This is a genomic window from Rhodococcus sp. P1Y (assembly GCF_003641205.1).
Lineage (GTDB): Bacteria > Actinomycetota > Actinomycetes > Mycobacteriales > Mycobacteriaceae > Rhodococcoides.
This window is the reverse complement of sequence record NZ_CP032762.1, coordinates 3,160,290-3,217,960: the sequence shown is the minus strand read 5'-3', so window position 1 is coordinate 3,217,960 and position 57,671 is coordinate 3,160,290. Positions and strand designations below refer to the sequence as shown.

Genomic DNA, 57,671 nt, shown 5'->3' with positions numbered 1-57,671 from the left:
GAGCTGCGCGAGGTCAGTAGTTCGGGTCGCTCCTCGATGAACGAGGTGGTGACCCGGCCTTGGGTGAAGTCCGGATCGACCAGGACGGCCTGCAGGAACGGGATGTTCGTCGCTACACCGCGGATGCGGAACTCTGCCACCGCTCGGCGTGCACGGGCAATGGCAGTGTCGAAGTCCCTACCGCGACAGGTCAACTTGACGAGCATCGAATCGAAGTAGGCACCTACCTCGGCGCCGAGCGTGGTTCCACCGTCGAGTCGAACCCCGGCGCCGCCCGGCGTTCGATAGGCGGTGATCCGACCGGTGTCCGGTCGGAATCCGTTGGCTGGGTCCTCGGTGGTGATCCGGCACTGCAGGGCTGCACCGCGTAGCACTATGTTGTCCTGACTCAGTCCAAGATCGGCCAGGGTTTCTCCCGACGCGATACGGAGTTGAGCCTGTACGAGGTCGACATCGGTGACTTCCTCGGTCACCGTGTGCTCGACCTGAATACGCGGATTCATCTCGATGAACACATGGTTGCCGCGGGTGTCGAGAAGGAATTCGACGGTTCCCGCGCACGAGTAACCGATCTCCTTCGCGAATGCGACCGCGTCCGCGCACATCTTCTCGCGAATCTCCTGCGGGAGGTTCGGCGCAGGTGCCATCTCGATGACTTTCTGGTGGCGACGCTGGAGCGAACAGTCGCGCTCGAACAGGTGCACCACGTTGCCCTCGCCGTCGGCGAGGATCTGAACTTCGATGTGGCGCGGGTCGATGACGGCCTGCTCGAGAAACACCGTCGGGTCACCGAAGGCCGACTCGGCCTCACGAGCCGCGGCCTCGATGGACTCACGTAGCACCGACGGTTCCGCGACGCGGCGCATTCCGCGCCCGCCGCCCCCTGCGACCGCCTTGACGAACAGCGGAAACGTCATCGACTCCGACGCCGCAATCAACTCGTCGACGTCACTCGACGGCTCCGAGGACGCGAGCACCGGAAGTCCAGCGCGCTTGGCCGCGGCGATTGCGCGTGCTTTGTTACCGGTCAGCTCCAGCACGTCCGAGGACGGCCCGACGAAAGTAATGCCCGCTTCGGCACATGCCGCAGCGAGGTCGGGATTCTCCGATAGGAAGCCGTAGCCCGGGTAGATCGCATCCGCGCCTGCACGCTGCGCCGCAGCGACGATTTCTTTCACCGACAAATAGGCGCGAACGGGGTGACCCTTCTCGCCGATCTCGTAGGCCTCGTCGGCCTTCGTCCGGTGGACCGAATTTCGGTCTTCGAACGGGAAAACTGCCACGGTAGCGGCACCCAACTCGTACGAAGCGCGGAACGCGCGGATGGCGATCTCGCCGCGATTGGCAACCAACACTTTGGAGAACATTCGCCAAACCTACCGCCGCGGTTGCATCTCGATATGACGCTTGTCTCGAGATGTGGGAACAAAATCGCAGAATCGGCTTCTGAAACGGTGCAGGAGACATGCACTCACGACTTGTCGAGAAATTCCGCACGGTCCGATCGCCACGCCGACTTCATCATCGCCACGATTCCGGGGTGGTCCTTCATCTCCGGATCGGCGTCGAACAGCGCACGCGCGCACGCATGCGCGTCGGCGATGACGTCCTCGTCCTCGAAGAGCGACAGCAGCCTCATACTGCTGACGGTGCCCGATTGCGCTGCGCCGAGCACGTCCCCTTCCCGTCTTGTCGCCAGGTCTAGCTTGGCCAGTTCGAATCCGTCGTTCGTCGCCGCCACCGACTTCAAGCGTTCGAAGGACATCCCGTTCGACGAGAGCTGGCTGATCATGATGCACAACCCCTGATGTCCCCCTCGTCCGATCCGTCCGCGAAGTTGGTGCAACTGACTGATACCGAACCGATCGGCGTCGACGATCACCATCACGGTCGCGTTCGGTACGTCCACACCGACCTCGACGACAGTCGTGCACACCAACACGTCGATCTCGCCGGCGTTGAAATCCTGCATCGCCGCGTCCTTGTCGTCGGGATGCATGCGGCCGTGGAGCAACCCGACCCGAACGCTCGACAACGGTCCCCCGCTCAACATCTCGTACATGTCCAGTGCGGCCTTGGTTTCGGGAAGGTTCTTTCCGTCGTCCGTCGCACTGCGAGTGCGCGGCTTCTTGTCCGCTTCGTCGCCGCCGATGCGTGAACACACCACGTAGGCCTGTCGGCCCTGCCCGACATCCTCGAGAATGCGCGCCCACGCGCGGTCGACCCACCCCGGCTTGTCCTTCGACGACACGACGTTGCTGATGATCGGCGCACGCCCGCGTGGAAGCTCGTCGAGGGTCGACGTCTCCAGGTCGCCGAGCGACGCCATAGCAATGGTGCGAGGAATCGGTGTGGCCGTCATCACGAGAAGGTGGGGACTGATGCCTTCTCGCGATTTGGACCGAAGGGCATCTCGTTGCTCGACGCCGAATCGGTGCTGTTCGTCCACGACGACCATGCCCAGATCCATGAATTCGACACGATCCTGAATGAGCGCATGCGTTCCGATGACGATGTCCGCGTCGCCGGTCACTGCGTCGAGAAGTGCCTTTTTCTTGGCAGCAGTACCCATCGACCCCGTCAGCAACGTCACTCCGATCGCGCGTTCGTCGGCGCCGAGCTCACCCGCACCCGCGAGAGTTCCCAACATCATCGTGATCGACCGTGCGTGCTGGGCGGCTAGAACCTCGGTCGGTGCCAACAGCGCGCACTGATGACCGGAGTCGACGACCTGCAACATCGCCCGCAGTGCGACGATCGTCTTTCCCGAACCCACCTCGCCCTGAAGCAGGCGCGACATAGGGTGCCCGCGCTCCAGATCGTTGGAGATTTCCTGAGCCACGCGCTGCTGACCAGCCGTGAGCGTGAACGGCAGTCGGCTCTCGAACTCTGCCGCCACCCCGTCGGCCGAGGGTGGGCAAGCAGGCGCCGAGCGGGTCGAGACGTCCCGGCGCCTTGCGGCGAGAACGAGCTGAACGGCGAGGGCCTCGTCGAATTTCAGACGCTCACGCGCCTGCTCCTTCTGCTCCACCGAGTCGGGGAAATGGATCCAGTGCAAGGCGGTGTCGAGGGCGATCAAACCTCGTTCGACGAGCACTCCGCTGGGAACTGGGTCTTCGACGGTGTCGAGCTGATCGAGAATCTGACGAGCAGCCCGCATGAAGGTCCAACTCTCCACCTCTTTGGACGCTGGATACAAGGGAACGAACCGACGGTCGAAGACCGACATGTCCACGCTGCCCGTCGCATCGACCGCACCGCGTGCCACACCGGCCAGCGACCCACCACCGACGATCCTGCCCGACGGCACCACCGATCCGTCCTCGTCGTCGCCGCCGAGGATGACATAGCCGGGATGGCTCAGACTCCATCGTCGACCGAAGTACTTGACCTTCCCGGAGAACATCCCCTTCTTGCCTGGAACGAGCACGTGCTTCAGCTTGTGCGGGCTGAAGAATGTCGCGTCGATCTGCTGACCTTCGGCAGCGAGCGCCACCGCCAGGTACTGGCCGTTTCGCGACTTCATCGTCTTCAGCGTCGCGGTCGAGATCGTGGCGACGATGGTGATGTGCTCGCCCTCCGCCGGTTCCTTCTCGGTGAGTTCGCCGCCCTGGGTCATGTAGCGATGCGGATAGTGCCGCAGGAGATCCTCGACGGTGGAGATGTCGAAGAGTTCCGACAGCGGATCGGCAACCTTCTTGCCGAGTACGAAGTCGAGTCGATCCGATAAGCCGACCATCTTGAATTACGCCTCGTCCTCTCGTACTTGTCTGCCCGCCTGTGCGCACCGACATCCCGTCGGTGTTCTCGGTCTTCGGTCGCCCGGGTGCCAGGTCACTCGACACCCAGTTGAAGCACATCGCCCGGTTGGCCTCCGGAATAAACGATCACTTCCACGCCGGGATGCCGATCTGCGACGTAATCGGCAAGAAGACTCGCGACCTCACGCGGGTTGTTCGCACACCGGTGCTTCGAGGAGTGGTCCGCCGACGAGCCTTCCGGCGGCGGGCAGACCTCACCACTGAGCATCGTCACCATCTCACCACCCACCGACAGGAGTTGGTCGATCAGGGCGCGACCAGCCGAGAAGACGTCAGGGCGGATCACGACGACCTCGCGGCCGACCAGACCCAGGCCATCCCCAGGCTCGCAGGTACCGACCCACGTCAACGATTTCTCGTCGGCGATTCGAAGAGACGCCCAGCGTGTACCGGCCGCTGCCTCCGACATCGTGAACGCGTCGTCGACTGCGGCGCGCGACGAGCCGTGAACCGCGAGGGCTGCCAGTCCCTGCACCATGGACGACGACGGAAGCATCAGGACGTCCTTTCCTGCACCACGCGACGTGACCGAGACGGAGACGAGTTCGGAAGCCGACAATGCACCGTTCGGCAGGACCAGAACCTCGGTCTCCGTAGTGTCGACGATGGCCGCGACGAGCTCTGCAGTACCGATCCGCGTCGTGTCGCAACGAAGAACCGTTGCGCCCTCTCTCGCATAGAGTTCTTCGGCTCCGTCACCTGCGACTACGGCGAGGATTGCTCGCCCCTCCTGCGCACTGCTCGCGGCCCCATCCCGATGTTCGCTCGGGTCGAAAGCGTCGATCCTGATCTCGTGGAGGGTTCCGAATTTCGAACCGACCTCCACCGCCAGGCCTGCATTTGCGGTGTGAACATGCGCAGACCACGTGCCTGCCCCGTCGCCTGCTACGACCACAGAATCCCCCAGGTCGGCCAGCGCCGACCGAAGCTTCTCGACATCGCCGACCTCGATGTCGTTCACTCGATAGAGAACCTCGTACCCGATCGGCAGCACCTTCCGCGCGTCGGGCTGAACGCTCCCCGACACAGGCACCCTCGCGGGGCGAGCGGCGGCTGCACCGCGGTGGTACCGAGCGCGAGTCGGCGCAGTGCCGGTGACGACCGCAGCCAATGCGTCGAGCATGATCACCAGGCCGAGACCGCCCGCATCGACGACACCTGCAGCATCGAGCACCGGCAGCTGTGAGCGAGTCCGCTCCAACGCGGCCGCGGCTGCATCGACAGCACCCCGCACCACGCCCGCGAGATCGGCCGAGGATTGCGCTGCCGCGTCCGCCGCTGCGCCGAGAACCGTCAGGATCGTGCCCTCCACGGGCACGCTGACAACCTCCACGACGAGGGACGACGCCCGACGGAGGACGTGTTGTACACCTCTACAGTCGAGCCGACCCGTACTGCAATGCTCGGCCAAGGCGCGCATCACCTGCGAGACGATTACTCCGGAGTTGCCACGGGCACCGGCAACCGCGCCATGCGCAAGCGCGGCCGTGACCGTCGCGAGATCGGCCTCGGGCCCTGCACTCCTCATGCTCTCCACCGCCGCCCGCACGGTGAACACGAGATTGGTGCCGGTGTCGGAATCCGGAATCGGGAACACGTTCAGATCGTTGATCTCGACGCGGCGGTCGGTGAGACCGTCGACACAGCGGTACGCCCACGTCCTGACCTGATCGACGCTCAGATGTGCCTCGATCGAGTGCGTCCGGCTGCCGACCACGTCACCCATGTCCGTCAAGGCCCTCGTTCCCCCTCGCTTCGCCCCCAGGATCGACCACGGTCAGCCTAGACTCGTGCGGGTGTCGACGCCGGTCAGCTGATGTCCGAGGTGACGGTTTGGTGAAATCGGGGTGCCCGGCTATTCTTGCAGGGTTGCCCGATGAGGAGCGGCGTGTTCGTTCGCGCCGTTGTTAATCGGCGTAACCGCCCTCATGTTAATGATCAATCATCTATCAAGGAGTTCGCGACTATGGCTGCCGTCTGCGACGTATGCGCCAAAGGGCCCGGCTTCGGTAAGTCGGTCTCGCACTCGCACCGACGGACCAACCGTCGTTGGAACCCGAACATCCAGACCGTTCACGCTCAGGTTGCTCCCGGCAACACCAAGCGCCTGAACGTCTGCACCTCTTGCCTGAAGGCCGGCAAGGTGGTTCGGGGCTGATACAGCCCCCGAGACACGAGCATCGACTGTGCCCCGCCGCTTCACGAAGCAGCGGGGCACAGTCGTGTTCGGAACCAGTAGTGTTCGGAGACAGCCCGGTTCGGCGTGCGAAGGATCCGATATGAGGCCCCATCGGGCGTGCGGGTTACAGTGCGATACGTGAACCACTTCGAACGTACCGACTCCGTCGAGGTCGTCGACGGCGTACTGCAGATCACCGTAGCCACCGCTGACGCGGGCACTTCGTTGAGCAGTGATGCCATGGCCGACGGCGCCCGAGCGCTGCATGCGCTCAACGCAGGCGATCTCGCGGCCGGATCGATTCTCCTCATCGGTTCCGGATCCAATTTCTGCGCGGGAGGCAATGTCCGTGCCTTCGCGAGCGCTCCCGATCGAGGCGAATACGTACGGGGCGTCGCCGACGAGTTTCATCGTTTCGTGCTCGAACTCGCTGCCGTCGAAATTCCGATCGTTGCCGGCGTGCACGGGTGGGCAGCCGGCGCGGGCATGAGCCTCGTATGCCACGCAGACGTGGCGATCGGCGGACGTGCCACCAAACTCCGCCCCGCATACCCTGGTATCGGATTCACCCCGGACGGCGGCTTGAGTTGGACTCTTCCCCGAATCGTCGGTCCTGCTCGTGCACGTGACATCCTGCTCAGCGATTCGATTCTGAACGGCGAAGAAGCGGTCAGGCTCGGAATCCTGAGCCGCCTGGTCGGGGACGACATCATCGCAGCCGAGGCACAGCGTCTTGCTCGCACCTTCGCAGCTGGTCCGACCCAGGCGTTCAAGGGGACGAAAGCACTACTGTTCGCATCCGAAACTCGAACTCTCGCAGAGCAACTCGAAGCCGAGGCTTCATCGATTTCGGCGGCAGCCAACGGACCTACCGGACGTGAAGGGGTCGACGCCTTCGTGGAGAAACGTCGACCCGACTTCTCGTAGGGGGCGTCAGGGTAGTTCCCAGTCGACAGGATCGTGCCCGCCTGCAACGAGAAGTTCGTTCACCCGCGAGAACGGCTTCGAACCGAAGAACCCGCGCGACGCCGACAACGGCGACGGGTGGGCCGACTGGATGGTCGGTGTGTCGCCGAGCATCGGCACGAGCGTCGCGGCGTCTCGACCCCAGAGAACGGCGACCAGACCTGCTGAATCCTCGCGTTCGTTTCGAGCGACGAGGGCCCTGATGGCCTGCTCGGTTACCGCTTCCCAACCCTTCTTGCGATGCGAGGCAGCGGCACCGGGCTCCACCGTGAGAACCCGGTTCAGGAGCAATACACCGCGATCCGCCCACGGCGACAGGTCACCGGTGGCGGGCGTCGGGAATCCGAGATCGTCCGAATACTCCTTGAAGATGTTGGCAAGACTGCGCGGAATCGGCCGCACATCCGGTGCGACCGAAAAGCTCAGTCCCACTGCATGTCCCGGCGTGGGATAGGGATCCTGCCCGACGATCAATACCCGCACTCGGTCGAACGGCCGGGTGAAGGCGCGAAGGACGTTCTCACCGGACGGAAGATACTCGCGGCCCTCGCGCAACTCCGTGCGAAGCATGTCACCCATCGCCGTGATCCGGTCCTGCACTGGTTCCAGCGCTGCGGCCCAACCCTGTTCGACGATGGCGCTCAATGGCTGTGCCGTCATACGCGATGCCCCTTCTCCGTTTCGACTTTTATGTGAATGCTTCTGAGATCACGCAGATCATGCCTGAAAGCTGGACCATCCTGCGTGCCCCGAGAACTCTCGTCCGTCTACGGTCACTGCATCCCCGCCGTTCGCCGAGACACGCCCTACCACCGACCACCCTTCCGGAACCACGTCGTCACTGGGGAAGGTCCCAGCGAACGCATGATCTTCGCCACCGCCGAGGATCCACGACAATGGCGATACATCCAGATCCAGAGCGGCCGAGGCGATTTCGTCCGCTATATCGAAGGAACCACTGTCGAGATCTATCGTGACCGACGACGCTTGCGCTATATGACCGAGGTCGGCGACAAGTCCGTCGGACACATCGGTGAGAGAAGTTGCGCCGCTCCGAGCCGCGACAATTCCCTGTTCGTAGTCGGGCGTAGGGACCCGATGCGCCGCGACGAGTGCCGAATACCCGGACCGCCCGGCGAGCAGCAGATCCAGACCGGCCGCAGACCACCCCAGTTTCCCCGCTACTGCCACGACGTCGCCCGACCGCGCACCCGACCGTAGTACGGGCCCACGTCCTTCGAGGTCGCCCAACGCGGTGATGGAAATCACGAGTGAGTCGGTCATTACCAGGTCACCGCCGACTATGGACGCCCCGGCTCGAACTGCTTCACGCCAGAGTCCTTCGGACAGAGCGTCCGTCACCTCCACGGGCGTCTCGGACGGGCACCCGATTGCGACGAGAAATCCGGTACACCGAGCTCCCATCGCCGCTATGTCTGCGCCGTTCTGAGCGACGGCTTTACGGCCGACGTCCTCCGGATCGGACCAATCGAGCCGAAAATGCCGACCTTGCACCAACATATCGGTCGTGACGACCATGCGTCCGTCCGGAGCGGACACCACAGCAGCGTCATCTCCGGGCCCGAGAACGGTATTCCTCGACTGGACGCGCCCGGCCAGCGACCGGGCAATCACACTGAATTCTCCGACCTGAGCAACTGTGGAACCGCTGAGGGGATCTCGGTCGTCACCGGTGTCGATGGTCTTCCTCTTTCGCGTCGTTGAATGATGTCTCGGCTCTGGCGCGCAGCGATTCTCCACCTCTGCGGTACCTTCTTACCGACAACTGCACTCGTCGGATGTGAAGGCACGTCTCACACGAGACCTCTGCGACACTACCTTCGGGTGCGGGCACGACATTGGGAAAGGGCCCACGATGATGCAAGCATTCATCCTCGTACAGACGGAGGTAGGGCGCTCATCTCTCGTGAGCCGAACGCTGCACGACATCGAGGGCGTCGAATCAGCCGAAGCCGTTCTCGGTCCGTACGACGTCGTTGTCCGCATCTCGGGCGAGAACGACGGTGCTCTCGCCGACATCGTCGGCCGCATACAGCGGGTCGACGCCATCACGCGAACCTTGACCTGCCCCATCGCCGACGCTCACGCCGATGCCAGGTCACCACACGGGACACCGTCCCGATGACGCCCGAACACGATTCACCGGAGCATCGGCGACATCCGGCAGTCATCGCTACAGCAGTGGCCCTCCCGGTCGCGCTACTCGTCGGGGTGATCGTGGCAGCGGTCACCGTCGCAGGAGAGTCGACGCGGTCGCCCGAAGCACTCGGACCGGTCGACGCGCCTTCGGCCGAGAGCGCCGACTGCAACACTCTGCTCGACGCGCTGCCCGAATCTCTCGGTGACTACAGCCGAGCCGAACTGGTCGACCCGGCTCCCGCCGGAGCACGTGCCTATGCGCCCGAAGACGAGGAGTCCGACGCGATCGTTCTCCGCTGTGGCCTGCCGCGGCCGCTCGGTTTCGACGTCGCATCTTCGCTACAGGTGATCAACGGCGTTCAGTGGTTCGAGGCCTCAGGCGCCGAGTCCGGGATCGAGGCCAGTACCTGGTACACCGTGGACCGACCGGTGTACACAGCGCTCACCATTCCGAACGGGTCGGGTCCGACACCCTTGCAGGACGCGTCCGATTCGATTTCGTCCGCGCTTCCACAGACACCACTCGATCCGGCTCCCCTCCAATAGGGCGTGCTACCGCAGTCCGGTGCCGCGCGCGAGTGCAGTCTCGATGAGAGTGCCGATGAGCGTGCGGTAGTCGACCCCTGCGGCATTCCACATCTTCGGAAACATCGAGATCGACGTGAACCCCGGCATCGTGTTGATCTCGTTGATCACCGGCCCGTCCTCGGTGACGAAGAGGTCGACTCGTGCCAGTCCCTGGCAATCCAGCGCGCGGAAGGCGGCGACGGCAATTCGACGAATCTCCTCGCTCGTGTCGAGCGGCAAGACGGCCGGAACATCGAATTCGCAGACGTCGTCGAGGTATTTGCTGTCGAAGTCGTAAAAGGTGTGGTCGTCTTCAGGTGCATCCGGCATGCGGATCTCCGCCACGACACTCGCCGATACGGAACCGTCCGGGAATTCGAGCACCCCGCACTCGACCTCGCGACCGGATATTGCTCCTTCCACGATCACCTTCGCATCGTGCTTCCTGGCGTGCGCAACAGCGCCGTCGAGCTGGTCCCACCCGGTGATCCGACTGATTCCGATGGACGATCCGCCCCTCGCGGGCTTGACGAATGCGGGCAAGCCGAGAAAGTCCTGCTGTTCGGCGGTCAAAGCGTCCTGGCCGCGCCGGAGCACGACCTGTTTGCCGACGGGGAGGCCGTCTGCTGCAAGAAGCTTCTTGGTGAACTCCTTGTCCATGCCTGCAGCGCTGGCCAACACACCTGGTCCGACGTAGGGGACGCCTGCGAGCTCCAGCAAGCCCTGGATGGTTCCGTCCTCCCCGTACGGACCGTGCAGCAAAGGAAACACCACATCGACGGATGCGAGAACCGCCCCTGCGTCGACAGCGTCGAGGGACAGTAGATCCCCGCTCCGACCTGGGTCCACCGACAGCGTGAGGGCTTTCGAGTTCTTGTCCACACTCGGAAGTACACGTCCGCGAATGGCCAGCTCGGCAGTATCGGCCGAGCCCAGGACCCATGCACCGTCGACGGTAATTCCGATCGGAACGACGTCGTACCGGTCATGATCGATGTGCGCAAGAACGCTGCCTGCGGAGACGCAGGAGACCGCGTGCTCGTTGCTACGGCCGCCGAAGACGACGGCGACTTTGGTACGCGTTTGATTCACGGTCACTTACCGTACCGTCGGCGAAGAAACGCCCGACGACGGCTCACCCTGCCTTCTCTATTCCGGCTTGATTCTGCGTCCCAGCAGATGGCCCACTGCGTCGGGCACCGACAAGCCCGCGTGGCACACCCGGTGAACGGCGTCGGTCAACGGCATCTCCACGTCGTAGCTCTCGGCCAGCGCTCGCACGGACGTGCACGACTTCACGCCCTCCGCGACCTGACCATGGGCGGCCTCCTGCGCACTCTCCATCGAACCGCCCGCGCCGAGCCGTTCGCCGAACGTGCGGTTCCGGGAGAGTGTGGACGAGCACGTCGCGACGAGATCGCCCACACCGGCAAGGCCCGCCAACGTTGCGGGCTTGGCTCCGAGCGCGGTGCCGAGGCGGATGATCTCGGCCAGGCCCCTCGTCATGATCGATGCAAGAGTGTTCTCGCCGTATCCGACCCCACTGGCCATTCCGCAGGCGAGTGCAATGACGTTCTTGCACGCGCCGCCGATCTCGCAACCGATGACGTCCGTGTTGGTGTACGGCCGGAAATATCCTGTGGCACAGGACTTTTGTACCTCGAGCGCGCGTCGTGAGTCCGAGCACGCGATGACCGTGGCAGCCGGCTGCCCCTCGGCGATCGGCCGCGCGAGGTTCGGACCTGACAACGAGGCGATTCGACTCGGATCAGCGCCGGTCACCTGTGCGATGACTTGGCTCATGCGCAGCAGCGTTCCGGTCTCGATCCCCTTGGCAAGGCTCAGAAGTGTTGCGTCCGCGGGGATCGAGTCGGTCCATTCGGCGAGATTCGCCCGAAGCGACTGCGACGGCACGGCCAGAACGACGATGTCGGCTCCGTCGAGCGCACGCGTGGGGTCACTCGTGGCCGAGATATTGTTCGGCAGGGTGATTCCCGGGAGGTAATCGGAATTTTCGTGCCCCTCGTCGATGGCTTGGGCCAGTTCCGACCGCCGAGCCCACATCGTCACGTCGGTTCCTGCATCAGCCAACACCTTGGCGTACGCGGTCCCCCACGATCCGGAACCGAGTACCGCTGCTTTGGTCATCGAATGCCACCTTCATCGATCCGTCGGTTCTCGATCAGCCGAATCGAAGAACCGCAGTGCGCCGGGCGCACCGCCGCCCCACACTAACGTGGAGAACCCGCGCGGCGAGGTCGAACGGCACCGGCGGTGGGCACGCTGGCAGGATCGAGGGTATGAGCAACGCGCACGTGGTGATCGCAGTCAAGGACCTCGCCGCCGCGAAGACGCGTTTGGCCGACGCCTTCGCCGACATCGACCGTGCCCGACTGGTCGTCGCGATGTTTCGAGACACCGTCGTCGCTGCTCGTGCCGTCGAGGCCGTCGCTGCGGTCACCGTCGTCACCCCTGACCGATCCGTTGCCGACGCGGCGCTGGACCTGGGAGCCAGAGTCGTCCAGGAACCGTGCGATCGCGATCCACACGACTCCGTCGCGCGACTCAATTCCGCCTTCGAGGCCGCGGCGTCGAGCGCGTGGGCGGAGGGAAGCGACGACATCATCGCCCTGCAAGCCGACCTCCCGGCACTCCGCACCGAGGAACTCGCCGAGGCCCACGACATGTCCGTCGGTCACGCCAGATCGGTCGTGACCGACCATCACGGCACCGGAACCGCTGCGTTGATCGTCGGCGGTCGCTCGGGCCGCTTCACGCCGTTGTTCGGGCCCTCTTCGGCCCAACGACACCGAGACTCGGGCGCTCACGACCTGAACGGGACCTGGCCCGGCCTGCGACTCGACGTCGACACGATCGACGATGTCCGACGCGCTTACACCCTCGGCGTCGGACCCGCGACAGCCGCGGTCCTGAAGTCCCTCGGCTGGTGAAATCCATTCCCACCGAATCGAGTAAGACACAATTCACCGATCCGAGTTTCACCGGCCACCGCAATGGGGGATGATCGACCAGTGAGCAACAGCGAAACCCAGGCCGACGCCGACGCAACTCCAGCCCGGGAGCACGGTTCGGACGGTCAGGTGAGTCCGCCGCCCCCCATCACCTCCGCAGCCAGTACTGCGGCCAGTCCTGCTGCACTGCCGGCAGCGACGGAACCACACGCGCCCGACGCCAAAGGCGCATTGCCCGAAAACCGTTATCTGAACCGGGAATTGAGCTGGCTCGACTTCAACTCGCGCGTTCTTGCACTCGCCGAGGATTCGTCGCTTCCGTTGCTCGAGCGCGCCAAGTTCCTCGCAATCTTCGCGTCGAATCTGGACGAGTTCTACATGGTTCGCGTCGCCGGCCTCAAACGTCGCGACGAGACAGGACTGTCCGTTCGGTCTGCCGACGGCTTGACCCCGCGCGAACAACTCGCCTTGATCGGCGAACGCACACAGGAGTTGGCTCGCCGTCATGCGCGGATACTCCTCGACGCGATTCTGCCCGAGCTCACCTCGGTGGGAATCGAGATCATTCGGTGGTCCGATCTCGACGGTGACGAACGGGAGCGACTGTCCAGGTATTTCCACGAGCAGGTGTTCCCGGTACTGACGCCGCTCGCCGTCGACCCGGCGCACCCGTTCCCGTACATCAGCGGGCTCAGCCTCAATCTCGCCGTGACAGTGAAGGATTACGCGACTTCGGGCGAGCACTTCGCCCGCGTGAAGGTTCCGGACAACGTCGATCGTTTCGTGCGGGTACGGCGCGGGGACGGCAGCTCGAGCGTCGACGCCTTCCTCTCGATGGAAGAGGTCATCTCGGCCCACCTCGATGTTCTGTTCCCAGGCATGGATGTCGTGGAGAGTCACGCGTTCCGCATCACCCGAAACGCGGATTTCGAGGTCGAGGAAGACCGCGACGAGGATCTCCTGCAGGCGCTGGAGCGGGAACTGGCGCGTCGCCGCTTCGGATCGCCCGTCCGACTCGAGATCGCCGACGACATGACCGAACACATGCTGGAACTGCTTCTACGTGAGCTCGACGTCGATCCGAGCGACGTGATCCAGGTGCCGGGGTTGCTCGATCTGTCGTGCCTGTGGCAGGTCTACGGGGTCGACCGGCCACACCTCAAGGACGCGCCTTTCGTTCCGGCGACACATCCGGCGTTCGGTGAGCGCGAAACACCCAAGAGCGTGTTCTCCACGTTGCGCGACGGCGATGTGCTCGTCCATCACCCTTACGACTCCTTCTCCACCAGCGTGCAACGGTTCATCGAGCAGGCGGCAGCAGATCCGCAGGTGCTTGCCATCAAGCAGACTCTCTATCGCACCTCCGGAGATTCACCGATCGTCAACGCGCTCGTCGACGCCGCAGGCGCGGGCAAGCAGGTTGTCGCCCTCGTCGAGATCAAGGCACGTTTCGACGAGCAGGCAAACATCGAGTGGGCGCGAAAGCTCGAGAAAGCCGGGGTTCACGTCGTATACGGTCTCGTCGGCCTCAAGACACATTGCAAGACATGCTTGGTCGTACGGCGTGAGGGATCGGTCATCCGCCGCTACTGCCACATCGGAACCGGCAACTACAACCCGAAGACGGCCCGGATCTACGAGGACGTCGGCTTGTTGACCTCCTCGCCGGAGATCGGCGCCGACCTCACCGACCTGTTCAACTCCCTCACCGGATACTCGCGCAAGACGAGCTATCGCAACCTCCTCGTCGCTCCGTACGGAGTTCGGCGCGGCATCATCGAGCGGATCGAAGCAGAGGTCGAACATCAGAAGGCCGGTCGTGAGGCCGGAATTCGGTTGAAGGCCAATGCGCTCGTCGACGAACAGGTCATCGATGCGCTGTACCGTGCGTCGGCGGCGGGTGTGCCGGTCCAGGTCGTGGTCCGAGGAATCTGCGCCCTCAAGCCGGGCGTACCGGGTCTGAGCGAGAATATCGAGGTTCGGTCCATCCTCGGTCGATTCCTCGAGCACTCACGTGTCCTCAACTTCCGCGGTGCAGACGAATTCTGGATCGGCAGTGCCGACATGATGCACCGGAATCTGGACCGCCGCGTGGAAGTCATGGCACAGGTGAAGGATCCGCGTCTGACCGGCCAACTGGACGACATATTCGAGTCCGCGCTGGACCCGACAACCAGATGCTGGATTCTGCGAGCGGATGGCGGATGGGCGGCATCGCCCGCTCAGGGTGAAAACGTTCGCGAGCATCAGGTCGAGTTGATGCGTAGCCGGCGGAACCAGGCGTCCTGATGTCGGACGGCGAAAATCCATTGCGCGCGAACATCTTCGCCGCCGGAGCCGTCCTGTGGCGAAACTCTCCCCATCGTCCGGACGAGATTTCCGTCGCGCTGGTACATCGTCCGAAATACGACGACTGGTCCTTTCCCAAGGGAAAGATCGACCCGGGTGAAACCTCCGTCGACGCCGCCGTTCGAGAAGTGGCGGAGGAGACCGGGTTCGAAGCTCGACTCGGCCGCTATCTCTCCACGGTCACCTATCCCATCCCGGGCCATCGGAAAATGAAGAAGGTCGACTACTGGGCGGCCTATGCACTCGACGGCAAGTTCGAGCCCAACTCCGAGGTGGACGAGCTGCGCTGGGTAACCCCCGAGCAGGCCGAGTCTCAGCTGTCCTACCCGATGGACCACAAGATCTTACGTCGATTCCTGAAGCAACCACCCGATACGACGACGGTCCTTCTCGTCCGCCATGCGAAGGCCGGACGCCGGTCCCGATACAAGGGGGACGACGCCCTGCGGCCACTCGATGCCGTCGGCGAGGCGCAGGCTACAGCTCTTGTAGCGGAGCTCACTGCATTCGGCGCCGACTCGGTGCACGCCGCGAACCGTCGACGGTGCGTACAAACCGTCCAACCCTTGGCGGACGAGTTGTCGGTGTCCATCACGCTCGAACCGCTGCTGTCCGAGGAGGGTTACTGGGACTCGTTGGACGCCGCTCGTCGACGCGCGGTGGAGATCGCGACACTCGGCGGAGTCCGAACGATATGCAGTCAGGGCAAGGTGATTCCAGATTTGCTGCAGTGGTGGGCGGACAGGGACGGCGTCAAGCTGCCGCCGAACAGAAACCGCAAAGGCAGTGTCTGGGTTCTGTCACTGCACAACGGGACTTTGATTGCTGCGGACCATCTGGCCAGTCCGCTGCCCAAGGTTCCCACTGACGGCTGAACTGGCGTACGCAGAAAGGCCCCGGACTCTTGGAGTCCGGGGCCTTTCTCGTCGATCTGTGTCGCCGCTGAGTTCGCGGAACCTACTTGCGTGCAGCGCGCTTGGCCGGAGCCTTCTTCGCTGCGGTCTTCTTGGCTGCGGTCTTGGCCGGAGCCTTCTTGGCTGCAGCGGTCGTGGTCGCTGCGGTCTTCTTGGCTGCGGTCTTCGCGGGGGCCTTCTTGGCCGCTGCGGCAGTCGTAGTCTTCTTGGCTGCGGCCTTTGCCGGAGCCTTCTTCGCGACGGTCTTACGAGCCGTCGTCTTGGCGGGAGCTGCCTTCTTCGCTGCCACGGTCTTCGCGGGAGCTGCCTTGCGGGCAGTCGTCTTTGCGGGAGCCGCCTTCTTCGCTGCCGCGGTGGTCTTGCGAGCTGTCGTCTTGACTGCAGCCTTCTTCGCTGCGGTCTTCTTGGCAGCTGCGGTCTTCTTGGCCGGAGCCGCCGAGGATCCACGCTTGACGGCCGGGCCGGTGGCGGGAAGCTTCTGGCCGCCCGCGATTACAGCCTTGAACTGAGCGCCCGGGCGGAAGGCCGGCACGTTGGTCGGCTTGACGCGCACGGTCTCGCCGGTGCGTGGGTTGCGAGCAACACGTGCCGCACGCCGACGCTGTTCGAATACACCGAATCCGGTGATGGTGACACTCTCGCCACGGTGAACGGCGCGCACGATGGTGTCGACGATGTTCTCGACAGCCTCTGTGGCGCTCCTCCTGTCAGACCCCAACTTCTCGGTCAGGGCGTCAATCAGCTCTGCCTTGTTCATGGATTTCCTCCGCAATATTGTGGCCCATCGTCGGACCGACTACTACAACGGTAAACCCCAACACGTCAAGAGTCTATGAGCCACGCCAAATCTCATTCGGCGTGGCGGAAAGTTTCACCGGCACAATGCGTGTCGCAGGGCCGAAATCGCTACCCCTCCACCGGCTCCTCGATGCGTGCCGGGAGGGTCGCAGGTTTCCATGACGGCCTTGACTTTTCGTACTCGGCAATGGCGTCGACCTGGCGTAATGTCAATCCGATGTCGTCCAGACCCTCCAGAAGACGCCACCTGGTGTAGTCGTCAATGGCGAAGCGCACCACCAAGGTTCCAACCGTCACCGTCTTCGTGACGAGGTCCACGAAAATTTCCAAACCAGGCTGCTCCTCGAGCGCCTTCCAGATCAATTCGACGTCACTTTGCTCGACCTCGGCCGCCAACAGACCAGCTTTTCCGGCGTTCCCGCGGAAGATGTCGGCGAACCTGGAGGCGATCACAACCCGAAACCCGAAGTCCGATAGAGCCCAGACCGCGTGCTCGCGCGAGGACCCTGTGCCGAAATCGGGACCGGCGACGAGCACCGAACCCTTGTCGTACGGAGCAACGTTGAGAACGAACTCCGGGTCGTTCCTCCACGCAGAGAAGAGACCGTCCTCGAAACCGGTGCGCGTCACCCTCTTCAGGTACACGGCAGGAATGATTTGATCCGTGTCGACGTTCGACCGCCGCAGCGGAACACCGATTCCTTTATGGCTTGTAAAGGGTTCCATCGAAAATTCTCCTACGTTTGACGGGTATCGGAAGTACTTACTGGTGCTCTGCGTCCCCTGGGCTACGCGAGATCCGAGGGAGAGGAGAGCGTTCCACGCACGGCAGTAGCTGCTGCAACCAACGGTGAAACCAAGTGCGTTCGACTTCCCTTGCCCTGCCTGCCTTCGAAGTTTCGATTCGACGTCGACGCCGAACGCTCCCCGACTGCCAGCTGATCGGGATTCATACCAAGACACATCGAGCACCCCGCCTGACGCCATTCTGCGCCGGCCGCCGTGAAAATCTCGCCGAGGCCCTCCTTCTCGGCCTGCGCACGCACTCGCATCGATCCAGGGACGATCAGCATCCGCACGCTGTCTGCAACCTTGCGGCCGTCCAGAACCTCGGCCACCGCGCGGAGATCTTCGATGCGCCCGTTCGTGCACGATCCGACGAACACCGTGTCCACGGCCACGTCCCGCAGCGGGGTCCCGGCCTCGAGTCCCATGTACTGCAACGCCTTCTCGGCCGCGATCTTTTCGCTCTCGTCGACGATGTCAGCCGGGTTCGGCACGGAATCGCCGAGCGGCGCACCTTGACCGGGATTGGTACCCCAGGTGACGAACGGCGTGAGCGAGGACGCATCGATGTGCACTTCGTTGTCGAAGACGGCGTCGTCGTCGGTCCTCAGTTCGTCCCACGCCGCAACCGCTGCGTCCCAATCGCTTCCCTGTGGCGCGTGCGGGCGACCCTTCAGGTACTCGTAGGTGACCGCGTCGGGTGCGATCATCCCCGCACGCGCACCTGCCTCGATCGACATGTTGCAGATGGTCATTCGGGCTTCCATCGACAGAGCGCTGATGGCCTCGCCGCGATACTCGAGCACGTAACCCTGCCCGCCGCCCGTCCCGATCTTCGCGATGACAGCCAGGATGAGGTCTTTGCTCGTCACGCCTGGTGCGAGTGTGCCGTCGACCGTGATGGCCATCGTCTTGAAGGGACGAAGGGAAAGCGTCTGTGTAGCCATCACGTGTTCCACTTCGCTGGTACCGATGCCCATGGCGATCGCACCGAAAGCGCCGTGCGTCGAGGTGTGGCTGTCGCCGCACACCACCGTCATACCTGGCTGCGTGAGCCCGAGCTGGGGGCCGATGATGTGAACGATGCCTTGATCCAAGTCGCCCATCGGATACAGCCTGACGCCGAACTCTTCGCAGTTTCGTCGAAGCGTATCCACCTGCGTACGCGACACGAGATCTGCAATCGGCGAAAAGATGTCCGCCGTCGGTACGTTGTGGTCCTCGGTCGCGATGGTCAGATCAGGCCTACGCAGTGGACGATCGGCGAGTCTGAGTCCGTCGAATGCCTGCGGACTGGTGACCTCGTGAACGAGGTGCAGGTCGATGAAGATCAGATCGGGCTCGCGCGAACCACCCTCTCCCCCGCCGCGAACGACGACGTGTTGATCCCATACCTTTTCTGCCAGTGTGCGTGCTGTGCCGGCCATGAGGAACACCAACCATTTCTCGAGTGCGTCGCGCCGGTGGACTACGGGCTGGCCCACGTCGCGTTGTCGGGTCGACACCAGCCCGGGGCCGCGAGAACGACCCGAAGGGTTGTTCCCACTATGCGAGACGCTAATATCGACCTATGAGACAGCATAGCGGCATCGGCGTTCTCGACAAAGCGATGGGTGTCCTGTACGCGGTGGCTGACGAACCCTGCACTCTCAGTGACCTCTGTGCCCGAACCGGGTTGCCGAGGGCCACTGCACACCGCCTGGCCGTCGGGCTGGAAGTTCATCGGCTACTCACCCGAGATGCCAACGGTCTGTGGCGACCCGGCCCGGGTCTCGCCGAACTCGCCGCGACTGCAGCCGACACACTCGTCGACGCAGCCGCGTCGGTGCTGCCTCGTTTGCGTGAGATCACCGGCGAAAGCGTCCAGATCTACCGCAGGGAAGGCACAGTGCGTGTCTGCGTTGCATCCATGGAACCGCCGACGGGCCTGCGTGACACGGTTCTCGTGGGCGCGCGGCTGCCCATGAGCGCCGGATCGGGAGCCAAAGTTCTGCTCGCGTGGGCTGACGTTCAGACCCAGCGCACAGTTCTGCCCGACGCCGAATTCGGCGAACGTGTTCTGGCCGAGGTTCGCAGGCGCGGATGGGCGCAAAGTGCAGGCGAGCGCGAACCCGGTGTTGCGAGCGTTGCCGCTCCCGTACGAGATTCGACGGGCAATGTCGTTGCCGCCGTATCTGTTTCGGGACCGATCGACCGGATCGGCCGACGGCCGGGCGCGCGGTGGGCCGCCGACCTACTCGCAGCAGCCGAGGCAATCCACAAGCGCCTGTGAGCCAAGTTCGCGCCTCGATCGATCGATGACGTATCGCGAAAGACTGTGACGGGTACCGAAGTCTGTTACTGATGTCGTCATGGGAATCAATCAGCGGGCACAGATCACGATGGCCGATTCGGAGATCGAGACGTTTCTCGAACGCAGCCGAATCGCGAACCTAGCGACGATCGGACGCGACGGCACACCTCACCTGGTCGCGATGTGGTACGCCTTGATCGACGGCGAGGTGTGGTTCGAGACGAAGTCCAAATCGCAGAAGGCAGTCAACCTCCGCCGCGATCCGCGAGTGACCGTGCTGGTGGAGGACGGGTCCACCTACGACTCGTTGCGGGGCGTGTCGATCGAGGGCCGTGCCGAGATCGTCGACGATGCCGAGTCGATCCGTCGCGTCGGGATCAGCGTCTGGGAGCGCTACACCGGTCCTTACTCGAAGGAAGTCGAGCCCCTCGTGGACCAGATGATGAACAAGCGAATTGCAGTTCGAGTATCGGTCGACCGTGTCAGGTCGTGGGACCACCGCAAACTCGGGATCCCCGAGATGCCGGTCTCGGGCACCACGGCGGAGTTCACGACCCGATAGACGCACAAATTCGGGTGAAACCGGCTCCTCACGTGCGGTACGTTTCTCTCACCGCCGACGTCAGGAGCGATCATGGCCGAACCGACCAACGAAGATCTGAAGAAGAAGTTCCGCGAGGCACTGGAGAAGAAGAACCACCGCTCGGCCGTCTCGACCGACCACAAGGACGCCGGGTCGAAGGTGGGCAATGTGCATGGCCCAGCCGATCATCAGAAGATGTTCCGACGCAAGAGCGTCTGACGACACCAGCTGCTGACGGCACCGGGCACCGGTCCGAATAGACAAATACCCTCCCATCGCACGCGATGGGAGGGTATTTGTACTGAGTAGCCCCGACGGGATTCGAACCCGCGCTACCGCCTTGAGAGGGCGGCGTCCTAGGCCGCTAGACGACGGGGCCAGGAACTTTCACTGTAACTCTGGGTGTTGCTCGAACTCTGGGTCTTGCTCCAATTCTGGTTACTACCTGCTTTCGACTATGTCGACCAGTCGAAAGCTCAGCCAGCTTAACCGGCTGACGTCCGGCGACCAAATCGCCTCCGAACGCTTGCTGGGGTACCAGGACTCGAACCTAGAATGGCGGTACCAGAAACCGCTGTGTTGCCAATTACACCATACCCCAATGACCTTCTCCGATATCCACATCAGCTGCGATGTGAACCGCGTTTCGAGCCGGGATAGAGACTATCAAAGGACACAGGTGTTTCTCCAAATCGCCAGGTCAAGAGGGTGCATTCGGGTCCCACCCAACAGCGGACCCCGCATTCGCCACCCAGATCGGCTCGGCGCAGACTCGGTGGTGATGAGAACTGCCGGTTCGACCCGATGAGGATTGTGGTGGCACCCGCCGGTGCGACGACCTTTCTCGTCCCGACGACGGACGGGGGCGTTCGCGCCGGCGACATCGTCGAGTGCACCGATGTGGCGGGCACGGTCGCTCGAATAGAACACGAGGTTCGTCCACGATGGGTGTGGGCCACGACGTCCCGCATCTACCCCAGGTTGCTGGACGCGGGGGTGCGAGTTTCACGAAGCCACGATCTGTCGCTGACCGAGGCCATTCTCCGATTGCGTCGAGGTGAGCCATACGTTCAGGACGACAGTGCCGTCGACGACCGTCCAGGCCTGTTCGACGCTTACCGTTATCCGAGTGTGGATTCCGTGGTCGACTGGCACCGCGATCAAGTCCAGACAATCGGCGATTGCGGCGACCTTCGCTTGTTGATCGCCGCGGAATCGGCCGGTGGCCTTGCCGCAGCAGAGATGACGCACGTCGGACTGCCCTTCTCGACCGAGGCGCACTTCCGCTACTTGCAGTCTGCGCTGGGCGTGCGACCTCCGGACGGTCATCTTCCGCTTGCGATGAAAGAGCTCGAAGCGGCAATCGGCGAGGCTTTTGGGCGTCCCGTCAACCCGAGCTCACCGGTTGAGGTGACGGCTGCGTTCGCGCGCGCAGACATCGAGGTCACCTCGACACGGGCGCACGTCCTACGCGAAGTCGACCACCCCGCGGTTCCGCTGCTTCTGCGGCACCGAGATCTGTCGAAGTTGTTCAGCACCAACGGATGGGCGTGGGCAGACACCTGGGTGCGCGGCAACAGGTTTCGGCCCGTCTACGTACCCGGTGGGGTCGTGTCCGGTCGGTGGGCGAGCAGGGGCGGCGGTGCGCTACAGATCCCGAAACCGCTGCGCGCCAGCGTCGTCGCGGAACCCGGTCATATGTTGGTGATCGCCGACGCGGGCCAGCTGGAGCCCCGAATCCTAGCCGCGCTGAGCCGCGATCCGGCGATGATGGATGCAGCGGGTTCGGACGACCTGTATGCCCCGGTTGCTGCCGCAGCATTCGACGGAGATCGAAGCAAAGCGAAGGTCGCAGTGCTCGGCGTGTTGTACGGGGCGACTGCGGGAGAAGCGCGTTCTCTGCTCGCTCTACTTCGACGGAGATTTCCGGTCGCGGTCGAGTACGTGGAGAGAGCAGCACGTGCGGGTGAACGCGGCGAGGTGGTGCACTCACTCCTGGGTCGCTGCTGCCCTCCTCCTCCCGACTCGTGGTGGTCGGACGGCGACGCGCACGCCCGCGGTCGGTTCACCCGCAATTTCGTCGTGCAGGCGACGGCATCGGAATGGGCACTGTGTCTTCTCGCCGATCTACGAAGGAGGTTGGCGGAGGATCGCGAGGCAGGCGAATTGGTGTTCTTCCAACACGACGAAGTCGTCGTCCACAGCCGCACACCGGACCGCGCCGCCCGGCACGTCACCGACGCTGCGGCGGCCGCGACCCGACTCCTGTTCGGCAACACCAAGGTTCGATTCCCCATGGACGTCGCTGTCCGGGAGTGTTACGCCGAACCCGATTGATCGTCGCCGCGCGGCCCGTCGAAGGTGACGTCGATCTCCTCGAACCCTTTGCTTCGCTGCGCCTCTGCCTGTCCCCTGTAGGTCAGCTTGTCGCCCTCGGTCAGATCGACGTCGTCGACGAATGGGGTGAGAAGCGCTCGCGGATAGAGCTTGTCGACCCGCACCACGTTGATCTCGACGGCAATGACAACCAGTACCGCTGCGACGTACATGAACGCGAGGACGCCGAGCACTACCGCGAACACCCCATTGGTAATCGACGACTTCGACACGACGTACTTGATGTACACGCCCCCGAACGTCTGCAACAGTTGCCAAACGACTCCCGCGACGATGGCTCCGGGCAGTACTTCGGCAATCGACAACGTGCGGGCCGCGGCGAGACGGAACGCGACCACGAACACGCCGACATTCAGCAAGATCACCGCCACGAGCACCACGGCGCCACTCACACGTCCGAAGTACCCGGCCGAACTCGCGACATTCACCGCAGTGATGGCCAATACCGCGACTCCCACAGTGCTGAGCAGCGCGAGGCCGCGCACACGAGCGAAGATCGGGTCCGGGCGAAGATTCTTGGGAACCGACCACGCCGTGTTCATCGCGTTCTGAACCGCAACCGCGACGCCAAGTCCACCGTAGAGCGAGCCGAGGACGCCGACGACCAGACCGATCGTTCCGCCACCGATCTTCTCCGGTTCACCGAGATCTTCCCCGATGATCGGAATCTGGCTCAGCGCGGAATCCAGAATCTGCTGCTGCAGCTGCGGATTCCCTCCCAGTACGAATCCAAGGATCGTGCTGGCCAGTAGAAGAAGGGGAAAGAGCGACACGAATGCGTAGTACGTAATCAAGGCGGCGAGGTAGCCGCCCTGATCGTCGACGAACTTGTAGACCACCGCGAGCGGAAATCCCAGGACCGGGTGCCGACGCTGCAGCCGGTCGACACGGCCGGAAATGCTCACGTGATCACGGCAATCAGACGATGCCGGCGCGTGCCGCACCGAGGCGGGCGAGAGTCTTCTCGCGACCGAGCAGCTCCATCGACTCGTACAACGGTGGGCTGATGTGCGAACCGGTCACCGCGACCCGCACAGGTGCGAAGGCCTTTCGTGGCTTGAGTTCCAACCCGTCGATGAGAGCCGACTTGAGCGAATCCTCCAGATCGGCGGTACGCCATTCCGGAAGTGCCTCCAATGCAGCGATCGTCGCGTCGAGCACCGGCACTGCATCGGCCCCGAGGTTCTTCGCAGCAGCCGCGGGATCGATCTCGAATTCACCCTCGGCGACGAAGAGGAACTTCAGCAGCCCCCACGCGTCGGACAATACGACGATCCGAGTCTGGACGAGGTCGGCTGCGACGGCCCACTGGGCCTCGTCGATATCGGTGGGCAGGTGTCCGTTCGCGGTGAGAAATGCCCGGAGACGCGCAGAGAAGTCCGCAGGTTCGAGCAACCTGATGTGCTCGGCGTTGATCGCGTCGGCCTTCTTCTGATCGAAACGCGCGGGGTTCGAATTGACGGTGCCGATGTCGAACGCTGCGACCATCTCGTCCAGGGAGAAGACATCATGATCGTCGGAGATGCCCCACCCGAGGAGCGCCAGGTAGTTCAGAAGGCCTTCCGGAATGAATCCTCGATCCCGGTGGATGAAAAGATTGGACTCGGGATCTCGCTTGGACAGTTTCTTGTTGCCCTGACCCATGACGAACGGAAGGTGCCCGAACTCGGGCGTCTTCTCAGCTACACCGATACGAATCAACGACTCGTACAGTGCGAGTTGCCTCGGCGTCGACGAGAGCAGATCCTCGCCGCGCAGCACGTGGGTGATCTTCATCAGGGCATCGTCGACGGGGTTGACCAATGTGTACAGCGGAATACCGTTGCCCCGAGTCAGCGCGAAGTCCGGCACGGTCCCGGCTTTGAACGTCGTCTCACCCCGCACGAGGTCGACCCAGGACAAGTCGTGATCCGGCATCCGCAGACGGACAACAGCTTTGCGGCCTTCCTCCAGGAATGCTCGCTTCTGATCGTCGGTGAGGTCGCGGTCGAAGTTGTCGTAACCCAGTTTCGGATCACGTCCCGCCGCCTTGTGCCTGGCCTCGACTTCCTCCGGCGTGGAGAAGGACTCGTACGCCTCCCCCGCGTCGAGCAACTTCTGCACGATCTCCAGGTGCTGATCGCGGCGCAGCGACTGACGGTACGGCTCGTACGGACCTCCCACTTCAGGGCCCTCGTCCCAGGACAACCCGAGCCATCGCAACGCATCGAGGATGGCGGCGTACGACTCCTCGGAATCACGAGCTGCGTCGGTGTCCTCGATGCGAAAGACGAAGCTTCCACCGTGGTGCCGAGCGAACGCCCAGTTGAACAGTGCCGTGCGGATCAATCCGACGTGCGGCGTGCCCGTCGGGGACGGGCAGAATCGAACTCGTACTTCGGTGGAGGTCATGTCTCGCTCACGTTCGATGGTGAAATGTCTATTTCTTGGCTGCGACGGGATTGGTCAGAGTTCCGATGCCCTCGACGGTGATCGACACCGACTGCCCATCGGTGATCGGTCCCACGCCCTCCGGGGTGCCGGTGAGAATCACATCCCCGGGCAGAAGCGTCATGACCGCGGAGATCCACTCGATGATCTCCGGAATGTCGTGCAGCAGCAGCGAAGTACGGCTGCGCTGCTTCACTTCTCCGTCGACCTCGGTCTTGATCTCGACATCGGATGCATCGAGTGAGGTTTCGATCCACGGTCCGAGCGGGCAGAACGTGTCATGCCCTTTCGCGCGGGTCCACTGGCCATCGTGACGCTGATGGTCGCGCGCCGACACGTCGTTCGCGACGGTGTACCCGAGCACCACGTCGAGAGCCTTCGCCGCGGGCACGTCCTTGCACGGGCGACCGATGACGACTGCGAGTTCTCCCTCGAAGTGGACTTCGGTCGAGGTAGGCGGCAGTACGATCGGCGCGCCCGGACCCACGATCGAGGTGTTGGGCTTGATGAAGATGACCGGATCCTTGGGCGCTTCGCCGCCCATTTCAGCGGCGTGGGCTGCGTAATTCTTGCCGATGGCAATCACCTTGCTCGCAAGGATCGGTGCGAGGAGACGCACGTCAGCCAACGGCCACGACCGACCGGTGAAGGTCGGTGTCCCGAAGGGATGTTCGGCTATTTCCTTCGCCGTCTGCTGCTCACCTTCTCCCTCGATACTCACGAATGCCACACCATCAGGACTTGCAATTCGACCCAGACGCATGCAGTCAAGTCTATCGACCTCTCAACGGGTCACTCCGCCGGCTACGCTCCCGGCCCCAACGGGTCACTCCGCCCGCTACGCTCCCGGCCCTGCAGAGGCAGGCGCGGCCTTCCGCTCGACTCTCTGCATCGGGTGTACAGTCTGTATGCGAAGTTCACATTGCAAGATCATTGTTCCACATAGTGAGATTGAAGAGTAGCCATGACCACGACGGACAGAGTTCGGCAGACGAGCAGCGCGCGCAAGTGGCTCATGCTTGCTCTCGGAATGCTCGCTCAGACGGCAGGTGCCGTGTTCATCAACGGCGCTGCATTCCTCATACCCGCCCTGCACGACGATCGCGGGTTGAGCCTGGCCCGGGCAGGCATTGTCGTGGCAATGCCGACGGTCGGAATCATGCTCACACTCATCGCGTGGGGTGTTCTCGTCGACCGAATCGGTGAACGACTCGTCCTGGCAATCGGACTCGGTCTCACTGCACTAGCAAGTCTCGCAGCGTATTTCACGACCTCGTTCATCCTGCTCGGCCTGTGTCTACTCCTCGGAGGAATGGCTGCGGCGAGCGCCAACAGCGCCAGTGGCCGAGTGGTCGTCGGATGGTTCCCCCCCGAGCGTCGCGGTCTCGCGATGGGCATCAGGCAGATGTCAGTACCTCTTGGGGTCGCCATCGCAGCACTGACCATCCCGTCGATCGCCCGTGATCATGGCGTCTCGGCTGCGTTGCTGGTGCCCGCGAGCATCTGCCTCCTCGGAGCTGTTCTGTGCCTCGGCGTCGTCGATCCACCCCGGCCGAGCCGTGCCGCTGCCGAACGGCAGGGACTGCTTGCGAATCCGTACCGCACGAGCCGCCAGCTCTGGCGAATCCACTCGACGTCGATCCTGCTCGTTGTTCCGCAGTACGTCGTCTGGACCTATGCCCTCGTCTGGTTGATGACCGATCGCGGTTGGTCGGCTGCATCGGCCGGTCTCCTCGTTACCGCATCTCAAATCTTGGGTGCGTTCGGACGCATGGGTGTCGGCGCGCTGTCGGATCGCGTCGGGAGTCGAATGCGTCCCCTCAAATGGGTCGCCGTGTCCGCCACGGTCAGCATGCTCGCACTCGCGGTGACCGACTGGCTCGACTCCCCCGTTTCCGTTGTGCTTCTCGTCGTCGCGTCGATCGTCACCGTCGCACCGAACGGGCTCGCGTTCACCGCCGTCGCCGAATTCTCCGGACCGTACTGGAGTGGGCGTGCCCTCGGCGTGCAGAACACTGGGCAGTACATCGCCGCATCACTGGTTCCGCCCGCGTTCGGCGCCCTCGCAGCCGTCAGCTTCCCAATAGCCTTCCTCGTCTCCGCGCTCTTCCCCGCCCTCTCCATCCCCGTGATCCCCGACGACCACGAGCCGAACGAATAGGGATTCTGGCGCCCCGGCGGTGACCGAATGTCTGTTTCGGTCACCTGTGACGGGACCGAATGTCTGTTCCGGTCACTCTGAGTGTGCGACTGTCTCATTCGGTCACCCGAGCACTAGCGAATGTCTCATTCGGTCACCAGCGGGAGCGAATGTCTCATTCGGTCACCCGACGGGAGCGAATGTCCCATTCGGTCACTTAGCGGGAGCGAATGTCTATTCCGGTCACTCTGAGTGTGCGAACGACTCATTCGGTCACTCAGAGTGTGCGAACGACTCATTCGGTCACCCCGCGAGCACGCAGAAACAGCGAATGTCCCATTCGGTCACCCCGCAAGGTGACCGAATGGGACATTCGGTCCGTAAGTCGGAATCCTGCTACAGCTTCCCAGCGATCCTGGCACCGATTTCGGAGGTGCTGGCAACGGCTGATCCGCGTGACGCGAGGTCGGCGGCGACGGCTGCTTCCACCCGCTCGGAGTTCGCAGTGTCGCCCAGGTGCGCCAGCAACAACGACACCGACAGGATTGCTGCCGTCGGGTCTGCTTTTCCCTGACCTGCGATGTCCGGTGCGCTTCCGTGTACGGGCTCGAACATGGACGGGTTGGTGCCCGTCGCGTCGATGTTTCCGCTGGCGGCAAGGCCGATTCCGCCACTGACCGCTGCAGACAGGTCGGTCACGATGTCGCCGAAGAGGTTGTCGGTCACGATGACGTCGAAACGGCCCGGGTCCGTAACAAGGTGGATCATCGCGGCGTCGATGTGCTGGTAGGCGACCTCGACGTCGGGAAAGTCCTTGGAGACCGCCTCGACGGTGCGAGCCCACAAGCTGCCCGCGAAGGTGAGTACGTTCGTTTTGTGCAGCAACGTGACGTGCTTGCGACGGCCGAGTGCCCGTGAGAATCCGTCACGAACGACCCGTTCGACGCCGTAGCGAGTGTTGACGCTGACCTCGGTGGCCACCTCGTGTGGCGTGTTGACCCGCAACGCACCACCGTTGCCGGTGTAGGGGCCTTCGGTTCCCTCACGGACGACGACGACGTCGATGTCCTTGTTGCCTTCCAGCGGTCCGACCACACCCGGGTACAGCTTCGCGGGACGCAGGTTGATGTGGTGATCGAGTTCGAAGCGCGCGCGCAGCAGCAGACCGCGTTCGAGCACACCGCTCGGAACCGATGGATCGCCGATGGCGCCCAACAGAATTGCGTCGTGTCCGCGGATCTCGTCCAACACCGAATCCGGAAGAAGCTCGCCGGTCGCGTTGTAGCGTCGAGCACCGAGGTCGTACTCGGTCTTTTCCACGCCTGGCACGACTATGTCGAGCACTTGTAGCGCCTGGTCCACGACCTCAGGGCCGATTCCATCTCCAGCGATGACGGCGAGCTTCATGTACTCCTCGTTCTTTTTCGAGCGATCAGGGGTGAGGGACGATCAGGAAAGATCCACGAGTTCGATGGTCGACGCGCCCACCGCAGCAGCGATGGTGGCGCTCAGCTCGGACGGAACGTCCTTGTCGACGCGAAGCAGGATCGTCGCGCCGTCGCCTTCGGAGTCCTGGCTCAGTGCAGCGGCCTGGATGTCGATGCCGGCGTCGCCGAGCAACGTACCGATGCGGCCGAGGCTGCCCGGCTGATCCGCGTAGTTGACGATGAGGTTCTTGCCCTCGGCACGCAGATCGAAGTTGCGTCCGTTGATGTTGACGATTTTTTCGACCTGGGTGGTGCCGGTGAGCGTTCCTGCGACGTTGAGGACGGAACCGTCACCGTAGACAGCGCGGATGTCGACGACGCTTCGGTGGTTCTCGCTCTCGGTCGCCTTGGTCACCTCGGCGGTGACGCCTCGCTCCTCGGCGAGCGACGGAGCGTTGACGAAGGTGACGGAATCCTCGATGACGGCCGAGAACAATCCACGCAGAGCCGACAACTTCAGGATCTCGACGTCAGCGGAGGCGAGCTCGCCGCGTACGTCGACCGACAGGGATGCCGGGAGTTCGTCGGACAGGGCGCCGAGCAGGACGCCTTGCTTGCGGACGATCTCGAGCCATGGCGAGACCTCTTCGCCGACTGCGCCACCCTTGACGTTGACGGCATCGGGAACGAATTCACCTGCGAGAGCCAGCAATACAGACTTTGCGACATCCGTCCCCGCGCGGTCCTGAGCTTCGGTGGTCGATGCTCCGAGGTGCGGGGTCACGACGACCTGAGGAAGTTCGAACAACGGGCTGTCGGTGCACGGCTCGGAAGCGTAGACATCGATACCCGCCGCGAAGACGTGACCGCTCGTGATCGCGTCGGCGAGCGCCTGCTCGTCGACGAGTCCGCCACGGGCTGCGTTGACGACGATGACGCCGGGCTTGGTCTTGGCAAGTGCTTCCTTGCCGATGATGCCCTTGGTCTCGGGCGTCTTGGGAAGGTGCACGGAGAACATATCTGCGCGCGTCAGCAGTTCGTCGAGACTGACGAGTTCGATGCCAAGCTGAGCTGCGCGGGCAGCGGAGACATAGGGGTCGTACGCGATGATATGAGTGTCGAATGCTGCGAGGCGCTGAGCGAACAGCTGTCCGATGCGTCCGAGTCCGACGACACCCACTGTCTTTCCGAAGATTTCGACGCCGTTGAACTTGCTGCGCTTCCACTCGTGCTGACGCAGGGTGGCGTCGGCGGCCGGGATCTGGCGTGCAGCAGACAGCAGCAGCGTCACGGCATGCTCGGCAGCAGTGTGAATGTTGGACGTCGGCGCATTGACGACGAGGACACCACGTTCGGTCGCCGCGGGTACATCGACGTTGTCCAGGCCCACGCCCGCACGGGCGACGATCTTCAGGTTGGTTCCGGCTGCGAGGACCTCTGCATCGACCGTGGTGGCCGAACGAACGAGGATCGCGTCGGCCTCGGGAACCGCGGCGAGAAGTGCCGGGCGGTCCGGGCCGTCGACCCAACGAACCTCGACGCCGTCGCCGAGTGCCTCGACGGTGGATTGCGCAAGTTTGTCGGCAATCAGTACGACAGGACGGCCTGGCTGGCTCACGTGAAGAACTCCCCTTTGTATAGGTCGAGCTGGGTTTCGATTGTGCGGTGCGAAGCAAGTTTAGAGCCCGCGGAGACGGCGCAGGGTTTCACCCTCGCCGAACTACCGGGCCGAATACCGAAGGGCATCCTCGCGCGAGGATGCCCTTCGAGTAAGTCGGCTCGAGATCAGGCCGTCTCGGTGATCGGACGGTCGACCCAGCTCATCAGATCGCGCAGCTTCTTGCCGGTGACCTCGATGGGGTGCTCGGCGTTGGCCTTGCGCAGGCCTTCGAGCTCGGTGTTGCCGTTCTCGACGTTGGCGACGAGACGACGGGTGAACTCACCGGACTGGATGTCGGCGAGGATCGCCTTCATGCGCTCCTTGGTGCCTGCGTCGATGACGCGAGGTCCGGAGAGGTAGCCGCCGAACTCCGCGGTGTCGGACACCGAGTAGTTCATGCGAGCGATACCGCCCTCGTACATGAGGTCGACGATGAGCTTGAGCTCGTGCAGAACCTCGAAGTACGCCATCTCGGGTGCGTAGCCGGCCTCGACCATGACCTCGAAGCCGACCTTGACGAGCTCTTCGGTGCCACCGCAGAGAACAGCCTGCTCGCCGAAGAGGTCCGTCTCGGTCTCTTCCTTGAATGTGGTCTTGATGACGCCTGCGCGTGTTCCGCCGATGCCCTTGGCCCAGGACAGAGCGAGCGCCTGGCCCTCACCCTTGGGGTCCTGGTCGATGGCGATGAGCGCGGGAACGCCCTTGCCGTCGACGAACTGGCGACGGACGAGGTGGCCGGGGCCCTTCGGTGCGACCATGCCGACGGTGACGAACTCCGGTGCCTCGATCAGATCGAAGTGAATGTTCAGGCCGTGACCGAAGAACAGGGCGTCGCCGTCCTTGAGGTTCGGCTCGATCTCTTCCTTGTAGATCGATGCCTGCGCCGTGTCCGGTGCCAGCACCATGATCACGTCGGCCCACGCCGAAACCTCGGCCGGGGTGCCGACGGTCAGGCCCTGCTCCTCGGCCTTCGCGCGGGACTTCGATCCTTCTTTCAGGCCGATGCGGACGTCGACGCCCGAGTCGCGCAGGCTCAGCGAGTGCGCGTGGCCCTGGCTTCCGTAGCCGATGACGGCGACCTTGCGGCCCTGGATGATCGACAGATCAGCATCGTCGTCGTAGAACATCTCGACTGCCACTGGTTAATACCTTTCCTCTGGGGGTTTTACGCTGTTCATCACGCGAGGTCGCTAGCGCGACGCGGTGATCGATTTCGGTCCACGTCCGACGGCAACGACTCCCGACTGAACTATTTCTCGAATTCCATAGGGGTCCAACATCTTGAGCAACGCATCGAGCTTCGAGCGGGTGCCCGTCGCTTCGACCGTCACGGCTTCGGGTGACACGTCGATCACTTTGGCGCGGAACAGGTTCACGGTCTCGATGACCTCACTGCGCACACTCGCGTCGGCACGAACCTTGATGAGCACGAGCTCTCGTGCCACCGAGGAATCGTCGTCCTGCTCGACGATCTTGATGACGTTGATCAGCTTGTTCAGTTGCTTCGTCACCTGTTCGAGCGGGAATTCGTCGACCGTGACGACGATGGTCATACGGGAGATATCGGGAAGCTCGGTCCCGCCCACGGCAAGCGAGGAGATGTTGAATCCTCGGCGGGAGAACAGTGCCGCGACGCGAGCCAGGACACCTGGCTTGTCCTCGACGAGGACGCTGAGGGTATGACTCGTGCTCACTTGTCAGTGCCTTTCTCCTGCAGTGCATCGCCATGTGCCTGGTCGCGCTCGAGCGCTTCCGCCACGCTCGGGTTGGTACCGGCAGCTTCGTCGTCGTCGAACAGCGGACGGATCCCGCGGGCAGCCATGATCTCGTCGTTGCCCGTCCCGGCTGCGACCATCGGCCACACCTGAGCGTCGGCGCCGACGATGAAGTCGATGACGACGGGACGATCGTTGATCGCCCGAGCCTGCGCGATGACGGCGTCGACGTCTTCCTCACGCTCGCAGCGGATCCCGACGCAGCCGAGGGCTTCGGCCAGTTTCACGAAATCCGGGATGCGCTGGGCGCCGTGAGTTCCGAGATTGGTGTTGGAGTAGCGCTCCTCGTAGAACAATGTCTGCCATTGACGGACCATGCCGAGGTTGCCGTTGTTGATCAGAGCAACCTTGATCGGGATACCTTCGACCGCGCACGTCGCGAGTTCCTGATTGGTCATCTGGAAGCAACCGTCACCGTCGATGGCCCACACCTCGGCGTCGGGAAGACCCATCTTGGCGCCCATGGCCGCGGGAACGGCGTACCCCATCGTGCCGAGCCCACCCGAGTTGAGCCACGTGCGGGGCTTCTCGTAGTTGATGAACTGAGCTGCCCACATCTGGTGCTGACCGACTCCCGCACAGTAGATCGCATCGGGTCCGGCGAACTTACCGACAGCGGAGATCACGAATTCCGGCGACATGCTGCCGTCGCTCGGGCGGTCGTAGCTGAGCGGATACGTCTTACGGATTCCGTCGAGGTACTTCCACCAGTCCTCCAGTTCGAGGGTGGTGCCAGTTGCTCGGTCTGCGCGGATCGCTTCGATCAGTTCGGTGATGACCTCTTTGCAGTCGCCGACGATCGGCACGTCTGCGTAGCGGTTCTTGCCGATTTCGGCCGGATCGATATCCGCGTGGATGACCTTGGCGCCCGTCGCGAACGAGGACAGCTGACCGGTCACCCGGTCGTCGAAACGTGCGCCGAGTGTGATGAGCAGATCGCTTCGCTGCAGGGCAGCGACGGCCGCGACGGTGCCGTGCATACCCGGCATGCCCAGATTCAGCTGATGCGAGTCGGGGAACGCGCCCCGCGCCATCAACGTCGTGACGACGGGTATTCCGGTCAGCTCTGCGAGTTCGAGCAATTCGGCCGACGCGTTCGCCTTGATGACACCGCCGCCGACGTACAGCACCGGCTGCTTGGCGTCGGCGATGTAGCGAGCAGCTTCGCGGACCTGCTTGCCGTGCGGCTTGGTCACGGGGCGGTACCCGGGCAGACGCATCTCAGGCGGCCAAGAGAACGTGGTCTGAGCCTGGAGGACATCCTTGGGGATGTCGACGAGAACGGCGCCGGGGCGACCGGACGACGCGATGTAGAACGCCTCGGCCATGATGCGCGGGATGTCGGCGCCGTCGGTGATCAGGAAGTTGTGCTTGGTCACCGGCATCGTGATGCCGGAGATATCGGCCTCCTGGAAACCGTCGGTTCCGATCAGGCTGCGCGCGACCTGTCCGGTGATCGCAACGATGGGAACCGAATCCATCTGGGCGTCGGCGAGCGGAGTGACCAGGTTGGTCGCACCGGGTCCGGACGTCGCCATGCAGACGCCGACGCGGCCGGTAGCCTGCGCGTACCCGGTTGCCGCGTGCCCTGCGCCCTGCTCGTGACGAACGAGAACGTGGCGAACCTTCTTCGAGTCGAAGAGGGGGTCGTACACCGGAAGCACGGCGCCACCCGGAATGCCGAATACCGTGTCGACGTCGAGCTCTTCGAGAGCCCGTACGACGGACTGTGCGCCGGTCACCTTCTCAGGGGCGACGTGGCGGCGGGATCCGTCGATGGCGCCGTTGGTTTCGGGCGCCGACGAACTGATGGCTGCCCCCGACTTACGCGTCGTGGGCCCTGGGCGTGCGGTTGGTGCGCTCACTGCTGCTTCCTCAGGATTTAGATGTCTGGGCGATCTCTGGGCAAGAAAAAACCCCCGTCAGCCGAGGCTGTACGAGGGTGGCGCGTCGATGCGAGTTGGTCGAGAACCGGCTCAGGCGTTGACGCGCCGGCCGATTACGAGTATCCAATTCCGCTTCACGCGCTCGACGGTAGGCGCGCGCATAGGGAACAGTCAAACTCGTCACGACGCAATCCCATTATGTGAGATCGCGTAGATGCAATGCGAAGATGAAGGGGTGTCACCCTCGCAGCAGTCCGAACCACCGGACACATCATCCCACACGCCCGATCCGTCACCGCAGGTCATCCGGCTCCCGCGTCTCGCACTGGTCGGTGTCGCCCTCCTGCTCTTCGGAGTGTGCTTCCCCGCGATCAGCTGGCCTGCGGCTTTCGGTTGGCTCTTCGTCATTCCGATTGCCGTAGCAGTCTGGGTCGTTCGAGTCCGTACCGTCGTCGGCCCCGACGGGTTGTCCATCCGTCGACCGGTGACGTCGGAGTTCGTCCCCTGGGACCGAGTCCGAGGGATCGCGTTCCCGGACCGGCGCTGGGCGCGTGTGGTGTTGACCGACAAATCCGAGAAGTCCCTACCGTTGGTCCGATTCGATCGCTTGCCGCTGTTGGCTGCAGCGAGCGGTGGACGGATCACCGATCCCTACGCGGCCGCCGCAGCCGCCGAAGCCGCTGCCGAAGTCCTCGATACGCCAGAGGACGACGCCCCCTGACGCGGGAGTAATCTCGTCCCAGCGACAACCGCTGTCGGGATTGAGGAATACAGGAACATGCCGCCGTTACGGTCACGAGTTACCACTGTCGGACGCAACGCCGCGGGCGCACGCTCGCTCTGGCGCGCCACCGGAATGACGGATTCCGATTTCGGCAAACCGATCGTCGCGATTGCCAACTCCTACACCCAGTTCGTACCGGGACACGTACACCTGAAGAACGTGGGCGAGATCGTCGCCGACGCCGTCCGGGCAGCGGGCGGCGTCCCTCGCGAGTTCCACACGATCGCCGTCGACGACGGCATCGCGATGGGCCACGGCGGGATGCTGTACTCGCTTCCCAGCCGCGAGATCATCGCCGACTCGGTCGAATACATGGCCAATGCGCACACCGCCGACGCGCTGGTGTGCATCTCGAACTGCGACAAGATCACGCCGGGAATGCTCAATGCCGCCATGCGACTGAATATTCCGGCGGTCTTCGTCTCGGGCGGGCCGATGGAAGCAGGCAAGGCAGTTGTGGTGGGAGGCGTCGCGCAGGCACCGACCGACCTCATCACCGCGATCTCGGCCAGCGCAAACGACGCGGTCTCGGATGAAGGTTTGGACGAGGTGGAGCGGAGTGCATGCCCGACGTGCGGATCCTGCTCGGGCATGTTCACCGCGAACTCCATGAATTGCCTCACCGAGGCGCTCGGGCTCGCCTTGCCCGGCAACGGATCCACGCTGGCCACCCACAAGGCGCGCTACGCCCTGTTCGAGCGCGCGGGCACCACCATCGTCGAGGCCGCACTGAAGTACTACCGCGACGAAGACGAGTCGGTTCTTCCGCGCAATATCGCAACCCCCGCCGCATTTCGTAACGCAATGGCGCTCGATGTGGCAATGGGAGGTTCCACCAACACGGTGTTGCACACGCTTGCCGCCGCCCAGGAAGGCGAGGTCGACTTCGACCTCGACACGATCGACGCCATCAGTCGCAAGGTGCCGTGCCTGTCGAAGGTCTCGCCCAACTCCGATTACCACATGGAAGACGTGCACCGAGCAGGCGGAATCCCAGCCCTCCTCGGTGAACTCCGGCGTGCGAATCTGCTCGAAACCGATGTCTCGACCGTGCATACGAAGAGCTTCGACGAGTGGCTCGACACCTGGGACATCCGGTCGGGCGCGGCGTCCGACGAGGCGCTCGAACTGTTCCATGCCGCACCGGGCGGCGTCCGGACCACCGAACCGTTCTCCACCGAGAACCGCTGGTCGTCCCTCGACACCGACGCCGCGGGCGGATGCATCCGCGACAAGGAACACGCCTACACCGTCGAAGGCGGTCTGGTGGTTCTGCGCGGCAATATCGCTCTCGACGGAGCGATCCTGAAGACGGCGGGCATCGACCAGGATCTGTTCTCGTTCCAGGGTCCCGCGCTCGTCGTCGAATCACAGGAAGAAGCCGTCTCGGCGATCCTGCAGAAGAAGATCAAGGCCGGCGATGTTCTCGTCGTGCGCTACGAGGGGCCGAAGGGCGGGCCGGGGATGCAGGAGATGTTGCACCCCACCGCGTTCCTCAAGGGTGCTGGACTCGGTAAGGTCTGCGCACTGATCACCGACGGGCGGTTCTCCGGCGGTACGTCGGGGCTGTCGATCGGCCATATCTCCCCCGAGGCTGCAGCGGGCGGAGTCATCGGACTCGTCGAGAACGGCGACCAGGTGCGCATCGACGTCGCCTCTCGAACTCTCGAAATACTCGTCGACGACGACGTTCTCGCCGAGCGCCGCGCGAAAATGGATGCATCCGAGCGTCCGTGGCAGCCGGTCGACCGTCAGCGAACGGTCACCACCGCCCTGCGGGCGTATGCAGCGCTGGCCACCTCGGCCGACAAGGGTGCGGTCCGGTACGTGCCCTGAGGCGCCTCCGGCGCATGTGAACGGAAATACACAGCCCTCTGTGTATTTCCGTTCACAAGCCGCGAAGCGGCCTAACGCACCAGAGGGTTTGCACCGTTCAGGAAGATCCAGAGGACGACGCCGCCGGCGATTCCGAGCACGAGTGCGAGGAACGAACCAAAGCGAGGACGCGTCGCCCACCCACGGCGACCGTCGAATGCGATCTTTCCCGGACCGGTGAGAATGATGGCAGCTGCAGCCACTCCGAGCACGGTTTCGTACTCGACGCCGTTCGGGGCGAAGAACTGCAGACCCGGCTCGGCCGCCTGCTTGAAGCACCACGCGTTGATGATGACGCCGAGCACCGCAGCGCCTGCGAACGGTGTCGCAAGACCGAGGATGAGCAAAGCCCCACCGGCTGTTTCGCCGACCGCACCTGCGATCGCGAGGAGGTTCGCCTGCTCGTAGCCGGTGTCCTCCAACAACGACCGAAAGCCGTCGAGTCCAGGTCCGCCCCAGAGTCCGACGAGTTTTTGCAGACCGTGAACCAGGAAGATTCCGCCGATCACCAGACGGAGCAGCAACAGTCCGAGGTCGGTGGTCCCGCGCTTCGCGGGCACCTCCACCGTCTCGGTGCGCACGGCGGGTTCGGCGGGCGAGGCCTCATAGGCAGGCGCAGGCGTCGTTCCGAGAAACTCGGTCGGCTGTTCGGAATACGCCGACCGGCTGTCCGGTGCGATCGGCTCGTCGAACTGCGACGGGCGGAACGACGGGATCTGCTCGGTCGGGTAGGTCCCCGAACCGCTCTTGCCGAAATCCAGCTCGTCCTCGGTTCTCGGCTGTAGTTTTTCTGTCGGCTGGTCGTACGGACTCGACGCAGGCTCGTAGCCTGTGTCGGATCGTTCGGGTTCGCGAGGCTTGTCGGTCACGGACCCAACAGTAGATCGAGTGGGCCGCAATCAGCCGCAATCGGTGCATGTCGCGGCGTGTGACCGCGCCGCACCGACATCGCCGGTGACGCTCTCGAGTAACGTTTCGTACATGCGCGCATCGCCTGGAACCATGGCCGTCGCTGCCGCCATGGCGGTAACGACAGCCCTCGCCGTCGGCTGCGCCCGTTTCGACGACTCCACGGCCTCCCCGTTCACCCCAGAGCCGTCGTTCGGTGCTGCGGAGATCGACCCCGTCGACCCGGACGCCCCACCGACCTCCACCACACCGAGCGTTCCTGGACCACCTCCGGGGCCGTGCGTCGACCTCGACCCGAACGTGATCGCGACCTGCCTGGACACCACCGGCGGACTCGTCATGCTGCCCGGCGGCGTGTCCGCTCTGGTGGCCGAGCGGCGAACCGGCCGCATCATGCAGGTGACACAGGGCCAGTCACCGATCGAGATCGCTCGAATCGACGTGGACTCCAGCGGTGACGGTGGACTTCTCGATCTCGCGCTCTCCCCCAGCTTCACCGAGGACGGGTTGCTCTACGCCTACATCACGACGCAGTCGGACAACCGTGTGGTTCGCATCGCGGCGGGCGATACCCCCAAGAACGTTCTCACCGGAATACCGCGTGGCACGCAGGGCAACCGCGGCGCACTCGATTTCTACAACCCCAGCCAGCTCCTGGTTCTGACCGGGGACGCAGGCGATCCCGCCGCTGCGGCAAGTCCGTCGTCGCTGGCAGGCAAGCTTCTGCGCGTCGAATCCCTCGTTCCCGACCAGAGCGGGCCTACCCCCCAGATCGCCCTCAGCGGCATCGGAACTGCAGGGGATGTGTGCATCGACCCGTCGGGCGGCATCTGGGTCACCGACCGGACGATCGTCGAGGACAGGCTGCAGCGGATCGATCCGCTCGGCGCAGTGATTTCGCCCGTGTGGACATGGCCTGATCGCCCTGGCGTTGCGGGCTGCGGCGCTGGACCGGGCGCCGTCGCGATCTCCCTGACGAACGCGAAAGCTGTAGCTGTACTGGCGACCGACCAGGACACCGGCGCGGTGACTGCGGCGCCCTCGTTACTGGTGCAGGATCGGTACGGCCAACTCAACGGAGCCGCTCTTGCTCCCGACGGCCAGATCTGGGTGAGCACCGTCAACAAGAACGGAAACGCGCCTGGCCCGAACGACGACCGTGTCGTCAAGATCCCGGTCCCGGCGGGCGGCGGCGGATTCGACTAGTGAAATTCCGATGGCCGGCGGGGCGACCCGCCGGCCATCGGTCTCAGCTACACGCGGCGAGTACGAGTTCTTTGACGCGGGCGGCATCTGCTTGTCCACGTGTGGCTTTCATGACGGCGCCGACGATCGCGCCCGCAGCCTGAACCTTGCCGGCACGGATCTTGTCGGCCACGCCTGGGTTGGCCGCGAGTGCCTCGTCGACGGCAGCCTGGAGTTTGGTGTCGTCCTTCTCCACGACGAGACCACGAGCGGCCATGACTGCAGCAGGCTCGCCTTCACCTGCAAGTACGCCGTCCACGATCTGACGGGCACCGTTGTTGTTGACCTTGCCGTCGGCGACGAGTGTCGCCACTTCGGCGACCTGGGACGGGGTGATGGCCAGTTCGGTGAGCTCGACTCCGGAGATGTTCGCCTGCTGCGCCAGGTAGGAAACCCACCAGGACCGAGCTGCCTGCGGCGTCGCTCCGGCGTCGACCGTCGCTGCTACCAGTTCCAGGGCACCGGAATTGACGAGGTCGCGCATCTCTTCGTCGGATACACCCCAATCAGCCTGAATACGCGCCCGTCGCAACCACGGAAGCTCGGGGAGTGTCGCTCGGAGTTCCTCGATCCATGCAGCGTCGGGTGCGACTGGCGCGAGATCGGGTTCTGGGAAGTATCGATAGTCCTCGGCAGTTTCTTTCTTTCGACCTTTGGACGTTGTTCCGTCGACTTCCTGGAAGTGGCGCGTTTCCTGGGTGACCTCGCCGCCGCTCTGCAGAACTGCTGCCTGCCGCCGCATTTCGTAGCGAACCGCGACCTCGACACTCTTGAGGGAGTTGACGTTCTTGGTCTCGGTGCGGGTGCCGAACTCGGTGGCCGTCTTCTCCATCAACGAGACGTTCGCATCGCACCGCAATGAACCTTGATCCATCCGGACGTCGGACACCGCCAGCGCCTTCAGAAGATCACGCAGAGCGGTGACATATGCCCGAGCGACCTCCGGTGCACGGGCACCGGTTCCGGTGATGGGCTTGGTGACGATCTCGACCAACGGCACGCCTGCCCGGTTGTAGTCGAGAAGCGAATGACTCGCGCCCTCGATGCGGCCCGTCGCGCCGCCGACGTGCGTCGACTTGCCGGTGTCTTCCTCCATGTGCGCACGCTCGATCTCCACGCGAAAGGTCGAACCGTCGTCGAGCAGCACATCGAGATAGCCCTCGGTCGCGATGGGCTCGTCGTACTGCGAGATCTGGTAGTTCTTCGGCTGATCGGGGTAGAAGTAGTTCTTCCGGGCGAAGCGGCCCCACGGGGTGATAGAGCAGTTGAGCGCAAGGCCGATGCGAATCGCGGATTCGACGGCCGCCGAATTCACCACCGGAAGTGCGCCGGGCAGGCTCAGGCACACCGGGCACACCTGGGTGTTGGGCTCGGCACCGAATGCAGTGGGGCAGCCGCAGAACATCTTGGTGGCTGTGCCCAGCTCGACGTGGACCTCCATACCCAGCACGGGGTCGAAACGGGCCAGCACGTCGTCGTAATCGATCAGGTCGACCAAGGCAGCAGTCATGCAGAGAAGTTTATGCGGTCCGAAGAACGCGCGAGTAACCACGGGTGCTCGCTACGGTTGGGCAGTGACCAGCGCACCGAAGCAAACCCTGTTCATGACCGTGCTCATGACGCCGGACATGGCGAACTTCTCGGGCAACGTACACGGCGGAACCATTCTCAAATTTCTCGACCAGGTCGCCTACGCGTGCGCCAGTCGTTATGCGAAGGCCTACGTCGTCACCCTGTCCGTCGACCGAGTGGTTTTTCGGGAGCCGATTCACGTCGGCGAACTGGTCACCTTCTCGGCATCGGTCAACTACACCGGCCGAACGTCGATGGAAGTGGGCATTCGCGTCGAAACCGAGAACATTCAGCTCGGCGAGACCCGTCACACGAACAGTTGCTACTTCACTATGGTTGCCGTCGGAGACGACGGCAAACCACTCGAGCTCCCCCCGCTCACTCCCGAGACCCCTGTCGAAAAGCAACGGTTCGAAGCCGCCAGGCGCAGGCGTGAACTGCGCCGGGAAACCGAGCAGCGGGAGTCGGAGATCCGGCAGGACGCCGGCCGGATCTAGGATTCGACTCCAGGGGCGTGTTGCTGCGCTCAGCCGAAGAACGCTGCCGCGTCGACGTATCGGCTCTCGGGGACGCGCTTGAGCTGCTTCACAGCCTCCGACAGCGACACCAGTCCGATTTCGGTGCCTCGAAGTGAGACCATCTTGCCGAAGTCACCCGCGTGTGCCGCGTCGGCTGCGTTCACGCCGAAACGGGTGGCCAACACTCGGTCGTACGGCGTCGGAGTGCCTCCGCGCTGCACGTGACCGAGCACGGTCGTACGCACCTCCTTGTTGATGCGCCGCTCGATCTCCTGGCCCAGTTGATGTGCAACTCCGGTGAACTTGACGTGACCGAATTCGTCGATCCCGCCATCGACCAGCGACATCGAACCTTCCTTCGGCATGGCCCCTTCGGCAACGACACAGATGAAATGTGAGTCACCTCGCTGGAATCGCTTGCGCACCAAATCGCACACCTCGTCGACGTCGAAAGGATGCTCCGGGATGAGTGTCATGTGTGATCCCGATGCCAGACCGGCGTGCAGTGCGATCCAACCCGCGTGACGGCCCATCACTTCGACAAGCATCACGCGCTGGTGTGATTCCGCGGTACTGTGCAGCCGGTCGATCGCGTCGGTAGCAATGGTCAACGCCGTGTCGAAACCAAAAGTGACGTCGGTGCAATCGATGTCGTTGTCGATGGTCTTCGGGACTCCCACCACCGGGACGCCCTCCTCCGACAACCAATTCGCCGCGGTCAGCGTGCCCTCGCCGCCGATTGGAATCAGCACGTCGATCCCGTTGTCGTCCAATGTCTGTCGAATTCGATCCAACCCTGCGCGCAGCACATCGGGATTGGTGCGCGCGGTGCCGAGCATCGTCCCACCCTTGGTGAGCAGCCGGTCGTTGCGGTCATCGTTGCGCAGTTGGATCCGACGGTTCTCGAGCAACCCCCGCCAGCCGTCCTGGAAGCCGACGACGGTGGATCCGTATCGCGCGTCCGCGGTCCGGACTACGGCTCGGATCACCGCATTGAGGCCGGGACAGTCGCCTCCTCCGGTGAGAACTCCGATGCGCAATTTTTCGCCTCTCGTCGGTTCCATACTCATCACGCTAATCTTGCCGCCTACGGCCTGCGTCGGCAGTGCGAGCCCCTCATCCCGGGGTGACGACGCCCGTCTCGTACGCCAGCACGACCGCTTGGGCGCGATCCCGAAGATCGAGTTTGCCCAGAACCTTGCCCACATGGGTCTTGACGGTCTGCTCGGCGACGAACAGGGTCGAGGCGATTTCGGTGTTGGAGAGCCCCTTCGCAATCAGTTCGAGAACTTCTCGTTCGCGCGGAGTGAGGACCGTCAACTTCGACGGGTGCGTACGCGGAGTCCCCCGTCTCGAGGTCACGTCGGCGATGAGGCGACGCGTCACCGACGGTGCGAGCAAGGCCTCCCCCGCCGCCACGACACGCACCCCGCGGATCAGTTCGTCGGCCGGGGCATCCTTGAGCATGAAACCGCTCGCGCCGATCGTCAACGCTTCGTAGACGTAATCGTCGATGTCGAACGTCGTCAACATCAGGATCCTGACCGGAGGGTCGAGCGAGGCGCCGAGGATTGCGCGTGCCGCGTCGAGCCCGTTCATCTTGGGCATCCGTACGTCCATCAGTACGACGTCCGGCCGAAGGCGGTCGACTTCGGCGACGGCGCTCAGACCGTTGTCCGCGTCTCCGACGACGGAAATGTCGTGTTGCGCTGCCAGCAGCGCTCCGAACCCCTGTCGAACCATCGCCTGGTCGTCTGCGATGAACACCGTGATGGTCACAGCTGACACCCTATGTCTTTCGGCGGTCAGCTCGCAGTGTCGGCGACAGCGACCGTACCTGCCTTCGACGGGAGCCGTGCGACGACCTCGAAGCCGCCGTCGGGGCGCTGCCGTGCGTCCAGCCAGCCCGATGCTCCAGCCGCGCGATCGCGCATCCCCTGTACTCCGTGTCCGCCGGTACCCGACGCCAACGGGACGACGCCGCGCGATCGGCCGTTCGTCACCTCGAGGAACGTGATGTCGGCTCCGAACTGGAGGCGCACCCTCACCTCGGAGTCGGGTGCGTGCCGAGATGCGTTCGACAGCGACTCCTGCAGGATTCGATACAACGCAAGACCTGTCGCCGCAGACACGGTATCCGGACTTCCAGCCGACTCCCACTTCAGCCGCACCCCCGCCCGAAGGGTGTTCTCGAGCAAGTCGTGCACATCACCTGCGCCGGGCTGTGGAGCGTCTTCGGCCGGGGCGACGCCGTCGCTTCGAAGGACCCCGAGCATCCCCCTGATCTCGTTCAGTGCTTCTCGCGCGGTGGCACCGATCGACTCGAATTCTGCTGCGGCTGAGGGTGAAACATCGTCGATTCGGTACCGGGCGCTCTGCGCCTGCACTACAACCAGAGACATGTGGTGAGCGACGACATCGTGTAGATCGCGGGCGATTTTTGCTTTCTCCTCGAGGATTGTGCGGCGTGCGCGTTCGAGTTCGCTGACCTCCTCCTGTTTCGCCAGTTCGCGCCTGGACAGCACGAGCCAACGAATCAGGAGCCCGAACACGACGATGGCAGTAAGCCCGACACCCCAACCGATTCCGTCGTCACCCGGGGTGTATCCGAAGAAGAGCAGGACCGTCGCGACCCACGTGACACCGACGATCGGAACCGGACATCGAAGGCTCACAGCCAGTACGAGCGCGAGCAACACGATGATGTGAGTGACCTGCCAGGGGTAGTCGTACCCGGGCACCCGATCGAACGCGACCGGAATGACAACAGCGGATGCGGCCGAAATTGCCCATCCAAGAGCAGGATTGGCGCGTATCAGGACGAACGGGAAAACCGCAAGAGCGGACACGATGGGCATGAGCGGGCTCGGCACATCGTGGGTTACCTGCAGGGTCGGCCACGCGATCGAATACAGAATGGCGGTTACGGTGACAACGGCGATGTCGATTCTGCGCCCACGAGGGATCAGGTTCGCTGCGCGCGAACCGATGCCGCGACTGGCAACGCGCTGAGCGCTCTTCTCGGTCTTACGTCTGATGCCCACAAGCGTCAACTGTAGGAACCTGCGACCGATAAGTCATCGTACCCAGGGGTGAGATCGATGTGACTCTGCAGTGCTAGAGCACGCCCGCACCGGGACCGAGTAGGCAGACACAGTCGGCACCGCAGACCGATTACCCCCAGTGTCCGCGATTCATAACGTCGTCGCCATGCACACAAGCGCGGGGAAACGCACAGGACTTGTCTGGCTAGGCATCGTCGGAATCGGCATCGCTCTCGGTATCGGCAGCACGATCGGAGCGCCGAGGGCGCAGGCCGACGCAACTGTCGACCGACCTAGTCAGACCCGAGACGCACTCGATGCACTGACGCAACCGAGTTCGGCTGCGGCCCAGACCGCGATGCCGGCAGAGTTCACCGAACGGTTCTACACACCGACGATCGAGGACGGCCTTCTCGTCAACCCCGACGGCGACTGCTCGTCACCGATTCCGCTGCCATCGGAATTCGACATACCCTGCAAGGCACATGATCTCGGGTACGATCTGCTCCGGTTCGGTGGCGACGCGGCGAGGGCAGCCGACCGAAAAGATCTCGATAATCTACTCGGGATTCGAATGCGCGAGCGCTGCTCACCGCAGCCCGATCTCCTTTCTCGATACTCGTGCCACGTCATGGCCGACGTTGCGGTCACCGCAGTCCGCTTCAACTCCTGGCGCCAGCATTTCGGTGTACCGGCACCCGAACCTGCTCTGCCGTATCTGATCGCGGGCAGCATCGGTGTCACCGTCGTCGGTTTCGCCGCATGCGGCCTACCGCGCCGTATTCGATTCGAGCAGAACGAGGTAACGGCGTGAGTACGGACCTCTCGATCCACCGAGTAACCCCGACCGCGGCGAACACCCGGGCACCGCATCCCGCCGTGCCGCGTTCTGCCACTTCGATTTTGCTTGCGATCATGGTGGTTGCGTCGCTGGCTCCGTCACTGCTTCCTCGCTCTTCGCTCACGCAGGCAATCGTCACCGGAGTGGCAGCGGCACTCGGGCTCGTCCTGTCGGCGGCACTGCACCGCATGGTCTGCAGCATCGGAACTCCGACAGTACGCTTGCCCGCCCGTCGGATCTGCTCGGTCGGCGCGATAGCCGCGATCGCGGCCGCAACCGTCGCCGACGCGCGATGGCAGAACAGTCTGCGCGCGGCGATGGGCACCGAGCCGACGTCTGCGTTGCATTGGGCCGAGATGTGGTGCGGAGCGGTGTCGATCTGCGCGATTCTGGTCGTGTTCGGCGTCGGGTTCGCTCGAGGCGTCCGAGCCCTCGGAGCAGTACGGACCACGGCCGCTGTGGTCGTCGCCGGTCTCCTCGGGTACGGAGTGATCATCCCCATGACCTTGACGTCGCTGTCCGATCGATTTGCCGTCGCGAATGCGTCCGTGGACCTGTCGCTACCCGTTCCTGCGGCGCCGAGATACTCGGGCAGCGCGCAGTCGTCGATCGGCTGGGACTCATTGGGACGAGAGGGCCGCAAGTTCACGACGGGAGGCGACGACGTGGGCGCTGTAAGGACCTACGTTCCGGTCGACGCTGCACCCACGACAGCGCTTCGCGCCTCGATCGCCGTTCAGGAGATGGAACGAGCAGGCGGATTCACCAAATCTCACGTGGTTCTGGCTGTTCCCACCGGTTCCGGTTGGATCGACGCCAACGCCGTGTCCGGAATCGAAGATCGATTCGGCGGAGACGTGGCCACCGTTGGCCTGCAGTACTCGTACCAACCCAGCTGGGCTACTTTCCTGTTCGCGAAATCCGAGGCGAGAGATTCCGCGAAATCGATGCTCGACGCTGTGCGGACCCGCATCGCTGCCCTACCGCCCGATTCGAGACCGGACCTGTACGTCTACGGCCAGAGTCTCGGGGCCATCGGGGGCAGCGCTGCTGTGGCCGAGGACCCTGACGGCATCTGCGGGGCGCTCTGGGCAGGCCCGCCTGCGGGCGAGGTGGCGTCGGGACAGGCAGTGATTCTCGCCAACACCTCCGACCCGGTGATCAGGTGGACGAGCGGCCTGATCACGTCGCCGCCGGATCTCGACGAGGCACGTGTGGACGCGCCGATGCCTCGATGGATTCCACTCGTCAGCTACGTACAGACGACGGTCGATCTGATCTCGGCGCTGAGTGCGCCTGCCGGACACGGGCATCGGTACGGCGACGATCAAGGAACTTCTCTTCCCGACTGTTAGTCCACCAGCCCCATCCGCGCACCGAGCCAGTCCATCTCTTGCTCGAGCGCGGGCGCCCACACATCCATGGAGTGTCCGCCGGGTAGTTCGCTGTAATGCACGTCCATGCCAGACCTTTCGGCGACATCGAACGCACGAGCTGTTTGAGGACGGAATTCTTCGTCCTGAGCGCCGACAACGAAAGCGCCTGCGCTGCCGTCGAATCGACGTTGACCGAGCACTGTCAACGGTGCTACCGAATCGAATCGACGCACCGACTCGTCGTCGTCGCCGAAGGCAGACGCGATCGAATCGGCGCGCGTTCCGCGGCGAGGTTCGTCCTCGCCGGAAATGTCGAGGAACGTCGGATACACAGTGGGCGCGAGAACAGCAGTCTGCAAAGCACATGTACCGCCGTAGGAGTATCCGCCGATCGCCCACCGGCTGGCGTCGGTGGACACCTGAAGGTGTTCCTTCATCCAGCTCGGAACGTCCACCGACAGGTACGTGAATGCGTTGCCCAGATTCGAGTCCATGCACATCGGGTTCGCATCCGTGTCGCCGAGTCCGTCGGCCACCACCACGACGGGAGCGAGGCCGTCGTGTGCTGCTGCGAATGTGTCCATCGTCCGCGCAAGGTGGCCGCCCTGTATCCAGTCGGTCACGTGACCGGGCTGGCCCGTCAGCAGAACCAGGACCGGTAGGTCTGCGCGAGGTTCGGCGAGATATGCAGGAGGGACGTAGATCGACGCCGGCCGAGCCCGAAAACCGGATACGGTTCCGGGGATGTCCGCCTCGACTACATCGCCCACCGGTGGCATCGACTTGGGTGGCGTCCACTGATCCTCGAGCGGCCAGCCACGCACGACGTTGTCCACAGCGGATTCCACGTCATCCAGATCGGCGTCCACCACCGGCGGATGTCCGAGAACAGCCGCGGTCGTCGGGTATCCGAGCACCAACGTGTTCCATTGCGCAGCCGCCGCGGCGATCACGAGAAAACCCGCCAGCACTGCAGCGCTTCGACGCCGAAACACGACCCAGCCGACCACCGTCAGTATCGCGACGACCGTGACGACCGAGGGCACCGCACCGGTAATCCGGAGGTGCACGACGCCAAGCAACGCGTCGTGCATCCACTGGAACACCCGGCCCGCCCTACCGCAGAGGTCCGCGTGCTGCCTCGTACGCAGCACCGACACGATAGAGCCGGTCGTCCGCGAATGCCGGAGCCATGATCTGCAGGCCGACCGGAAGTCCGTCTTCCGCAGCGATCCCCGATGGCACCGACATTGCACAGTGGCCGGCCAGGTTGGTCGGCAATGTGCACAGATCGTTGAGGTACATCGCAATCGGGTCGTCGACCTTGTCCCCCAACGGGAACGCCGTAGTCGGTGTCGTCGGCGACACGAGAACGTCGACTTGTTCGTACGCTCGATCGAAGTCTCGTGCGATCAGAGTTCGGACTTTGAGCGCCTGACCGTAGTACTCGTCGTAGTAGCCCGCCGACAGTGCGTAGGTCCCGATCATGATGCGTCGCTTGACTTCTGCGCCGAATCCCTCGGCCCGGGTGATGGCCATGACCTGCTCGGCACTGTGTGTGCCGTCGTCGCCTGCACGTGCTCCATAACGCATTCCGTCGAAACGCGCGAGGTTGGAGGACACCTCGGAGGGCAGAATCAGGTAGTACGCGGCGAGCGCGTGCACGAAGTTGGGGCAAGACACCTCGACGACCTCGGCGCCCAACGACGTCAGCGTCGCTACAGCAGCGTCGAACGAGGAGATGACCCCTGGCTGGTAACTGTCCGAGTGGAGCTCCTTGACGACGCCGACGCGCACGCCGGTCAGATCGCCTGCTGCGCCCGCACGTGCGGCCGCGACCACCGACGCGACCGATGTGTCCACCGACGTCGAGTCACGCGGATCATGCCCGGCGATGACCTCGTGCAGCAATGCCGTATCCAGAACCGTTCGACCACACGGGCCGCCCTGATCCAGCGACGAAGCGCATGCGATGAGTCCGTAGCGCGACACCGTGCCGTAGGTCGGCTTGGTTCCGACGGTTCCCGTCAGGGCAGCCGGCTGTCGGATCGATCCGCCGGTGTCGGTGCCGATGGCAAGGGGAGCTTGATGCGACGCCAATGCCGCGGCGCTTCCGCCACCTGAACCACCAGGGATGCGAGTGGTGTCCCATGGATTCTTCGTCGGACCGTACGCGGAATTCTCGGTGGACGATCCCATCGCGAACTCGTCCATGTTGGTCTTGCCCAACAACGGAATCCCCGCGGCCCGAAGCTTGGAGGTAACCGTGGCGTCGTACGGAGAGATCCAGCCGTCGAGCATCTTCGACGCACAGGTGGTCGGCATGTCCGTCGTGGTGAAGACGTCTTTCAACGCGAGGGGCACCCCGGCGAGCGCCGACGCCGGGGCATCCCCGGCGGCCAGGGCTGAGTCGACCTCTTTTGCCGCAACGAGCGCATTGGCTCCCGAGACGTGCAGGAATGCGTGGATGTCACCGTCCACCTGTTCGATGCGGTCCAGGTGGGCCTGTGTGACCTCGACTGCGGACACGTCGCCGGAGTGGATGCGCGTCGCGAGTTCGGACGCATCGAGAGAAGTCAGGTCGGTCATTCGCTCTCTCCCAGAATCTGCGGCACTGCAAAACGGTTCTCCTCGGCGTTGGGCGCCTCGGCCAATGCCTGCTTCGGGGTCAACCCCGGCACGATCACGTCGGGACGCGTCACGTTGGTGATGGCACTCGGATTCGCCGTCGGCGGGACGTCGTCTGCGGCAACCTCGGCCACCGCCTTCACGTGGTGAAGAATCGAATCCAGCTGGCCGGCGAACTCGTCCAACTCGGCTTCGCTGAGAGCCAACCGAGACAGCCGGGCGAGGTGAGCCACCTCGTCGCGGGAGATATCAGGCACCGCGTAGACCCCTTTCACACATGTTCGAATGCAGCCGCACAGGCACGCGACCCCACGCAAGCCTAGTTGCCGCGCCGCTGGACGCATCATCGGCCGGTCACGAGCTCGTGCGCGGTGTCGTGAAGGTCACGCGCCGCGCTGCGGTTGCGATCCGAAGCGTCGACAATGCAAGGATGGCTCGCGGCGCTCGCGTACTCGAGGGTCTTGCACATCCGAGTCAGCGAAAGGGAGCGACATGTCGTACCTGCTCCGAGTCAAGCTGCCCGACCGCCCGGGCAGCCTCGGTTCACTCGCCGTTGCTCTCGGGGCGGTCGGCGCGGACATTCTGTCGCTCGACGTCATCGAACGAGGCGACGGTTATGCGGTGGACGACCTCGTCGTCGAGGTAGCGCAAGGCGCGCTGCCCGACACCCTCATCACCGCCGCCGAGAACCTCCGCGACGTCTCTGTCGACTCGATCCGTCCCTACACCGGTGTACTCGACACTCACCGCGAACTCGAGCTCATCGACCGCGTCGCTGCTGCATCCGACGACCGTCTTCAGGTTCTCGTCGACGGAGCTCCTCGCGTCCTACGCGTGGGGTGGAGCGTGGTGATCGCGACCGGACAACACGGCGCATACCGCCTCGTCGGAAGCTCGGGAGCTCCCGAGACACACGCCACCGAGATGCCGTGGATGCCGCTCACACACCCCGCTGCCCTCGACGGCGACGCTGCGTGGGTACCGCAGGTGTGGCAGGACATGGATACGAAGATCGCCGCTGCGCCCCTCGGCTCCACGGGAACAGTTCTGATGCTCGGTCGACCGGGCGGACCCGACTTTCGGGCGTCGGAGGTGGCACGACTCGGCTACCTTGCCGGCATCGTGGCCACCGTCCTCGGCTGACTCAGTCCGCCTCCGGCGGATCCGCCTCCGGCTCGGCCGGGCGCACCGCATCCGGTCCCTCTGTCAGCAGAAGGGTGAAGCCCTCCTCGTCCAAGACCTGCACTCCGAGTTCGACTGCTTTGTCGTGCTTGGTCCCTGGAGACTCTCCGACCACGACGAATGCCGTCTTCTTCGACACCGACGCCGCCGCTTTACCACCGCGGGCGAGGATCGCTTCCTTCGCCTGATCGCGCGAGTAGTTTTCGAGCGATCCGGTGACAACGATGGACAATCCTTCGAGGTTTCGCACGATCGATTCGTCGCGCTCGTCCTCCATGCGCACGCCCGCTGCACGCCATTTCTCGACGATCGTTCGATGCCAGTCCACACCGAACCATTCGGCGACTGCAGTGGCGATGGTGCCGCCGACCCCGTCGACCGCCGCTAGTTCTTCTTGTGTCGCCTGCTCGATTCGCTCCAGACTGCCGAACTCCGTTGCGAGCGCGCGACCGGCGGATGGCCCGACATGCCTGATCGACAGACTCACGAGGACGCGCCATAGCGGTCGGTCCTTGGCCTTGTCGAGGTTGGCCAGCAAGCGCTTACCGTTCGCGGACAGCGAACCCGCCTTGGTGCGAAAGATAGTGGTTTTCAGCAGATCTTCTTCGGTGAGGGAGAATATGTCGCCCTCGTCCTCGATCGCGTCGGCCTCGAGGAGTCCGGTGGCAGCCTCGTATCCGAGTCCCTCGATATCGAATCGACCGCGCTCGGCGACGAAGAACACCCGCTCACGGCGCTGAGCCGGGCAGAACTGCGAGTTGGGGCAGCGCAGGTCGGCGTCGCCTTCCTTCGCGGGCGCGAGCACGGTATCGCATTCCGGGCAGTTGGTCGGCATGACGAATTCCCGTTCGCTGCCGTCCCGCGCGTCCACCACTGGACCCAGAACTTCGGGAATCACTTCACCGGCCTTGCGTATGGTGACCGTGTCTCCGATCAGCACGCCTTTACGCTTGACCTCGGAACCGTTGTGAAGCGTCGCCAGGGACACCGTCGATCCGGCGACGAGGACCGGCACCATGTACGCGAACGGCGTCACCCGGCCGGTCCTGCCCACGCTGACCCGGATGTCGAGGAGCTTGGTGGTGACTTCTTCGGGTGGATACTTGTATGCGATCGCCCACCGCGGGGCGCGTGAGGTAGTTCCCAGCCTGCGATGCAACGACATTTCGTCGACCTTGACCACGAGGCCGTCGATCTCGTGTTCGACGTCATGGCGGTGGTCGTCCCAGTACGCCACTTTCTCGACTACCGCGTCGATGCCTTCCACGCGCGTGGTGTGGGTCGATACCGGCAGACCCCAGGCCTTCAACGCTTCGTACGCGTGCATCTGGGAATCGGGCGAGAATCCCTCCATCCGACCGAATCCGTGACAAATCATCCCCAGCCGCCGCTTGGAGGTGACGGCCGGATTCTTCTGGCGAAGGGAACCCGCAGCAGAATTACGTGGATTCGCGAACGGCGCCTTGCCTTCCTCCACGAGGGCGGCGTTGAGTGCTTGAAAGTCCGCCAGCCGAAAGAACACCTCGCCCCGAACTTCGAGAAGCGTCGGCGTCGGGTAGTCGGCGCTTTCGGTGAGCGTCTCCGGGATGTCGGAGATCGTGCGGGCATTGAGGGTGACGTCCTCGCCGGTCCTACCGTCGCCGCGTGTCGCGCCGCGCACGAGTTTGCCGTTCTCGTACACGAGATTGAGTGCGACGCCGTCGATCTTGACCTCGCACAGGTAGTGCAGGTTCGGACCCGTCCCGGGATCGGAGCCTGCGGAGCGACCATCCACCTCGGCCTCTACGCGCTTGGCCCAGGCGCGGAGTTCGTCGTAGTCGAATACGTTGTCCAGACTCAACATTCGGTCGAGATGGTCGACGGCTGTGAATTCGGTCGCGAATCCCCCGCCGACGAGCTGCGTGGGTGAGTCGGCTGTCCGAAGCTCGGGGTGCGCGTCCTCCAGGCCGTTCAACTCGCGCAGCAATGTGTCGAACTCGCCGTCGGATACGACCGGTGAGTCACGCACGTAGTACCTGAACTGGTGCCCGCGAACTTCCTCGGCCAGCTTCTGCCACCGATCCCGGTCCTCGCTCGACGCGGGAGCCCCTTGCGCATCGAGCTGGGAGGTGTCGGCGGAAGGCGGTGCAGTCGATTCGTCCACACCCCGAAGATTAACGGACACCACCGACACTCGGACCGAGGCTAGAGCGAATCCGGGGAGTCCTGAAATGCGTCGACGACGTTCTTCGTGAGTTCGAGCGCCGTTCTGGCCCACTCCGGTGACGCTCCGGCCAAACCACAGGCGGGGTGACCGAGATCTGGCTCGCGAGAACGGCCCGAGGAAAACCGAGCCGGTCGACGAGGGTGACGGCAGGTTCCGCAATCTCACGCCAGGTCGGCGTTCGGTCGGGCGCAACCGATGGAACCAGACCGAGCAGCAGAGTTTTTCCTGCCTGCAGGAACTCGCCGACGGGATCGAGATCCCGTGCCGTGAGAAGAGCGACGTCGATCGCGGCGGCCTCCGCGCTACTTCGGCGAATCAGTTCGAGCGGCGCCCCCGCGGCGCAGCAGTGCACCACGGTCGGAACACCCACGCCGGACAGAACGGAGTCCAACAGATCGAGTGCTTCCGGCTCGGGAACCGCTCGTACCGGATCCAACCTCGTCACACCGGACAACGACCCAGCCAGCACGGCGGGCAAACTGGGCTCGTCGAGCTGGACGACGACGTCGACTCCCAGCCGCGACGACAGTTCGGCGCAGTGCTGCCTCAGCCCTTCGGTGAGTGAACCCGCGAAATCTCGAACCGCGCCTCGATCGGTGAGCACGCGGTGTGCGCTTCGCAGCTCGACCTGAGCTGCCATCGTGAACGGCCCCGCAGCCTGAACCTTCAAGACACGGTGCGTCTTCCCGAATCCTCCGGTCTCCCAGAGCTCTTCGAGAACATCCAGATCGAAGTGCAGAAGGTCCTCGGCGCGACGGCCCGACAATGATTTACGTTGCGCGACACGATATCCGGACGTGCGCACATCCAGTTCGACATCGACCATGAGCGCGCCGGTTCGGCCGATCGAATCGGCGCCGAGTCCACGCGCGGGCAGTTCGACCACGTGCGGCAGTGCAGGTAGTTCACCGAGTACGACCGACGCCGACTCCCGGACATCGGTACCCGGCCACGAGCCGATTCCCGTTGCGAGCGCGCCGAAGACGCTCCCGCTCACTCGTTCTCGGAACGGGTGCCGGCGATTGTCGAGCTGCCGATAACGACGTCGCCCTGTACGTCGCGGCGATAGAGAACCGCGGCCTGACCCTTCGCCACACCGGTGAGCGCGCTGCGGAGCTGAATCTCCATACCGCCGTCAGGGGTAGCTTCGGCCACCGCCTCGGTCAACCCGCCGTGCGCACGCACTTGCACGACGCATTCGATCGGCCCGACGGGCGCGATCCCTTCGGTCCATATCGCTCGATCACCGGTAATCCCCCACACGTCGAGACGCGTCGCCGAGCCGACGATCACGTTGCCGCTCTCGGGTTCGATGGCCGTCACGTAACGGGGCTTGCCGTCGGCGGCGGGACCCTGCACACCAAGCCCTTTGCGTTGACCGATGGTGAAGCCGTGCACACCTTCGTGATCCGCGAGTTCGGCTCCGGTGTCGGCGTCGACCACCTTGCCCGGGCGGATACCGATCTTTGCGCCGAGAAAAGCGCGGGTGTCCCCTGACGGGATGAAGCAGATGTCGTGACTGTCCGGCTTGTCGGCGACTGCAAGTCCGCGGGCGGCAGCTTCTTCGCGAATCTCCGACTTCGGGGTGTCACCGATGGGGAACATAGCCCTGGACAGCTGACCCTGCGTCAAGACGGCCAACACGTAGGACTGATCTTTGTCGGCATCCACCGCACGGCGGAGAACGCCATCGTGCAGTTGCGCGTAATGGCCGGTGGCCACGGCATCGAACCCGAGGGCCAACGCACGGTCTGCGAGGGCGGAGAATTTGATCTTCTCGTTGCAACGCAAGCACGGATTCGGGGTTTCGCCCGCCGCGTAGGACTCGACGAAATCGTCGATGACGTCTTCCTTGAACCGGTCGGCGAAGTCCCAGACGTAGAACGGGATGCCGAGCACGTCGGCGGCGCGGCGAGCATCTCCCGCGTCCTCCTTGGAGCAGCATCCGCGGGAGCCGGTTCTCAGCGTTCCAGGTTCGGTGGACAGCGCCAAATGGACGCCGACGACGTCGTGTCCCTCGTCGACGGCGCGGGCCGCGGCCACTGCCGAGTCCACTCCGCCGCTCATTGCAGCCAGTACACGCATCAGCTTTGTCCTCCCCGAGCTCCTACGCTCGCCAAACCCGCAGCGCGGGCACGTTCTATTACTTGCGGCAGCGCTGCCAGCAGAGCATCGACATCCGAATCCGTGGACTCCGAACCCAGCGAGAATCGCAGCGATCCTCGCGCGGTGGACGGGTCGGCTCCCATCGCGATCAAGACGTGACTCGCGCTCGCGACGCCGGCGGTGCACGCCGAACCCGTCGAGCATTCTATTCCAGCCGCGTCGAGCAACATCAACAGAGAATCACCCTCGCACCCCGGAAACGTGAAGTGTGCGATGCCAGGCAGTCGATCTTCGTCCGTGGGGCCATTGACGACGACGTCGGGATCGACCTCTCGAACTCCGGTGATCATTCGATCGCGCAGGCGCGTCAACTCGATGTGCCGAGACGCCAGAGCACCGACGGTGTCCTTCAGCGCAGCGGCCATAGCGACCACCGACGCCGTGTCGTGGGTGCCCGAGCGAACATCGCGCTCGTGTCCACCGCCGTGCAGCAACGGCACGCATCCGACGGTTCGACCGAGGAGTAGCGCGCCGACGCCCTGCGGTCCACCGAACTTGTGTGCCGCGACGCTCATCGCGGACAGGCCGCTCGCGGTGAAATCGACCGGAAGGTGCGGGACAGCTTGTATCGCGTCACTGTGCATCGGTACGTCGTACTCACGAGCGATCGCAGCGAGCTCCGAGATCGGCATGATCGTGCCGATCTCGTTGTTCGCCCACATGATCGTCACCAGTGCGGTGTCGTCGGCGTGCACCGCGAGCTCGGCGCGAAGCGTGTCTGGGTGGACTCGGCCGGCGCGGTCGACCGGCAGCCAGGTGACCTGGGCGCCTTCGTGCTCAGCCAGCCACTCGACGGCGTCGAGCACCGCGTGGTGCTCCACGGAGCTCGCGAGGATTCGTGTGCGAGCCGGATCGGCGTCGCGTCGTGCAGCGTAGATTCCCTTGACCGCGAGGTTGTCGCTCTCGGTTCCACCTGAGGTGAAGATCACTTCCGAGGGTCGTGCTCCGAGGAAGGCCGCGACCGACTCACGGGATTCCTCGACTCTGCGACGTGCCGCGCGGCCAGATCCGTGCAGCGACGACGCATTGCCGACGGTCGCGAACACAGCCGTCATTGCCTCGATCGCAGCGGGCGACATCGGTGTCGTCGCTGCATGATCGAGGTACACCGGTGCGCTCGGTTGGCGGGAAGCAGCCGTACTGCGGGCAGAAGGCATAACGACATCAAGGATAGCCGGTGTCGGCGACTGCTCCGCCCACCGCGACGCTTGTCAGCGAGCTACCGGTGAACCGGTTGCCTCGACATCGTCGATGGCGGCGGCGCCGTGCACGGTCAGGTCGAATCGATCACCCATTCGCGCGGCGGCCTCGCAGCGTCGCGCCAGGTCACGACGATCGCTCCCCGGCGCTTCGGGGGCCATCAACTCGACCTGCGCAACGATGTTCCGGAGCCGAAAGATCCTGTTGATGGATTCGCCGATGGTCTCGTCCCCGACGAAGCACGTCGCCGTGGTCTGTTTGTCGTGCGCGTCGACATAGCGCAGACGCACCGGCTGTACCCAGGTCTCGGTGTCGATCGCAGCCTGGAACATGGCGGGCCTGAACGACCCGAAGGCCGTTCCACACCATGTCGTCGCTTCGGGAAATACCACGACCGTGCCGCCGGCCCGAAGGCGCTCGGAGACCTGGTCGACAGTGGTCGGGAGTGTTCGTAGATTTCTGCGGTGGATGGGCAGTACCTTCATCGCCCGAGCGAGGAGGCCGAGCACCGGCCAGTCCACCAGGTCGCCGCGTGCAACGAACGTCGCGGGGCGCAGTGCGGTCAGAACGAGTACGTCCGTCCACGAAACATGCCCGGCGACGAACAATGCTCCGGAGTCGGTTCTCGACCGCTCGCGCGGGGAACGAGCGTCGTCGACACTGAGACCGATGCCGACGGCGAACAGGAGAAGCCTGGCTCCACCCCGTGTCACCTGCCTGCGACACCGCGGCGACACGATGCCGACCGCGATGAGCACGGGAAGCAACGCGACGGCGAGGAACGCCACGAGCAACCTGAACATCAATAACAGGCGAGAGACCGCATCGGAATCGCGCGCGATGCAGCTTGCACCGCACGGGCTCGACGGCATCCACGCATGGTCGACCGTGGGCTCGATCATGCGCCGGTCTTCGTCTCGTAGGTCATGGCGGCGCTCCTCAGGCGGTCCAGGTAGCGAGTGTTCGCCTCGTGCAAGCCGAGCAATGCGACGAAATCGGCGACACCGAAGTCCGGATCGTGAGCCGGTTCTCCGCAGATGACCGCATTCAGACGGAGGTATCCGCGCAACAGCGGTGGGATGGACGTACGCGAGGGCGGAGCGATCTCATCGAGTGTCCGACCGTCGACGACCACCGGGTTCAGCGGCGTCACCCGACGGTCTTCCGACGACCCGTGTTTGGCGAGAAGGAGGTCTCGGACTCCGCGGACGTTTGCGCCTGGCTGGTCGGCCGCTGTTGCCTGCATCGGAACCGATACGCAGCCCATGACCCATTCGAGGCCGGTCACCTCGAGGTAGTGCAGAATCCCAGCCCACATCAGACCGAGAACGGATCCCGATCGGTGTTCGGGCCGTACCACCGCCCGACCCATTTCGACCACGCGGGACGAGGCCGGGTCGAGAGCGGTGAGGTCGAATTCGGTGGCGGTGTAGTAGCCGCCTGCCGAGATCGCGGCATCGGGAGGGAGCATACGGTAGCACCCGACGAAGTCGTCGGTTCGGTTGTCGCGGACGAGCAGGTGATCGCAGTAGTAGTCGAATCGATCTTCGTCGCGACCGTCGGCACCGGGCGGTATGGCGAAGCCCGGCTCCGAGGAGAAGACGTCGTAGCGAAGACGCTGGGCGGCCGTGCGGTGGGCGGCGTCGGTGGAGAGGACGAGCGAATACCGGTCGGTGGCGGGAGTGGAGCCTGCGGAATGACCCAGGTTGGCGGGAGTGGAGCCTGTGGGGATTGCGGGTGACGCGGTCATGACTGAACTGGTCATGGTGCTGTGTCTATCGAGCCAGTGCGGCGTCAGCGCGTCAGGTGGGTAAAGCGTCCGAACACGTTGTATGAACGGCTGGGCACAGCACTCGGCCCCCGCATCGAAGCGATGCGGGGGCCGAGTGATCGAAGTAGGTCAGCCCTTGTGCTTCTTGACTGCTTCGGTGAGCTGTGGAGAGACATTGAACAGGTCGCCCACGATGCCGTAATCCGCGATCTCGAAGATGGGTGCTTCCTCGTCCTTGTTGACTGCGACGA

General features: G+C 63.9%; 51 protein-coding genes, 2 tRNA genes and 1 pseudogene (2 of these 54 cut by a window edge). 19 read left to right on the top strand and 35 right to left on the bottom strand.

All coding sequences use genetic code 11. The features are described from left to right. From D8W71_RS14860 to D8W71_RS14850, 3 genes are all read right to left on the bottom strand, one after another. Positions 1 to 1,367, bottom strand: the 5' end (the start) of a protein-coding gene (locus D8W71_RS14860) for a pyruvate carboxylase (RefSeq protein ID WP_121114325.1). Its footprint begins 2,050 nt before the window's first position; only the first 1,367 of its 3,417 coding nucleotides appear in the window; it begins with the start codon at positions 1,365 to 1,367; its stop codon lies off the left edge, out of view. Positions 1,368 to 1,471: 104 nt separating this feature from the next. Beyond that, on the bottom strand, positions 1,472 to 3,739 hold the full coding sequence (recG, locus tag D8W71_RS14855; RefSeq protein WP_121114323.1) for an ATP-dependent DNA helicase RecG: 2,268 nt from the start codon (positions 3,737 to 3,739) through the stop codon (positions 1,472 to 1,474). Between the two features lie 95 nt (positions 3,740 to 3,834). Beyond that, positions 3,835 to 5,547 (bottom strand): DAK2 domain-containing protein, encoded by a 1,713-nt coding sequence (locus D8W71_RS14850; RefSeq protein WP_121114321.1) that lies wholly within the window; start codon positions 5,545 to 5,547, stop codon positions 3,835 to 3,837. 240 nt (positions 5,548 to 5,787) lie between these two features. On the opposite strand from D8W71_RS14850, the gene rpmB reads away from it, so the two are divergent. Beyond that, a complete protein-coding gene (gene rpmB, locus D8W71_RS14845; protein ID WP_121114319.1) occupies positions 5,788 to 5,979 on the top strand; it encodes a 50S ribosomal protein L28 in 192 nt (63 codons plus the stop codon). A 159-nt stretch (positions 5,980 to 6,138) separates the two neighbouring features. After that, positions 6,139 to 6,927, top strand: a complete 789-nt coding sequence (locus D8W71_RS14840; RefSeq protein ID WP_121119241.1) for an enoyl-CoA hydratase-related protein — start codon at positions 6,139 to 6,141, stop codon at positions 6,925 to 6,927. A 6-nt stretch (positions 6,928 to 6,933) separates the two neighbouring features. Here D8W71_RS14840 and D8W71_RS14835 read toward each other — a convergent pair whose 3' ends face one another. Both D8W71_RS14835 and D8W71_RS14830 read right to left on the bottom strand, forming a co-directional pair. Then, entirely contained in the window at positions 6,934 to 7,626 is a 693-nt protein-coding gene (locus D8W71_RS14835; RefSeq protein WP_121114317.1) for a uracil-DNA glycosylase, read from the bottom strand. A gap of 57 nt (positions 7,627 to 7,683) precedes the next feature. Continuing rightward, positions 7,684 to 8,727, bottom strand: coding sequence for a thiamine-phosphate kinase (locus D8W71_RS14830; protein WP_121114315.1), 1,044 nt, complete (start codon positions 8,725 to 8,727; stop codon positions 7,684 to 7,686). 115 nt (positions 8,728 to 8,842) lie between these two features. Between D8W71_RS14830 and D8W71_RS14825 the strand changes: the two genes are divergently transcribed. Both D8W71_RS14825 and D8W71_RS14820 read left to right on the top strand, forming a co-directional pair. After that, the gene (locus D8W71_RS14825) at positions 8,843 to 9,112 is read left to right on the top strand and encodes an Lrp/AsnC ligand binding domain-containing protein (RefSeq protein ID WP_121114313.1); all 270 of its coding nucleotides are present in this window, start codon (positions 8,843 to 8,845) and stop codon (positions 9,110 to 9,112) included. Then, complete coding sequence (locus D8W71_RS14820) at positions 9,109 to 9,672, top strand: DUF3515 domain-containing protein (RefSeq protein WP_121114311.1); 564 nt, start codon at positions 9,109 to 9,111, stop codon at positions 9,670 to 9,672. The genes D8W71_RS14825 and D8W71_RS14820 overlap by 4 nt, the downstream gene beginning before the upstream one ends. Positions 9,673 to 9,678: 6 nt before the next feature. Here D8W71_RS14820 and D8W71_RS14815 read toward each other — a convergent pair whose 3' ends face one another. After that, positions 9,679 to 10,785: a D-alanine--D-alanine ligase family protein gene (locus D8W71_RS14815; protein ID WP_201265081.1), complete on the bottom strand. Its 1,107-nt coding sequence runs from the start codon at positions 10,783 to 10,785 to the stop codon at positions 9,679 to 9,681. Positions 10,786 to 10,842: 57 nt separating this feature from the next. After that, on the bottom strand, positions 10,843 to 11,841 hold the full coding sequence (locus tag D8W71_RS14810; protein ID WP_121114307.1) for an NAD(P)H-dependent glycerol-3-phosphate dehydrogenase: 999 nt from the start codon (positions 11,839 to 11,841) through the stop codon (positions 10,843 to 10,845). Positions 11,842 to 11,993: 152 nt separating this feature from the next. Here D8W71_RS14810 and cofC point away from each other — a divergent pair, with 152 nt between their 5' ends. The 3 genes from cofC to D8W71_RS14795 all read left to right on the top strand — a co-directional run bounded on the left by cofC (position 11,994) and on the right by D8W71_RS14795 (position 15,889). After that, complete coding sequence (gene cofC / locus D8W71_RS14805) at positions 11,994 to 12,644, top strand: 2-phospho-L-lactate guanylyltransferase (RefSeq protein WP_201265080.1); 651 nt, start codon at positions 11,994 to 11,996, stop codon at positions 12,642 to 12,644. A 150-nt stretch (positions 12,645 to 12,794) separates the two neighbouring features. After that, positions 12,795 to 14,954 carry an RNA degradosome polyphosphate kinase gene (locus tag D8W71_RS14800; RefSeq protein WP_236077999.1) on the top strand — a complete coding sequence of 720 codons (2,160 nt, stop codon included), beginning with the start codon at positions 12,795 to 12,797 and terminating at the stop codon, positions 14,952 to 14,954. After that, entirely contained in the window at positions 14,954 to 15,889 is a 936-nt protein-coding gene (locus tag D8W71_RS14795; RefSeq protein ID WP_121114303.1) for an NUDIX hydrolase, read from the top strand. The genes D8W71_RS14800 and D8W71_RS14795 overlap by 1 nt, the downstream gene beginning before the upstream one ends. A gap of 82 nt (positions 15,890 to 15,971) precedes the next feature. On the opposite strand, the gene D8W71_RS14790 is transcribed toward D8W71_RS14795, so the two are convergent. The 3 genes from D8W71_RS14790 to leuC all read right to left on the bottom strand — a co-directional run bounded on the left by D8W71_RS14790 (position 15,972) and on the right by leuC (position 18,939). Then, positions 15,972 to 16,685: an HU family DNA-binding protein gene (locus tag D8W71_RS14790; RefSeq protein ID WP_121114301.1), complete on the bottom strand. Its 714-nt coding sequence runs from the start codon at positions 16,683 to 16,685 to the stop codon at positions 15,972 to 15,974. Between the two features lie 149 nt (positions 16,686 to 16,834). Next, positions 16,835 to 17,452, bottom strand: coding sequence for a 3-isopropylmalate dehydratase small subunit (leuD, locus tag D8W71_RS14785; RefSeq protein ID WP_121114299.1), 618 nt, complete (start codon positions 17,450 to 17,452; stop codon positions 16,835 to 16,837). A gap of 62 nt (positions 17,453 to 17,514) precedes the next feature. Continuing rightward, positions 17,515 to 18,939, bottom strand: a complete 1,425-nt coding sequence (gene leuC, locus D8W71_RS14780; RefSeq protein WP_121119237.1) for a 3-isopropylmalate dehydratase large subunit — start codon at positions 18,937 to 18,939, stop codon at positions 17,515 to 17,517. 143 nt (positions 18,940 to 19,082) lie between these two features. Between leuC and D8W71_RS14775 the strand changes: the two genes are divergently transcribed. The 3 genes from D8W71_RS14775 to D8W71_RS27480 all read left to right on the top strand — a co-directional run bounded on the left by D8W71_RS14775 (position 19,083) and on the right by D8W71_RS27480 (position 20,607). Then, positions 19,083 to 19,784 (top strand): IclR family transcriptional regulator, encoded by a 702-nt coding sequence (locus D8W71_RS14775; protein ID WP_121114297.1) that lies wholly within the window; start codon positions 19,083 to 19,085, stop codon positions 19,782 to 19,784. Positions 19,785 to 19,863: 79 nt separating this feature from the next. After that, positions 19,864 to 20,367 carry a pyridoxamine 5'-phosphate oxidase family protein gene (locus D8W71_RS14770; protein ID WP_121114295.1) on the top strand — a complete coding sequence of 168 codons (504 nt, stop codon included), beginning with the start codon at positions 19,864 to 19,866 and terminating at the stop codon, positions 20,365 to 20,367. Positions 20,368 to 20,439: 72 nt separating this feature from the next. After that, positions 20,440 to 20,607, top strand: coding sequence for a DUF5302 domain-containing protein (locus D8W71_RS27480; RefSeq protein ID WP_161965464.1), 168 nt, complete (start codon positions 20,440 to 20,442; stop codon positions 20,605 to 20,607). An 87-nt stretch (positions 20,608 to 20,694) separates the two neighbouring features. Here the strand turns inward: D8W71_RS27480 and D8W71_RS14765 are convergent. After that, positions 20,695 to 20,767: transfer RNA gene (locus D8W71_RS14765), tRNA-Glu, on the bottom strand. 150 nt (positions 20,768 to 20,917) lie between these two features. Continuing rightward, positions 20,918 to 20,989, bottom strand: a tRNA-Gln gene (locus tag D8W71_RS14760). A gap of 203 nt (positions 20,990 to 21,192) precedes the next feature. Between D8W71_RS14760 and D8W71_RS14755 the strand changes: the two genes are divergently transcribed. Next, complete coding sequence (locus D8W71_RS14755; RefSeq protein WP_121114293.1) at positions 21,193 to 22,725, top strand: bifunctional 3'-5' exonuclease/DNA polymerase; 1,533 nt, start codon at positions 21,193 to 21,195, stop codon at positions 22,723 to 22,725. Here D8W71_RS14755 and D8W71_RS14750 read toward each other — a convergent pair. From D8W71_RS14750 to D8W71_RS14740, 3 genes are read right to left on the bottom strand one after another with little or no spacing between them, the layout of a single operon-like run. Beyond that, complete coding sequence (locus D8W71_RS14750; protein WP_201265079.1) at positions 22,707 to 23,690, bottom strand: YihY/virulence factor BrkB family protein; 984 nt, start codon at positions 23,688 to 23,690, stop codon at positions 22,707 to 22,709. The two genes, D8W71_RS14755 and D8W71_RS14750, sit on opposite strands and share 19 nt — an antisense overlap. Before the next feature lie 13 nt (positions 23,691 to 23,703). Beyond that, on the bottom strand, positions 23,704 to 25,176 hold the full coding sequence (gene gltX / locus D8W71_RS14745; RefSeq protein WP_121114291.1) for a glutamate--tRNA ligase: 1,473 nt from the start codon (positions 25,174 to 25,176) through the stop codon (positions 23,704 to 23,706). Between the two features lie 28 nt (positions 25,177 to 25,204). Next, on the bottom strand, positions 25,205 to 25,978 hold the full coding sequence (locus D8W71_RS14740; protein WP_121114289.1) for a fumarylacetoacetate hydrolase family protein: 774 nt from the start codon (positions 25,976 to 25,978) through the stop codon (positions 25,205 to 25,207). A 201-nt stretch (positions 25,979 to 26,179) separates the two neighbouring features. Between D8W71_RS14740 and D8W71_RS14735 the strand changes: the two genes are divergently transcribed. After that, entirely contained in the window at positions 26,180 to 27,376 is a 1,197-nt protein-coding gene (locus tag D8W71_RS14735; RefSeq protein ID WP_121114287.1) for an MFS transporter, read from the top strand. A 375-nt stretch (positions 27,377 to 27,751) separates the two neighbouring features. Here the strand turns inward: D8W71_RS14735 and D8W71_RS14730 are convergent, their stop codons facing one another. From D8W71_RS14730 to D8W71_RS14710, 5 genes are all read right to left on the bottom strand, one after another. Next, positions 27,752 to 28,762 carry a 3-isopropylmalate dehydrogenase gene (locus D8W71_RS14730; protein WP_121114285.1) on the bottom strand — a complete coding sequence of 337 codons (1,011 nt, stop codon included), beginning with the start codon at positions 28,760 to 28,762 and terminating at the stop codon, positions 27,752 to 27,754. Between the two features lie 42 nt (positions 28,763 to 28,804). Further along, on the bottom strand, positions 28,805 to 30,400 hold the full coding sequence (gene serA, locus D8W71_RS14725; RefSeq protein WP_121114284.1) for a phosphoglycerate dehydrogenase: 1,596 nt from the start codon (positions 30,398 to 30,400) through the stop codon (positions 28,805 to 28,807). Between the two features lie 167 nt (positions 30,401 to 30,567). Then, the gene (gene ilvC / locus D8W71_RS14720) at positions 30,568 to 31,569 is read right to left on the bottom strand and encodes a ketol-acid reductoisomerase (protein WP_201265399.1); all 1,002 of its coding nucleotides are present in this window, start codon (positions 31,567 to 31,569) and stop codon (positions 30,568 to 30,570) included. Positions 31,570 to 31,632: 63 nt separating this feature from the next. Beyond that, complete coding sequence (gene ilvN, locus D8W71_RS14715; RefSeq protein ID WP_121114282.1) at positions 31,633 to 32,136, bottom strand: acetolactate synthase small subunit; 504 nt, start codon at positions 32,134 to 32,136, stop codon at positions 31,633 to 31,635. After that, positions 32,133 to 34,082, bottom strand: a complete 1,950-nt coding sequence (locus D8W71_RS14710; protein WP_121114281.1) for an acetolactate synthase large subunit — start codon at positions 34,080 to 34,082, stop codon at positions 32,133 to 32,135. The genes ilvN and D8W71_RS14710 overlap by 4 nt, the downstream gene beginning before the upstream one ends. Positions 34,083 to 34,338: 256 nt before the next feature. Here D8W71_RS14710 and D8W71_RS14705 point away from each other — a divergent pair, with 256 nt between their 5' ends. Together D8W71_RS14705 and ilvD are read left to right on the top strand one after the other, a co-directional pair. After that, a complete protein-coding gene (locus D8W71_RS14705) occupies positions 34,339 to 34,824 on the top strand; it encodes a PH domain-containing protein (RefSeq protein WP_201265078.1) in 486 nt (161 codons plus the stop codon). A gap of 57 nt (positions 34,825 to 34,881) precedes the next feature. Then, positions 34,882 to 36,723: a dihydroxy-acid dehydratase gene (gene ilvD, locus D8W71_RS14700; protein WP_121114279.1), complete on the top strand. Its 1,842-nt coding sequence runs from the start codon at positions 34,882 to 34,884 to the stop codon at positions 36,721 to 36,723. 71 nt (positions 36,724 to 36,794) lie between these two features. Here the strand turns inward: ilvD and D8W71_RS14695 are convergent, their stop codons facing one another. Next, positions 36,795 to 37,631, bottom strand: coding sequence for a DoxX family protein (locus D8W71_RS14695; RefSeq protein WP_121114278.1), 837 nt, complete (start codon positions 37,629 to 37,631; stop codon positions 36,795 to 36,797). 112 nt (positions 37,632 to 37,743) lie between these two features. Between D8W71_RS14695 and D8W71_RS14690 the strand changes: the two genes are divergently transcribed. Further along, positions 37,744 to 38,877: a PQQ-dependent sugar dehydrogenase gene (locus D8W71_RS14690; RefSeq protein WP_121119232.1), complete on the top strand. Its 1,134-nt coding sequence runs from the start codon at positions 37,744 to 37,746 to the stop codon at positions 38,875 to 38,877. Between the two features lie 43 nt (positions 38,878 to 38,920). On the opposite strand, the gene gatB is transcribed toward D8W71_RS14690, so the two are convergent. Next, on the bottom strand, positions 38,921 to 40,426 hold the full coding sequence (gatB, locus tag D8W71_RS14685; RefSeq protein ID WP_121114277.1) for an Asp-tRNA(Asn)/Glu-tRNA(Gln) amidotransferase subunit GatB: 1,506 nt from the start codon (positions 40,424 to 40,426) through the stop codon (positions 38,921 to 38,923). Between the two features lie 94 nt (positions 40,427 to 40,520). On the opposite strand from gatB, the gene D8W71_RS14680 reads away from it, so the two are divergent. After that, positions 40,521 to 40,985: an acyl-CoA thioesterase gene (locus tag D8W71_RS14680; RefSeq protein ID WP_236077995.1), complete on the top strand. Its 465-nt coding sequence runs from the start codon at positions 40,521 to 40,523 to the stop codon at positions 40,983 to 40,985. 29 nt (positions 40,986 to 41,014) lie between these two features. Here D8W71_RS14680 and D8W71_RS14675 read toward each other — a convergent pair whose 3' ends face one another. The 3 genes from D8W71_RS14675 to D8W71_RS14665 form a co-directional block, all read right to left on the bottom strand. Beyond that, entirely contained in the window at positions 41,015 to 42,046 is a 1,032-nt protein-coding gene (locus D8W71_RS14675) for an ATP-dependent 6-phosphofructokinase (RefSeq protein WP_121119228.1), read from the bottom strand. Positions 42,047 to 42,122: 76 nt separating this feature from the next. Beyond that, positions 42,123 to 42,785: a response regulator gene (locus D8W71_RS14670; RefSeq protein WP_121114276.1), complete on the bottom strand. Its 663-nt coding sequence runs from the start codon at positions 42,783 to 42,785 to the stop codon at positions 42,123 to 42,125. Positions 42,786 to 42,811: 26 nt separating this feature from the next. Next, the gene (locus tag D8W71_RS14665; RefSeq protein ID WP_442971973.1) at positions 42,812 to 44,050 is read right to left on the bottom strand and encodes a sensor histidine kinase; all 1,239 of its coding nucleotides are present in this window, start codon (positions 44,048 to 44,050) and stop codon (positions 42,812 to 42,814) included. Positions 44,051 to 44,216: 166 nt separating this feature from the next. On the opposite strand from D8W71_RS14665, the gene D8W71_RS14660 reads away from it, so the two are divergent. Both D8W71_RS14660 and D8W71_RS14655 read left to right on the top strand, forming a co-directional pair. Beyond that, a complete protein-coding gene (locus D8W71_RS14660) occupies positions 44,217 to 44,864 on the top strand; it encodes a hypothetical protein (protein WP_153275386.1) in 648 nt (215 codons plus the stop codon). Then, the gene (locus D8W71_RS14655; RefSeq protein ID WP_236077438.1) at positions 44,861 to 46,246 is read left to right on the top strand and encodes an alpha/beta-hydrolase family protein; all 1,386 of its coding nucleotides are present in this window, start codon (positions 44,861 to 44,863) and stop codon (positions 46,244 to 46,246) included. Before D8W71_RS14660 ends, D8W71_RS14655 begins: the two co-directional genes overlap by 4 nt. Here D8W71_RS14655 and D8W71_RS14650 read toward each other — a convergent pair. Genes D8W71_RS14650 through gatC form a run of 3 tightly spaced genes read right to left on the bottom strand, consistent with a single transcriptional unit; the run spans position 46,243 to position 49,152 of the window. Then, positions 46,243 to 47,373 carry an alpha/beta hydrolase gene (locus tag D8W71_RS14650; protein WP_236077437.1) on the bottom strand — a complete coding sequence of 377 codons (1,131 nt, stop codon included), beginning with the start codon at positions 47,371 to 47,373 and terminating at the stop codon, positions 46,243 to 46,245. The genes D8W71_RS14655 and D8W71_RS14650 overlap by 4 nt on opposite strands. 10 nt (positions 47,374 to 47,383) lie before the next feature. Next, the gene (gatA, locus tag D8W71_RS14645; RefSeq protein ID WP_121114273.1) at positions 47,384 to 48,856 is read right to left on the bottom strand and encodes an Asp-tRNA(Asn)/Glu-tRNA(Gln) amidotransferase subunit GatA; all 1,473 of its coding nucleotides are present in this window, start codon (positions 48,854 to 48,856) and stop codon (positions 47,384 to 47,386) included. After that, on the bottom strand, positions 48,853 to 49,152 hold the full coding sequence (gene gatC, locus D8W71_RS14640; RefSeq protein ID WP_121114272.1) for an Asp-tRNA(Asn)/Glu-tRNA(Gln) amidotransferase subunit GatC: 300 nt from the start codon (positions 49,150 to 49,152) through the stop codon (positions 48,853 to 48,855). Before gatC ends, gatA begins: the two co-directional genes overlap by 4 nt. 235 nt (positions 49,153 to 49,387) lie before the next feature. Between gatC and D8W71_RS14635 the strand changes: the two genes are divergently transcribed. After that, positions 49,388 to 50,038: an ACT domain-containing protein gene (locus D8W71_RS14635; RefSeq protein WP_121114271.1), complete on the top strand. Its 651-nt coding sequence runs from the start codon at positions 49,388 to 49,390 to the stop codon at positions 50,036 to 50,038. Position 50,039: 1 nt separating this feature from the next. Here D8W71_RS14635 and ligA read toward each other — a convergent pair whose 3' ends face one another. From ligA to D8W71_RS14600, 7 genes and pseudogenes are all read right to left on the bottom strand, one after another. After that, entirely contained in the window at positions 50,040 to 52,124 is a 2,085-nt protein-coding gene (ligA, locus tag D8W71_RS14630; RefSeq protein ID WP_236077993.1) for an NAD-dependent DNA ligase LigA, read from the bottom strand. Between the two features lie 137 nt (positions 52,125 to 52,261). After that, positions 52,262 to 53,280, bottom strand: a pseudogene (locus D8W71_RS14625) (methionine synthase). Beyond that, a complete protein-coding gene (gene mnmA / locus D8W71_RS14620; protein WP_121114269.1) occupies positions 53,277 to 54,368 on the bottom strand; it encodes a tRNA 2-thiouridine(34) synthase MnmA in 1,092 nt (363 codons plus the stop codon). The pseudogene D8W71_RS14625 and the gene mnmA overlap by 4 nt, the downstream one beginning before the upstream one ends. Then, positions 54,368 to 55,606: a cysteine desulfurase family protein gene (locus tag D8W71_RS14615; RefSeq protein ID WP_121114268.1), complete on the bottom strand. Its 1,239-nt coding sequence runs from the start codon at positions 55,604 to 55,606 to the stop codon at positions 54,368 to 54,370. The genes mnmA and D8W71_RS14615 overlap by 1 nt, the downstream gene beginning before the upstream one ends. A 54-nt stretch (positions 55,607 to 55,660) precedes the next feature. Continuing rightward, positions 55,661 to 56,551 (bottom strand): lysophospholipid acyltransferase family protein, encoded by an 891-nt coding sequence (locus tag D8W71_RS14610; RefSeq protein ID WP_201265076.1) that lies wholly within the window; start codon positions 56,549 to 56,551, stop codon positions 55,661 to 55,663. Further along, positions 56,548 to 57,414 carry a GNAT family N-acetyltransferase gene (locus tag D8W71_RS14605; RefSeq protein WP_121114267.1) on the bottom strand — a complete coding sequence of 289 codons (867 nt, stop codon included), beginning with the start codon at positions 57,412 to 57,414 and terminating at the stop codon, positions 56,548 to 56,550. The genes D8W71_RS14610 and D8W71_RS14605 overlap by 4 nt, the downstream gene beginning before the upstream one ends. Before the next feature lie 135 nt (positions 57,415 to 57,549). Continuing rightward, positions 57,550 to 57,671 carry the 3' end of an electron transfer flavoprotein subunit alpha/FixB family protein gene (locus tag D8W71_RS14600; RefSeq protein ID WP_121114266.1) on the bottom strand. It continues 835 nt past the right edge of the window, so the window shows 122 of its 957 coding nt (coding positions 836–957); its start codon lies off the right edge, out of view — the gene reads right to left on this strand; it ends in the stop codon at positions 57,550 to 57,552.

Coding starts and splice junctions, on each gene's coding strand:
- rpmB (WP_121114319.1), top strand. CDS start 5,788: ATGGCTGCCGTCTGCGACGTATGCGCCAAAGGGCCCGGCTTCGGTAAG.
- D8W71_RS14740 (WP_121114289.1), bottom strand. CDS start 25,978: ATGCGTCTGGGTCGAATTGCAAGTCCTGATGGTGTGGCATTCGTGAGT.
- gatA (WP_121114273.1), bottom strand. CDS start 48,856: ATGACCGACCTGACTTCTCTCGATGCGTCCGAACTCGCGACGCGCATC.
- D8W71_RS14810 (WP_121114307.1), bottom strand. CDS start 11,841: ATGACCAAAGCAGCGGTACTCGGTTCCGGATCGTGGGGGACCGCGTAC.
- D8W71_RS14680 (WP_236077995.1), top strand. CDS start 40,521: ATGACCGTGCTCATGACGCCGGACATGGCGAACTTCTCGGGCAACGTA.
- D8W71_RS27480 (WP_161965464.1), top strand. CDS start 20,440: ATGGCCGAACCGACCAACGAAGATCTGAAGAAGAAGTTCCGCGAGGCA.
- D8W71_RS14850 (WP_121114321.1), bottom strand. CDS start 5,547: ATGGGTGACGTGGTCGGCAGCCGGACGCACTCGATCGAGGCACATCTG.
- D8W71_RS14835 (WP_121114317.1), bottom strand. CDS start 7,626: ATGACGGCACAGCCATTGAGCGCCATCGTCGAACAGGGTTGGGCCGCA.
- D8W71_RS14775 (WP_121114297.1), top strand. CDS start 19,083: ATGAGACAGCATAGCGGCATCGGCGTTCTCGACAAAGCGATGGGTGTC.
- D8W71_RS14730 (WP_121114285.1), bottom strand. CDS start 28,762: ATGAAGCTCGCCGTCATCGCTGGAGATGGAATCGGCCCTGAGGTCGTG.
- D8W71_RS14635 (WP_121114271.1), top strand. CDS start 49,388: ATGTCGTACCTGCTCCGAGTCAAGCTGCCCGACCGCCCGGGCAGCCTC.
- D8W71_RS14735 (WP_121114287.1), top strand. CDS start 26,180: ATGACCACGACGGACAGAGTTCGGCAGACGAGCAGCGCGCGCAAGTGG.
- D8W71_RS14825 (WP_121114313.1), top strand. CDS start 8,843: ATGATGCAAGCATTCATCCTCGTACAGACGGAGGTAGGGCGCTCATCT.
- D8W71_RS14755 (WP_121114293.1), top strand. CDS start 21,193: ATGAGGATTGTGGTGGCACCCGCCGGTGCGACGACCTTTCTCGTCCCG.
- recG (WP_121114323.1), bottom strand. CDS start 3,739: ATGGTCGGCTTATCGGATCGACTCGACTTCGTACTCGGCAAGAAGGTT.
- D8W71_RS14795 (WP_121114303.1), top strand. CDS start 14,954: ATGTCGGACGGCGAAAATCCATTGCGCGCGAACATCTTCGCCGCCGGA.
- ilvC (WP_201265399.1), bottom strand. CDS start 31,569: ATGTTCTACGACGACGATGCTGATCTGTCGATCATCCAGGGCCGCAAG.
- D8W71_RS14610 (WP_201265076.1), bottom strand. CDS start 56,551: ATGATCGAGCCCACGGTCGACCATGCGTGGATGCCGTCGAGCCCGTGC.
- gatB (WP_121114277.1), bottom strand. CDS start 40,426: ATGACTGCTGCCTTGGTCGACCTGATCGATTACGACGACGTGCTGGCC.
- D8W71_RS14790 (WP_121114301.1), bottom strand. CDS start 16,685: ATGAACAAGGCAGAGCTGATTGACGCCCTGACCGAGAAGTTGGGGTCT.
- D8W71_RS14690 (WP_121119232.1), top strand. CDS start 37,744: ATGCGCGCATCGCCTGGAACCATGGCCGTCGCTGCCGCCATGGCGGTA.
- D8W71_RS14820 (WP_121114311.1), top strand. CDS start 9,109: ATGACGCCCGAACACGATTCACCGGAGCATCGGCGACATCCGGCAGTC.
- cofC (WP_201265080.1), top strand. CDS start 11,994: ATGAGCAACGCGCACGTGGTGATCGCAGTCAAGGACCTCGCCGCCGCG.
- leuD (WP_121114299.1), bottom strand. CDS start 17,452: ATGGAACCCTTTACAAGCCATAAAGGAATCGGTGTTCCGCTGCGGCGG.
- D8W71_RS14615 (WP_121114268.1), bottom strand. CDS start 55,606: ATGCCTTCTGCCCGCAGTACGGCTGCTTCCCGCCAACCGAGCGCACCG.
- leuC (WP_121119237.1), bottom strand. CDS start 18,939: ATGGCCGGCACAGCACGCACACTGGCAGAAAAGGTATGGGATCAACAC.
- D8W71_RS14605 (WP_121114267.1), bottom strand. CDS start 57,414: ATGACCAGTTCAGTCATGACCGCGTCACCCGCAATCCCCACAGGCTCC.
- ilvD (WP_121114279.1), top strand. CDS start 34,882: ATGCCGCCGTTACGGTCACGAGTTACCACTGTCGGACGCAACGCCGCG.
- D8W71_RS14770 (WP_121114295.1), top strand. CDS start 19,864: ATGGGAATCAATCAGCGGGCACAGATCACGATGGCCGATTCGGAGATC.
- mnmA (WP_121114269.1), bottom strand. CDS start 54,368: ATGCGTGTACTGGCTGCAATGAGCGGCGGAGTGGACTCGGCAGTGGCC.
- D8W71_RS14660 (WP_153275386.1), top strand. CDS start 44,217: ATGCACACAAGCGCGGGGAAACGCACAGGACTTGTCTGGCTAGGCATC.
- gltX (WP_121114291.1), bottom strand. CDS start 25,176: ATGACCTCCACCGAAGTACGAGTTCGATTCTGCCCGTCCCCGACGGGC.